Source organism: Streptomyces sp. NPDC006385 (genome assembly GCF_040612485.1).
In the GTDB taxonomy this organism is placed as follows: Bacteria; Actinomycetota; Actinomycetes; order Streptomycetales; family Streptomycetaceae; genus Streptomyces.
On sequence record NZ_JBEXQG010000009.1, the window covers coordinates 167342 to 211989 of the forward strand.

A 44648-nucleotide genomic window follows, 5' to 3' on the forward strand; every position below is an offset into this window, starting at 1 on the left:
GCAGAGCATCCCGGAGCTGGTCCGATGGGCGGCCGAGCGGTATGCGGACACCGAGGCGGTGGTGGAGGGCCGGACCCGGATCCCGTACGGCGAACTCGGTGCCCGTGTCGAGCGGTCGACGGCGGCCTGCCTGGCGAACGGCGTCGCGCCGGGCGACCGGGTCGCCGTCTGGGCCCCGAACACGCTCGACTGGATCGTGGCGGCGCTGGGCGCGGTGTCGGCGGGGGCGGTGCTGGTGCCGGTGAACACGCGGTTCAAGGGCACGGAGGCGGCGGACGTACTGCGCCGCAGCGGGGCCCGGCTGCTTTTCGTGACCGGCACCTTCCTGGGCACCTCGTACGTGGCGTCGCTGCGCAGGGCGGTCGCCCAGGGGCCGGGGCTTCCGGAGCTGCGGCAGGTGGTCGTGCTGTCGGACGACGCCCCCGCGGACTTCCGCACGTGGAAGGACTTCCTGGCGAGCGGGGACGGGGTGGGCGAGGCGGAGGTACGGGCGCGGGCGGCGGCCGTGGAGGGCTCCTGGCCCTCGGACATCGTGTTCACCTCCGGTACGACGGGCCGCCCGAAGGGCGCCGTGATCAGCCACGCGCAGACGCTGCGGGCGTACGAGGTGTGGAGCGACCTGGCCGGACTGCGACGCGGCGACCGCTACCTGATCGTGAACCCCTTCTTCCACACCTTCGGCTACAAGGCCGGGGTGATCGCCTGCCTCATGCGGGGCGCGACGATGATTCCCCAGCCGGTGTTCAACGTCGACACGGCCCTGGCGAACATCGCGGCGGAACGCGTGTCGGTCCTCCCGGGCCCGCCCACCCTCCACCAGTCCCTCCTGGACCACCCGGCGCGGGACGCGTACGACCTCTCGGCGCTGCGGCTGGTGGTGACCGGCGCGGCGGTCGTGCCGTTGCGGCTGGTGGAACGCCTGCGCGGGGAGCTGGGCGTGGAGACGGTCCTGACGGCGTACGGACTGTCGGAGGCCGGCGGCATCGTGACGATGTGCCGGCGCGGCGACGACCCGTCGGTCATCGCCTCGACCTCGGGGCGCGCGATACCGGGCACGCAGGTGCGGGTGGAGGCGCCGGCCGGCGAGCCCGGCGAGGTCCTGGTGCGGGGCTTCAACGTCATGCGCGGCTACTACGAGGACGCGGCGGCCACGGCGGAGGTGCTGACGGCGGACGGGTGGCTGCGGACGGGTGACGTGGGTGTCCTGGACGGGGCGGGGAACCTGCGGATCACCGACCGCGTCAAGGACATGTTCATCGTCGGCGGCTTCAACGCGTACCCGGCGGAGATAGAGCAACTGCTCGGCCTGCACCCGGATGTGGCCGACGTGGCGGTGATCGGCGTACCGGACGCACGGCTGGGTGAGGTCGGCAAGGCGTATGTGGTGCGCCGGCCGGGGGCCGTGGCCACCGGGGATGACCTGATCGCCTGGGCGCGGCGCGAGATGGCGAACTACAAGGTGCCGCGGGCGGTGGAGTTCGTGGCGGAGCTGCCGCGGAACGCGAGCGGCAAGGTGGTCAAGGGGGAGTTGCGGGCGAGGGGTGCCGCGCGGGCATGACATGCCTCGGCCGCGGCGGCTCCCCTCCGCGCCGCCGCGGCCGATCCCCGTGGGGTGTGGTCCGTCAGGCCTCGTCGCTCGTGATGTGCGTGTCCCCGAGCGGCTTGACCGTGCCCGTGTCGGCATCGGTGATGTGCGTGTCCCCGAGCGGCTTGACCGTGCCCGCGTCCGCGTCGGTGATGTGCGTGTCCCCGAGCGGCTTCACGGTGCCGTCGGTCTTCTTCTCTTCGGCCATGCTGTTCAACTCCTGTGGCTGGGTGACGAGGCCCGCCCGGCGACTCCCCCGCGGGTCGCCGGACGGGCTGGTCAGGGCCGTTCACCTTAACGGTGGGCTCCATGACGAACCGTCTGCCCCCCGACGCGACGGTTCGACGGCATTCAGCATGCCGAGAGGCGATAAACGAACGATGAACGCGGGCCGGTGCGGACTACGCGGCGGCCGCGGAGACGAGCAGGCCCCGCACCTCCGCGGCCTCCGGGGAGCCCAGGCCCTCGTAGATGGAAAGGGCCTCACGCCAGCATGCCTGCGCACGGTCGAGATGTCCGATGCCGTAGAGGGCACGTCCCAGGACGGTGAGCACGTTCCCTCGCCGCCAGTCCCCGCCGATGCCCCGCAGTACCGCGAGTGACTGTTCCGCGAACGTGGCGGCCTGGGCCGGCTTGCGCTCGGTGAGCAGTATCTCGGCGATCCGGAAGATCGTCATGCCTTCCCAGAGGCGCTGGCGACTGTCCCGGAAGACCTCAAGAGCTTCGTTCAGCTGTTCGATGGCACGGGTGAGCTCTCCAGCCTGCGCGAGGGCCAGTCCCAGCGCGTAGCGGCCGTTGGCGCCACGCAGGGTGTGGCCCAGACGGTCGTAGATGCCGACACCCTGTCGCGCGAGGTCGATCGCGCTCTTGGTCTGCCCCATGGCCAGGTGCGAACGGGAGAGGTTGCACAGCGCGCTGGCCTCCCCCGCCAGGTTGCCGTCCGACCGGAAGGTGGTGATGGCCTCCTGCAGGTAGCCGGCCCCTTCGGCATGCCGGCCTCCATAGACCGCGATCACACCGCGATGGTTGGGCACCCAGCTGTTGAGGGCCGGATCGCTGACCTCCCGTGCCAGAGTCGCGGCCCGGCTCACTTCCTCGTCGGCCTGGGCGAAGCGGCCCGCCGCCAGGTGGGCGTCCGTCAGCGTCGTCCGGGCCCGCCCTTCCGCCTGGACGTCGCCCACTGCCTGAGCGGCGTCGCGAGCGGCCGTCGCCGCTGCCTCGTAGTCACGGGAGTTGGCGCCGGACTCGGCCAGGTCCTTCGCCGCCCAGAGCAGGTCGACGGCCCTGCGCAGATCGCCGTTGCGCACGGACTGACTCGCGCAGGCCAGCAGGCAGTTCGCCTCGGAGTACAGCCAGTCCTGAGCCTCATGGCGGCCGCTGAAGCGCAGGCCCGGGAACTCACCGTGCTCCAGGTGGTCCACCAGCCGGTCCCCGGGCCGCTCGATCGCGTACACCTGGGCGGTCGTGGCCAGGTAGAAGTCCAGCAGCCGCGACAGCGCCGCATCCCGCTCACTCGGCGGCCACTCGTCCCGCTCCGCACAGGCACGCGCGTAGAGCCGGACCAGATCGTGGTACCGGTACCGGCCGGGCGCCGCCGACTCCAGCAACGACGTGTCGACGAGCGACTCCAGCAGATCCTCCGTCTCCTCCGTCGGAAGATCCAGCACCGCCGCTGCCGCCGCCAGCGAGATGTCCGGTCCGTCCGCCAGCCCCAGCAGCCGGAACGCCCGCGCCTGGGCGGGCTCCAGGGCGCCGTAGCCCAGCTCGAAGGTCGCCTTGACCGCGAGGTCCCCGGCCTGGAGCTCGTCCAGCCGGCGCCGCTCGTCCGCGAGCTTCGCCGCCAGTACCGACACCGTCCACGTACGGCGGGCCGCGAGGCGGGACGCCGCGATGCGGATCGCCAGCGGCAGGAAGCCGCAGGCCGCGACCACGTCCAGGGCGGCCTCGCGCTCGGAGGCCACCCGTTCCTCGCCCACGATCTTCGTGAACAGCTGCAACGCCTCGTCCGGGGACATCACGTCCAGGTCGACGAGATGGGCACCCGCGAGATCGACCATCCGCACCCGCGACGTCACCAGCGCCGCACAGCCCTCCGTGCCCGGCAGCAGCGGGCGTACCTGGGCCGCGTCCCTTGCGTTGTCCAGCAGCACCAGCACCCGTCGGCCGTCCAGCACCGAGCGGTACAGCGCCGCCCGCTCCTCCAGGGAATCCGGGATCGCCGAGTCCGCCGTGCCGAGCGAGCGCAGGAAGGAGCCGAGGACCGTCTCCGGTTCCGCCGCCCGCGGCCCCGCGCCCTGGAGGTCGACGTACAGCTGTCCGTCGGGGAAGGCCGCACGCGCCTGGTGGGCCACATGCACCGCCAGCGTCGTCTTGCCCACCCCGCCGATGCCCGCCAGGGCGGACACGGCCATCACCCGGCCCTCCGCCGAGGCGAGGACCTCGCTCAGCTCCGAGACGAAGGACGCCCGGCCCGTGAAGTCCGGGACGGTCGCGGGCAGTTGCGCCGGGCGCACCGGGACCACCGCCGGTTCCGCCACCGGAGCCGACGGTTCCGCGAGGGCCGGGTCGGCCTGGAGGATCCGCTGCTGGAGCTCCTTCAGGCCGGGGCGCGGGTCCACGCCCAGTTCGTCCGCCAGCAGGCGCCGCGTGTCCGCGTACACCGCCAGCGCCTCCGCCTGACGGCCGCTGCGGTACAGGGCGAGCATCAGCAGCTCCCGCAACCGCTCCCGCAGGGGATGCGCCGCCGTCAGCGCCGTCAGCTCCGAGACCGCCTCCGCGTGGCAGCCCTGCTCCAGGTCCATGTCGAGGCGGGACTCCAGCAGCTGGAGCCGCCACTCCTCCAGGCGGACCCGCTGGGCTTCCGCGTACGGCCCCGGCACCCCCGCCAGCGCCTCGCCGTCCCACAGGGCGAGTGCCCGGTCCAGCACCTTCCGCGCGTGGCACAGGTCCCCGGCGCTCCTCGCCTTCTCCGCCTCCGCCGCCAGTTCCTGCGCCACCGCCAGATCCAGCGCCCCCTCGGCCAGCCCGCGCACGGCGTAGCCGCCGGACTCGCTCACCAGGACCCCGGGGTCGAGCACCTTGCGCAGCCGGGAGGCGTACGTCCGCACCGCCGCCAGCGCCTGCGACGGCGGCTCCTCGCCCCACAGGGCGTCGATCAGCTCCGCCGCGGTCGCGGTGCGGCCCTCGCGCAGGAGCAGGGCCGCGAGCAGGGCGCGTTGCTGGGGGGAACCGGTGGGGAGCTGCTCCTCGCCACGCCACGCGCGCACCGGGCCGAGCACACCGAAGCGCAGCACCGCCGGCTCCTCGGAGCCGGGACGCCGCTGCTCCGGCACCGGCGGTACACCGTCCATCGGGTCCCCCTAGGCATCCTCAACAACTAGGTCAGTCTGCCTTGTGCAGGGCGGATGCGTCAGCCGGGCGAGGTACCGATCACAGGCAGGACACAGCCGGGCATGCGGGATTCCACAAGGTCCGCACACGATCTCCGCAAGCGTCCGCGCGGAACCGATCGGACCGCACCCGCACCGCGCAGCTGACGGTCCGTCAGATCGGCGCTACCGTGAAGGCCATGGACGACACCGAGACGACGTTTCCGCTGATCATCTCCGTCGACGACCACACCGTGGAGCCGCCCACCGTGTGGCAGGACCGGCTGCCGAAGAAGTACCTCGACACCGGCCCCCGCATCGTCCGCGCCCCGCTGAGGGAGATGACCTTCCTCGGCGGCCGGTTCAAGCCCGTCATGGGCCGCCAGGGCGACGACGGCCCCGTCGGCGACTGGTGGGTCTACGAGGACCTGCACCGCCCCCTCACCCGCCTGGACACGGCCGTCGGCTGCAGCAGGGACGAGATCAAGCTGGAGGTCATCACCTACGAGCAGATGCGCCCGGGGTCGTACGACGTCCCCGCCCGCCTCGCCGACATGGACGTCAACCACGTCCAGTCCGCCCTGTGCTTCCCCACCTTCCCCCGCTTCTGCGGCCAGACCTTCACCGAGGCCGAGGACCACGAGCTGGGCATGCTGTGCGTCCGGGCCTACAACGACTGGATGGTGGAGGAGTGGTGCGGGCCCGAGGCGCGCGGTCGTCTCATCCCGCTCACTCTCATCCCCCTCTGGGACGCCGAGCTGGCGGCTGCGGAGGTCCGGCGCAACGCCGCCCGTGGCGTGCGTGCCGTGGCCTTCTCCGAGATACCCCCGCACCTGGGCCTGCCCTCCGTCCACACCGACGACTGGGACCCCTTCCTCGCCGCCTGCGACGAGACCGGCACGGTGGTCGCCATGCACATCGGCTCCTCCAGCCGTATGCCCTCCACATCCGCCGACGCCCCGCCCGCGGTCGGCTCCACGATCACCTTCGCCAACTGCTGCTTCTCGATGGTCGACTGGCTGATGAGCGGCAAGTTCGAGCGCTTCCCGAACCTCAAGGTCATGTACGCCGAGGGCCAGATCGGCTGGATCCCCTACATCCTGGAGCGCGCCGACGTGGTGTGGGAGGAGAACCGCGGCTGGGGCGGGGTCGCCGACAAGGTGCACCGGCCGCCGTCCGAGCTGTTCGCCGACCACGTCTACGGCTGCTTCTTCGACGACGCCTTCGGGCTCAGGAACCTGGACGCGATCGGCGTCGGCAACGTCCTGTACGAGACCGACTACCCCCACTCCGACTCCACCTGGCCGAAGTCACGCGAGGTCGGCGAGGCGCAGATGGGACACCTGGACGCCGAGGTCGTCGAGCGGATCGTGCGGCGCAACGCCATCGAGCTGCTGGGGCTGACCGGCGACGGGCTCTGGGACGGCTCGCGGTGAGCCTGTCGTACGGGATCCAGCTCCCGGTCCAGTCCCAGAGCACGATCTACGCCGAACCCTGGGAGGCCGCCGCCGGCCCCGCCGACCTCCTCGCCGTCGCCCGCGCCGCCGACCGCGCCGGGTTCGCCTACCTGGCGTGCTGCGACCACGTCGCCATCCCGCGCCGCCTCGCACCCGCGATGAGCACGGTCTGGTACGACCCCGTCGCCACCCTCGCCTTCCTCGCGGCGGCCACCGAGCGCATCCGGCTGCTCAGCCACGTCGCCGTGGTGGGGCTGCGGCATCCGCTGCTCACCGCCAAGCAGTACGCCACCCTCGACCACCTGTCCGGCGGCCGGCTGATCCTCGGGGTCGGGGCCGGGCACGTGCGGGAGGAGTTCGAGGCGCTGGGGGTCGACTTCGAGCGGCGCGGGCTCGTCCTCGACGAGTCGATCGACGCCTTGCGGGCCGCCCTCGGGCCGGAGGAGTTCCCCGAACACCACGGCAAGCTCCACGACTTCGAGGGGCTCGGGCAACTGCCCCGCCCCGCCCAGGAGCGCGTCCCGGTCTGGGTCGGCGGGTCGTCCCCGGCGGCCGTGCGCAGGGCCGCGCTCAAGGGCGACGGATGGCTGCCCCAGGGGGACCCGCGTGACCGGCTCCCGGCGCGGATCGCGCGGATACGGCACCTGCGCGCACAGGCAGGGAACGACGAGCCGTTCGTCGTCGGCGCCATCGCCGAGCCGCTGTACGTCGGCAGGCCCGGCTGGGACGTCGGACGCCGGACGCTCACCGGCGGCGGAGCGGAACTGGCCGAGTCGCTGCGGGCCTACCGTGCCATGGGCGTGCACCAGGTCCAGGTGCGGTTCAGGTGCCGGGGCAGGGCCGAACTCACCGACCAGATCGAGGCGTTCGGGGCGGAGGTGGCACCGCTGCTGTAGCCGGCCACACACGGTGCGCTCCTTGAAAGCTTGAACATGTCCACGCCGGCCGACGTATGTACGGACGTACGGACGTACGGCCTCGGCGGAAGGACACAACGACGTGCGCGCTTCCCGGAAACTCACCGTCGCCCTCGCCTGCCCCGAGGGCGCCTGGCCGCATCCCGACTGGCCGGCCCCGGACGACCCGTACGTCGAGCGGGTGGTGCGCCTGACCGCGCCCTTCACGGCGGGGCCGGACACGGACGTCGTGATCCTGTGCTGCGAGGATCCCCCGGCGGCCCTGCGGGAGCTGAGGGCCGCCGACGCCCCGGTGATCGTCATCAGCCCGCGCCGGGACACCGGAACCATCGTCGAGGCGTTCCGTCACGGGGCGGGCTATCTGGTCGAGGGCGACTACTGCACCCGCATGCTCTCCTCGGCCGTCGTGGGCGCCGGCGTCGGGCACACCTCCTTCTCCCCGGCGGCCTGCGCCGCCCTGCGGGAGGGAGTGCGGCGGATGCCGGCCGACGGGGACGCCCCGGAACGGCTTCGGGGGCTGCTGTCGCCGCGCGAGCGGCAGATCATGGAGCTGTTGTCGACCGGGCTGGGCGCACAGGAGATCGGGCTGCGCTTACGGCTGACCGAGAAGACCGTCCGCAACAACCTCAGCAACATCTACGCCAAGCTGGACGCGCGCGGAAGCACGGACGCGGTCCTCAGATGGCTGGGAGCCGCGCCCGTGCTTCGCGGTTGAGAACAGCGACCGAGCGGTTACGGCGCCGGAATCGCCGACAGCGGAATGTCGACGTCGGTCACGTTCTCCCCGCCCTCACCGAATCCGGGTTCGGCACGGACGCTGTTGCGGCTGTTCAGAATCCCGTCGGCCTGCGGAGTGCCGCACTTGACGTTGCGCAGCCAGAGGCGGCCGTCCGGAGTTCCGTTCTTGAGGAGCTGCGGATAGAAGACATGGACGTCGGTGGCTCCCTCGCCGGGGGAGAAGAACACTTTCCGGCCGTCCTGCTCCTCCTTGTAGGTGGCCTTGAGGAATCCACTCACGTCGGTGCGCTTGTGCGACCACATGAAGAAGGCGATGTGGTCCGCCTTCATGGTGCCCGACCTGCCGAAGGAGAACGAGGTCGCCTTGTCGTCGCGCTTGATGTCGATCTCCTGCGTGGTGAACTGGACTCCGACCTCGAAGACCGAGCTCGCCAGCTTGGTGCCGCCGGAGACGACGGAACCGCTCTCCGTCTGTACGACCCTGGTCACTTCGGCGGCCACGGTGAAGCCCTTCGTCGACGCCTGTGGGAATCCGCAGTTCCGCTCCACCGCGGACACCCGCTCGTTCGGGCCGAAGCTGTTCTTCTTGTGCTGGACGGGGACGAACTCGCAGTTCGCCAGCCGGTCGGAGTCGTTCCGGCAGTCGGCGTCCACCTCGCCGGGGGTGGCCGCGCCCGCGTGGGCCATGAGCGGAACCGCCACCGCGAGGGCCGCCACGGGGGCCAGGACCAGGGTGAGGCGCCTCTTCTTGCTCCGGTGGCTTCCGCTGCGGCCGGCGCGTGTCATGGTGTGTCTCCTGTCAGGGGACGATGGGGGGGAAGGGCATGGGGGACGGGCATGAGGGACGGGCATGAGGGGAGGGCCGTAGAGGCCGAGGCGAGGCAGCCTCAGCAGTCGGTCAGCTTGGGGTCGATCAGGCCGTCCGGGACGCCGGGAGCGCCCGCGGCCCCGGGGCGGACGACGGGACCCTCGACGACCTCCGCCGCCTCGTAGGTCTCCTCGGGCTGTGCGGGAAGGACGGTGCCCTGCTCGCGGGCCTCGATCTTCACCCGCCAGACGCCCTTCATGCGCTGCATCCTGGGCGTGAACTCCAGATGGAGCACCTTGCCCTCCGGTACGGGCTTGTCGACCTTCTCGCTGATGGACGCCGACTCCAGGGTCAGGTCCATCGTTCCCTCGTGGCGCAGCCAGGCGGCGTTCAGGGCCCCGAAGAGTCCCCCTCCGCCGCCCTGCTGCGTCACGGTGTACTTGCCCTGCCCCTGGGTCACCGAGGTCGTCCATGTGGCGTCGGCCCTGGTGGCGGGGTCGAGGTCCGGCGGGCAGTTCGGGAAGTCGGTCGTGATCTTCTCCGTGGGCCCGTCGAAGAATTCGAGCGGCTCCGGGATGAATGTGCAGGAATCCGCCTCGAAGCCGGGTCCGGCGACCGGATGGCCGCCGAAATCCTCGATGGACTGCTGCTTGCCGTTGAGCACCCTGGCCCGTTGGCACATCCTCATGATGTCTTCGGGTGTCTTCTCGTCGGCCGCGTTGGCCGACGGCAGCAGCACGCCGGCGACGGCCGCGCCGGACGTGATCGCGGCCCCGATCGCCACGATCCTCGTCTTCTTGTTCTTCAGTCTCCGCTTGGACATGGGGAGGATTTTGGATTCCCTTGACCGACGCCGACAGGGTCAAACATCCCTACCGGCGGGTCACGTGAGATTCACCTCAGCAACGACCGGTGCTTGCATCTGACGCTTCGTCAGGTATGGCGCTACGATGCGGAGTTCAGCGTTTCCACCGTGCTGTGTCCACCGTGAAGGGGGCCGTAATGGGCAAGCTCGACGGGCGGGTCGTCCTCGTCACCGGGGCGGCGCGCGGGCAGGGCGAGCAGGAGGCGCGTCTCTTCGCCGCACAGGGTGCGAAGGTCGTCGTGGCGGACGTCCTCGACGACCAGGGCGAGGACCTCGCCGAGGAGATAGGCGCGCTGTACGTCCACCTCGACGTGGCCCGGGAGGCCGACTGGCGGGCCGCCGTCGCCGCCACGCGGGAGGCGTACGGCCAAGTCGACGGCCTCGTCAACAACGCCGGCATCCTGCGCTTCAACTCCCTCGTCGACACGCCCCTCGACGAGTTCATGCAGGTCGTGCGGGTCAATCAGGTCGGCTGCTTCCTCGGCGTCAAGACGGTGGCGCCCGAGATGGCCGACGGCGGCACGATCGTGAACACCGCCTCGTACACGGCCGTGACGGGCATGGCGGCCGTCGGGGCGTACGCCGCCACCAAGCACGCCATCCTCGGCCTCACCCGCGTCGCGGCCCTGGAGCTCGCGCCCCGCGGGATCCGCGTCAACGCCATGTGCCCCGGCGCCATCGACACCGCGATGTCCAACCCGGCCCAGCTGGATCCGACCGCTGACCTGGAGGAGACGTCCCGGGCGCTCGACACGCTCTACCGCAAGCTCGTGCCGCTCGGGCGGGTCGGGAAGCCGGAAGAGGTGGCGCGCCTCGCGCTGTTCCTGACCTCGGAGGACTCGTCGTACATCACCGGGCAGCCGTTCGTGATCGACGGGGGCTGGCTGGCCGGTGTCTCGGTTATCTGACTGCCCGTCAGCTATTGACCGTACGTGCGCCCGGTGCCACAGTCGGCGGCAGGTCGCGATCTGACTGAGCGTCAGAAACTACTGGGGACGGTGAACCTCCTTGGAATTCGGGCTCTTTGTACAGGGGTACGTGGGCAAGCGCGCCGAGACCGACCCGCTCGCCGAACACAAGGCGCTGATGGAGGAGACCGAGTACGTCATCCAGGCGGACCGGTCCGGCTTCAAATACGCGTGGGCGTCCGAGCACCACTTCCTGGAGGAGTACTCGCACCTCTCCGCGAACGACGTCTTCCTGGGGTACCTGGCGCACGCGACGGAGCGGATCCATCTCGGGTCGGGGATCTTCAACCCGCTCGCCCAGGTCAACCACCCGGTGAAGGTCGCCGAGAAGGTGGCCATGCTCGACCATCTCACCGGCAACCGCTTCGAGTTCGGCAGCGGGCGGGGCGCCGGGTCGCACGAGATCCTCGGCTTCCTGCCCGGGATCACCGACATGAACCACACCAAGGAGATCTGGGAAGAGACCGTCGCCGAGTTCCCGAAGATGTGGCTCCAGGACGAGTACGTCGGCTTCCAGGGCAAGCACTGGTCGCTGCCACCGAGGAAGGTGCTGCCGAAGCCGTACGGGAAGTCGCATCCGGCGATGTGGTACGCGGCGGGGTCGCCGTCCTCTTACGCCATGGCGGCGAGGAAGGGGCTCGGGGTCCTGGGCTTCAGTGTGCAGAAGGTCGCCGACATGGAGTGGGTGCTGGAGCAGTACAAGACGGCGGTCGTGGACGCCGATCCGATCGGGGACTTCGTCAACGACAACGTGATGGTCACGACGACGGCGATCTGCGCGCCGACGCATGACGAGGCGATACGGATCGCTGTGAGCGGTGGGCTGCACTACCTGCCGTCGCTGGTGTTCCGGTACCACGACACCTTCCCGCGGCCCGAGGGGTTCCCCGTGTGGCCGGAGACGCTGCCCGAGTACACCGCCGAGTTCGTCGAGCTCCTCATCGAGGAGGAACTGCTGATCTGCGGGGATCCGGACGAGGTGCTGCGGCAGTGCAAGCGGTGGGAGCAGGCGGGGGCCGATCAGCTGAGCTTCGGGTTGCCGGTGGGGGTGCCGAAGGAGGAGACGTTGCAGACGATTCGGCTGATCGGGGAGCACGTGATTCCGAAGATCGACACGGATCCGGTTCATCGGACGTCCCGGTTCCGGGCGGCGGCCTGATCGCCGGGTAGGCAGACCTCGCCGGGAATTCAAGGAGGCAACGTCCATGCTCGATCACCTCATCAAAGGGGCGACCGTCGTCGACGGAACCGGCGCCCCCGCGTTCAAGGCCGACGTCGGGATCCGAGACGGCCGTATCGCCGTCATCGGCATCGTCACCGAAGAGGCCCGTACCACCGAGGACGCCTCCGGACTCGTCCTCGCCCCCGGCTTCGTCGACCCCCACACCCACTACGACGCCCAGCTGTTCTGGGATCCGTACGCCACGCCCTCCCTCAACCACGGCGTGACCACCGTCGCCGCCGGGAACTGCGGGTTCACGCTGGCGCCGCTGAATCCGGAGCGGCCGGACGACGCCGACTACACGCGGCGCATGATGTCCAGGGTCGAGGGCATGTCGCTGGTGGCGTTGGAGGAGGGAGCGCCGTGGAGTTGGAGCTCGTTCGGGGAGTATCTGGATGCCCTGGAGGGGCGGATCGCGGTCAACGCGGGCTTCATGGTGGGGCATTGCGCGCTCCGGCGGTACGTCATGGGCCCCGACGCGATCGGGGGCCGGCCGACCGGTGATCAGCTCGCCGCGATGCTCCGGCTCCTGCATGACGCCATGGACGCCGGTGCCTGGGGGTTGTCCACCACCCAGTCGTCCACGCACTCCGACGGCGACGGACAGCCGGTGGCCTCGCGGCATGCGGGGCCGCAGGAGTTGCTGGCGCTGTCCAAGGCCGTGGGGGAGCACGAGGGGACCCAGATCGAGGCGATCGTGGCCGGGTGCCTGGACCAGTTCAGTGACGCCGAGATCGATCTGCTCGTGGAGATGAGCGCGGCCGCCGGACGGCCGCTGAACTGGAACGTGCTGACCATCGACTCGGCCGTCCCCGAGCGCGTGCCCCGGCAGTTGCTCGCCGGCGAGCGCGCACGCAAGGCCGGCGGCCGGGTCGTCGCGCTGACCATGCCGATCCTCACGCCGATGAACATGTCGCTGGGCACCTTCTGCGCGCTGAACCTGATCCCGGGCTGGGGGCCGGTCCTGGGCCTGCCCGTGCCCGAGCGGATCGCGAAGCTCCGCGACCCGCGGGTGCGGGCCGAGATGCTCCGGCAGGCCGGCTCCAAGGAGGCGGGCGTCTTCCGGCGGCTGACGAACTTCGGGCGGTACGTCATCGGCGACACCTACAGCGAGGCGAACCGCGGGCTGAGCGGGCGGGTCGTCCGGGACATCGCCGAGGAGCGCGGTCAGGAACCCTTCCAGTGCCTGGTGGAGATCTGCGCCAACGACGATCTGCGTACGGTGCTGTGGCCCATGCCCACCGACAACGACCCCGCGTCCTGGGCACTGCGCGCCGAGACCTGGCAGCACGAGGACGTGCTGCTCGGCGGGTCGGACGCCGGGGCGCATCTGGACCGGATGTGCGGGGCACCGTACACGACCCGGTTCCTCGGGGACTGTCTGCGCGGGCGGAAGCTGGCGAGTCTGGAGCAGGCGGTGAGGATGCTGACGGACGATCCCGCGCAGCTGTTCGGGCTCAGGGGCCGCGGTCGGATCCAGGAGGGCTTCCATGCCGATCTGGTGCTCTTCGACCCGGAGCGGATCGACGCCGGTACGGCCACCCTGGTGCACGACCTGCCGGGTGACAGCCCGCGGCTGGACTCAAGGGCGATCGGGGTGCGGGCCGTGTGGGTCAACGGGGTCGAGGCGATCCGGGACGACGTGGTGACCGGGGCGGTGCCGGGACGGGTGCTGCGCTCGGGGCGGGACACCAGGACGGTGGCCACCAGGTGAGCCGCCACGGTCCCGATCGGCAGCGGTTGTTCGTCGGCGGCTCCTGGGTGGAGCCGGACGGTGGGTACTACCCCGTGATCGATCCGGCGACCGAGGGCACCGTCGGGTGGGCTCCGGAGGCCTCGCGGGACCAGGTGCACGCGGCCTGCGCCGCGGCCCGCGAGGCCCTCGGGCCGTGGTCGCGTACGACGCCTCAGGAGCGGGCGGCCGTGCTGGGGCGGGCGGCGGACATCATCCGCGACCGGCTGGTGCCGTACGCCGAGCTGGCCCGGGCCGAGACCGGCGCGACCACCGGGACGGCCCGGGGCATGCAGGTGGGGGTCGGGGCGGCCCGGTTCCGGCGGTACGCGCGGGTGGAGCCCGCCGAGTGGGCGATCGCGCCGCAGATCAACGAGGCCGGGCCGATGGGGAAGGCAAGCGTGATGGGTGCGCTGGCCGTCCGCCAGCCCGTCGGGGTGGTCACCTGCGTCACCTCGTACAACAACCCCTGGGCCAACCCGGCGGGCAAGGTCGCCCCCGCGCTGGCCATGGGCAACACCGTGGTCGTCAAGCCCGCCCCGCAGGACCCGCTGTCCGTCTACCGGATGGCTCAGGCGCTGGAGGCGGCGGGGGCGCCGGCGGGTGTGGTGAACGTCGTCTCCGGCCGGGCGGTGGAGGTCGGTGAGGCGGCCGTCGCGTCCCCGGACGTCGACATGGTCAGCTTCACCGGCTCCACGGCGGTCGGGCAGCGCATCGCCGAGGTGTGCGGGCGGCACATGAAGCGCCAGTTGATGGAGCTCGGCGGGAAGGGCGCGGCCGTCGTGTTCGACGACGCGGACCTCGGCTCGGCGGTCGCCGGGATCGGCACCACCTTCTCCTTCTACAGCGGGCAGATCTGCACGGCGCCGACGCGGGTGCTGGCCCAGCGGGGCGTGTACGACCGGCTGGTGGAGCACCTGGCGGCGTACGCGGGCCGGCTGCCGGTCGGGGACCCGCGCGAGGCGTCCACGGTCGTCGGCCCGGTCATCTCGGCCGAGCACCGCGACCGGGTGGAGTCGTACGTGGAGACGGGCCGCAAGGAGGGCGCGGTGGTGGTGGCGGGCGGCGAACGGCCGCCGCACGAGCGGGGTTTCTACGTCGCGCCGACACTGCTCGCGGACTGCACGAACGACATGCGGGTGGCCCGGGAGGAGATCTTCGGGCCGGTCGTCTGCGTGATCCCCTTCGAGGAGGAGGACGAGGGCATCGCCCTCGCCAACGACACGGACTACGGCCTCATCGACTACGTCTGGTCCGGCGACGTCGCCCGCGCGTTCCGCGTCGCACGGCGGTTGCGGGCCGGAGGCGTCGGCATCAACACCGTCGGCCGCAACATGGAGGCGCCGTTCGGGGGGTTCAAGAGGAGCGGGGTCGGGCGGGACGTCGGCTCGTACGCGCTGCACGCGTACAGCGAGGTGCAGGCGATCGTGTGGCCGGGGTGAGGGTGGAGTAATCCAGGAGGAACTGCCGGAAAAGGGATCTTATTCTCAGCTTATGGCCCATTCCCGTACCCGCGTCATCGCCATGGCGACGGTCCTCGGTCTCGTGGCGGTGCTCGGGATCGTATGGCTGGTCAGGTCCGCCACCACGGGTGGCGGCGACGATACGTCGGATACCGGAGCGACCAGTTCCGTGCCCGTCTCGGACACCACGGGTGGCGGCACGGCGGGTGACGACACGACCGGTGCCGCCTCGGACGGTGCGGACCGCGACGGCAACGGGACCCCTGACGGCGAGGAGACGGAGGGAGGGGGAGGGGGACGGCGGTCCGTGAAGTTGAACGGCCCGCGCCTCGATGGCAACGGCGACAGCGAGAGCGGCTGTGTGACCATCATGAACAAGACGGCCACCCCCGGAACCTTCGAGCGGGTCTCCTTTGCCGTGACCGGGGGTCCGGGACGGCCCGTGGTCCGCTCGGGCGACGTCGCACCCTGCTTCGACTCCGAGGATCCGAATTCCGCGGATCTTCCCTGCCGCTCGGTTCGGGTGCCCGAGGGCGACCAGTGTGCGGCGCGGGCGGTCCTCGATCCGGGCGCTCCGCCGGGTGACTACACCATCAGCGTGGTGGTCTCCGTCAGCTATCTGTGCGACAACGCCCAGCACGCGCCGTGCAATGAGGTGAAGGACTGGGGCGGTCCGCCGCCGACGCCGAGGGACCCGGTACTGGTCCGTGGCACAACGTCCGACAACGTTCCCCAGCTGACGATGACCGTGGAGGGGGCGGGGCCCACCACGCCCACCACCGAGCCGGAGTCCCCGCCCCAGCCCGACTCGCCCCCCGAGCCGGACTCACCCCCCGAGCCCGATTCCCCGCCCGAGCCCGACTCGCCCCCCGAGCCCGACACTTCACCCGTTCCGGAGGAGGGATGACGGCCGACGGCGATCAGCAGCCCGTCCCGGCCCGGATCCGGCAGTTGGCGGAGGCGATCGGGCCGGCGACGCTGGCGACCGCGCTGCTGTTCTACTTCGGCTACATCGCCACCCGCGCGCGGTACGCCTATTTCGGCGTGCCGATGGACATGACCGGTCTGGCCAACCAGAGCCTGATGCTGCACGGACTCGAGGTGGTCTTCGTCCCCGCCACCGTGCTCTTCCTCGGGATTCTGACGCTCATCGCGATCCACGGCCTGGTCCTGTGGCTGCTCTCCCGCGACAGCGAGGGCGACACCACCGGCAACGCCTTCCTCGCGTACATCTTCATGGTCATCGGCGTCGTACTGATCGGCAGAGCCGTCATCGGCATCTTCGTACAGGGTCCCGAGGTCAGCGTCGTCATCGGCGCCACCCCGCTGTCGCTGGCCTTAGGGCCGGCGGCGGTGGCGTACGGCGTCTGGGTGTACGGCCGGCAGCGGGGGCGTCCGCTGCTGCCGCAGCGCCTGGCCAGGAACGGCGTGATGTTCGTGTTCGCGCTGGCCGTGGCCGGACTGGTCTGGGCCTCTACGCAGCTGGCGTGGGCGTACGGGCTGGGCCGGGGCGAGACGGACGCGGCCGAACTGGACGACCGCCCCGAAGTCGTCGTCGACACCACGGAGCCGTTGTACGACCTGCCCACGGGCGTGACCGCGACCCGGCTCGGCACGGCCGGCGAGCGGGCGGGGGCGTATCGCCACCGCTATGAGGGGTTCCGGCTGCTGCTGGCATCCGGCGGGCGGCTGTTCCTGGTCACCCCTCAGTGGGCGCACGGCCGGGACCCGACGATCGTGCTTCCCTACGGACGAGACGTCAGGGTGCGGCTCAAGCCTCAGCTCTGACGGCCGCTCAGGACTCACTCCCTCAGATCCACCCGCACCGTCAGCAACCTCGTCCCCATCACCCGCACACCCACGCTGTTCAGTCGAGGCAGGCTTCGCAGGCGCTCCACCGGGTCGTCGTCCGGGAGGAGATGGGCGGTGCCGTCGTACCACCGCCCCCGGATCCGCACCCGCACCCGCGGATCGGCCTTGATGTTGCGGACGTACTGGGACCTGTCACCGAACTCCGAGACCAGCCAGAAGGAGTCGCCGACCCGGCGTCCGCCCACCGGCGTCCGCCGGGGGAGGCCGGAGACGCGGCCCGTGGTCTCCAGGACCGTCTGGAAGGGGAGCCGGCGCAGCACCGGGTTGCCCACGCGCCGCTGAAACGTGGTGGTGGCGCGGAATCTCAGGTCGGCCAGGCGGGACATTGTGTGAGGGTCTCCTGTTTCCTGCCGGCTGTCACGGCGCGAAGGTCGAACTGTTGCTTCAATGGTCGCCGACGCGGCAGGACGAGAGCGGGTGGCTGCGGATGCGGGTCGTGACCTGGAACCTCTGGTGGCGCTTCGGGCCCTGGGAGGCCCGGCAGAAGGCGATCCTCGCCGAGCTGCGCGAACTGCGCCCCGACGTCGTCGGCCTCCAGGAGGTGTGGGCCGCCGACGGTGAGAACCAGGCGGAGTGGCTGGCCGGGGAACTCGGCATGCACTGGGCGTGGGCCCCCTCGCCCGCCCCCGAACGCTGGCGTCGGCGGATCGGCGACCCCACGGTCGACATCGGGAACGCCGTGCTGAGCCGCTGGCCGGTCGCCGCCCTGCGGACCCTGCGGCTGCCGGCCCCCTCCGACGTCGACGACGGCCGCCTCGCCCTGCACACCCGGCTGGCCACCCCCTCGTACGACGTCTCCTTCTTCACCGCCCACCTCGCCTCCGCCCAGCACGGCTCGGCCGTACGCTGCCGCCAGGTCGGCGCGCTCGCCGAGTTCATCGCCGAGAACCGGGTCGACACGCCCTTCCCGACGGTCGTCACCGGGGACTTCAACGCCCGGCCGGACTCCGACGAGATCCGTCTCTTCGGCGGCTGCCGGACCACGCCGGTCGTGCCCGGCCAGGTCTTCCTCGACGCCTGGCAGTACGCCGACCCGGCCGCGCCCGCCGCCACGCGCGACCACGAGAACCCGTACGTCGCCTCGGGGCCGGAGCCGAGCGCGCGGATCGACTACATCCACGTGGGGCCGCCCGGACCGGGCGGGCTGGGCCGTGTGCGCGACGTACGGCGCGCGGGTCACGGCCCGGTCGACGGCGTGTGGCCCTCGGACCACGCGGCGGTGGTGGCCGACCTGGCGGACGAGCCGGCGCCCTGACCGCCGCGCCGGCGACTCCGAACCGGCGGAAGGCCGGGGGGACGGTGTTCGTGTCCCCACGGCCTTCCGGCAGGTGCTCAGGCGATCAGCGGACGGAGACGTAGACCTCGCCGTCGGCCACGTCGGAGGCCGTCGGGGTGACCGTCGCGCGGCCGATGGCGAAGCCGGAGCAGCCGGCGCTGCCGGCACCGTAGGCGGTCACCTTGTAGGTGGTGCCGGCCGTGACCTTGTAGGTGGTGGCGAACTTGGGCCGGCCGTTGGCGCTGCCGACGATCCCGGGGTTCAGGCAGGTGACCTGGCGGCCGTCGTCGATCCCCACGTAGGTGAACCACACGGGGCGGTTGCCGTCCAGGCCGGACAGCGGCGCGTCGCCGACGAGCACGGCGGAGGTCGCCGCGGACGCGCTGGGCGCGGCGGCGAGCCCGGTCAGGCCGGCGGTGGCCAGAGTGGCGGCCAGGACGGCGGTGGTGGTGGTGCGGCGCTGCATGCGCATGGTTCCTCCAGTGGGGGTGGCTGAACAGAGCGGCATCTTCATGAAATTTCAAGTACCGCTCGGTGCAAGCATTTAACGGCGCTTTGCGATCCGCAAGATCACGTTTTCGGTCAACTGCCGCAAAAGCCACTGTGGGTTGCGTCACCCTGTGCACGCCCCAGGAAGATCGGGTTGGTGAACGCCGCCAGCGCTCCGGGCAGCGGCCCCACCGCCGCCTCGTGCCGCAACTCGGCCCGTACGTACGCCGCGTAGGAGGGGGTCGTCCGCCACTCGACGACACCTGAGCCGGAGACCGGCAGCGGAGCGCTGGTGTGCAGCACGCCCTGGTCGGTGACGAGGCGGACCACACAGCGCGGGGCGCCGGAAGCCTCCAGCCGGACCGTCACCGGGGTGTCCCGGTCCACCTCCAGCCGTTCGCCGATGCCCGCGTGCCGACCGCGTCCCCCCGACGCCGTGAACGTCAGTGACACGTTCTTCGACTCGGCCACGTACGACCGCCCCGCCCTGATGCCCTCCTGGATCGCCTCGCGGGTGAGGTCGTCGGCGAGGACGACCGTCTGCGGGCTGCCGACCGGGTCGGGGTCGCGGTGGGCGTCGCTGTTGCCCATGGCCGGGATCCAGGAGCGGGTGGCCGAGCGCACGGACGCGACCAGCATGCTGTCCCAGTCCGCCAGGGCCACCTCGTCGTCGGGCGTGTAAGGGCCGTTCCACACCTCCACAGCGTCCGCCTCGCCGAAGCCGAACTTCCAGTTGCAGCCCACACAGGTGGCGTGCGGGTGGGCCGGGACGACGAGACCGCCGGCCTTGCGGATCTGCCGGGCGAAACGGCCGAAGCGGTTGTCCCGCGCGCGGTAGCGCCAGTCCACGAAGGTCCCGGGATCGGTGCCGAGCGCCACCACGTGGCCGTTGCGTGTCGTGACCTCCTCGCCCAGCATCACCAGCAGGTCGTCGCCCGCCACGTCCGCCCAGTGCGCGTGCGCGGAGTGCGTGTTGTGCTCCGAGCTGTTGATGAAGTCCAGGCCCGCCGCCCGTGCCAGCGCCGCGATCTCGGCAGGGGTGCGGCGGCCGTCGGAGTACCAGGAGTGCAGATGGCAGTCGCCCCGGTACCAGGCCCGGCCCCGGCCCTTCGCCCGGTCCGGCGGGTACGTGGGCTCGACGACCGCACCGGGCTCGCCGTACGTCAGCGTGACCGTGATCTCGTACGGCAGACCCCGCGGCGCCACCGTGTAGGGGCCGAGCGCGATGGACCAGGTGCCCTCCCGGACCGGGCCGGGGAGGTACCCCGGTGTCGCGTCGTCCGCCCGGATGAAGAACTCCGTGCGCGCCCCGCCCGACCAGCCGCGGAAGCCGCGGCCGCCGAGGTCCGTGCCGCGCCAGTCGAAGATGCCGATGTCCAGGGCGTTGCCCGGGGTGCCGGCCGGGACGGACGGCTTGTCGTAGGTGTAGGAGACCCTGATCTCCCGTACGCCGGACGGCACTTCGACCGGCACGTACACGAAGTCGGGGGATCCGGGCGGCAGGGTGCCCCGCACGGTGCGGGTCTCCGTGCCCGGGCCGTGGTCGGCGCCTCTCGCGAAGGTCACGCTTCCCAACGTAAGCGCGGCGGCCGCGCCCGTCACGAACAGCGCGCGTCTTCCCAGGCCCGCGTGGTCGTCCTCGCACATGCTGCTGCTCCCCAGGTCGTCGTCGGTGACAGGGCGTGGGTGGTGCAGTGGTGGTGCGTGCAACTCTGGTATTCAGCCGTGAACTGCCGTGCAAGGGAAGGGAATCGGCAGCCAATCGGAAGCTGTCGATGCGCTGGGGGCGTCGCGAGGGGCGAGGTGGGCCGACCAGTCGGTATGGACACCGGGGTGTCCGCGCGGTACAGATGCAGTCATGCGCATCTCCGTGACGATCTTCCTCACCGACGAGACGATCACCCCGACCCGGCTCGCCCGTGAGCTGGAGCAGCGCGGTTTCGCCGGGCTGTACCTGCCCGAGCACACCCACATCCCCGTCGAGCGCACCACCCCGTACCCGGCCGGCGGCGACCTGCCGCCCGAGTACGGCCGCACCCTCGACCCCTTCGTCGCCCTCGGTCAGGCCGCCGCCGTCACCGAACGGCTCGGTCTCGGCACCGGCATCACGCTGGTCGCCCAGCGCGACCCGATCGACCTGGCCAAGCAGATCGCGACCCTGGACCACCTGTCGGGCGGGCGGTTCACGCTCGGCCTCGGCTTCGGCTGGAACGTGGAGGAAGCCGCCGACCACGGTGTCGACTGGGCCACGCGCCGCGAACTCGTCCGCGACCGGATGGCCCTGATGCGGGCGCTGTGGGCGGACGAACCCACCGCCTACGAGGGCGAGTTCGGAAGCGTGCGTGCCAGTTTCGCCTACCCCAAACCGGCACAGAAGCCGCGTACGCCCCAGGTCGTCGGCCCGCGCACGCTCATCGGCGGTGCCGCCGGTCCGAAGCTGTTCGCGCACATCGGCGAGTACGCCGACGGGTGGCTGCCCATCGGCGGCCGGGGGTTGTCCGAAAGTCTTCCCCGCCTGCGCACCGTCTGGGCCGACGCCGGCCGCGACCCGGACACCCTGCAGGTCGTGCCGTACGCCGTCCACCCCACCCCCGGCAAGCTCGCGCACTACGCGGACCTCGGCATCGAGGAGACCGTGGTGCAGTTGCCGGCGGCGGGGGAGGCGGAGGTTCTGCGGGTGTTGGACGACTACGCGCGGTTCGTGTGAGTCCCCGCGCCCCTCGCGGGCGCTTCCCGCGGCGGCGCCTCTCTGCGCTGATCACCTCGCTCGTATGCTCGAAGGATGACGACTCCCGCGACCTCCGGAACCGGACCGACCGAGAACTCCATGCGTCGCGCCCTCAAACGCGCCCGGGACGGCGTCGCCCTCGACGTCTTCGAGGCGGCCGTGCTGCTCCAGGCCCGCGGCGAGGCCCTCGACGACCTCGCCGCGTCCGCCGGCCGGGTACGGGACGCGGGCCTTGAGGCGGCCGGCCGGCCCGGCGTCATCACGTACTCGAAGAGCGTCTTCATCCCCCTCACCCGGCTGTGCCGGGACAAGTGCCACTACTGCACGTTCGTCACCGTCCCCGGCAAGCTGCGCCGCGCCGGGCACGGGATGTTCATGTCCCCGGACGAGGTCCTCGACATCGCCCGCAAGGGCGCGGCCCTCGGCTGCAAGGAAGCCCTCATCACCCTCGGCGACAAGCCCGAGGACCGCTGGCCCGAGGCGCGCGAGTGGCTCGACGCGCACGGCTACGACGACACCATCGCCTACGTCCGCGCCATCTCCATCCGCATCCTGGAGGAGACCGGCCTGCTGCCCCACCTCAACCCGGGCGTCATGACCTGGACCGACTTCCAGCGCCTGAAGCCGGTCGCCCCGTCGATGGGCATGATGCTGGAGACGACGGCCACCCGCCTGTGGTCCGAGCCCGGCGGCCCGCACCACGGCTCCCCCGACAAGGAGCCCGCCGTCCGCCTGCGCGTCCTTCAGGACGCGGGCCGTTCCTCCGTGCCCTTCACGTCCGGGATCCTGATCGGCATCGGCGAGACCTACGAGGAGCGCGCGGAGTCGCTGTTCGCGCTGCGGAAGATCTCCCGGGCCTACCACGGCATCCAGGAACTGATCATCCAGAACTTCCGCGCCAAGCCCGACACCGCGATGCGCGGCATGCCGGACGCGGAGCTGGACGAACTGGTCGCCACGGTCGCCGTCGCCCGGCACATCATGGGGCCGGGCGCCTGCCTCCAGGCCCCGCCCAACCTGGTCGACAGTGAGTACGGGCGGCTGATCACGGCCGGCATCGACGACTGGGGCGGCGTCTCCCCGCTGACGATCGACCACGTGAACCCCGAGCGCCCCTGGCCGCGGATCGAGGAGCTGGCCGAGCGGTCCCGGGCGGCCGGCTTCGAGCTGCGCGAACGCCTGTGCGTCTACCCGGAGTTCGTCCAGCGCGGCGAGCCCTGGCTGGACCCGCGGCTGCGCCCGCACGTGGGGGCGCTCGCCGACCCGGAGACCGGCCTCGCCCGTCCGGACGCGGTGGTCGAGGGCCACCCGTGGCAGGAGCCCGACGAGGCGTTCGTCGCCTCCGGCCGTACCGATCTGCACACCACGATCGACACCGAGGGCCGTACGTCCGACCGCCGCGACGACTTCGACGAGGTGTACGGGGACTGGGGCGCCCTGCGCGAGGCGGCCGCGCCCGGCATGGCGCCGGAGCGCATCGACACCGATGTGCGCCAGGCGCTGCGGGTCGCGGCCGACGACCCGACCCGGCTCACCGACGAGGAGGCGCTGGCGCTGCTGCACGCGGACGGACCGGCGCTGGACGCGCTGTGTTCGGTCGCCGACGACGTCCGCAGGTCGGCGGTCGGCGACGACGTCACGTACATCGTCACGCGGAACATCAACTTCACCAACGTCTGCTACACGGGCTGCCGCTTCTGCGCCTTCGCCCAGCGCCGCACGGACGCCGACGCCTACACCCTGTCCCTGGACCAGGTCGCCGACCGCGCCCAACAGGCGTGGGAGGTGGGCGCGGTGGAGGTCTGCATGCAGGGCGGCATCCACCCGGACCTGCCCGGGACGGCGTACTTCGACATCGCGAAGGCGGTCAAGGAGCGGGTCCCCGGCATGCACGTGCACGCCTTCTCCCCGATGGAGGTCGTCAACGGTGCGACCAGGACGGGTCTTTCGATCCGCGAGTGGCTCACGGCGGCGAAGGAGGCCGGCCTGGACTCCATCCCCGGGACCGCCGCCGAGATTCTCGACGACGAGGTCCGCTGGATCCTGACCAAGGGCAAGCTGCCCACGGCGACGTGGATCGAGGTGATCACGACGGCGCACGAGCTCGGCATCCGCTCCAGCTCGACGATGATGTACGGCCATGTCGACCAGCCCCGCCACTGGCTCGGCCACCTGCGCACGCTGGCCGGCATCCAGCAACGGACGGGCGGCTTCACGGAGTTCGTGACCCTGCCGTTCATCCACACCAACGCGCCGGTGTACCTGGCGGGCATCGCGCGGCCGGGACCGACGGTCCGCGACAACCGCGCGGTGACGGCGATGGCGCGGCTGCTGCTGCACCCGTACATCCCCAACATCCAGACCAGCTGGGTGAAGCTCGGCACCGAGGGCGCGGCCGAGATGCTCCGCTCCGGCGCCAACGACCTGGGCGGCACGCTGATGGAGGAGACGATCTCGCGGATGGCGGGGTCGTCGTACGGCTCGTACAAGTCGGTGCGCGACCTGGTGGCCGTCGCCGAGGCGGCCGGCCGTCCGGCCAAGCCCCGCACGACCCTGTACGGCGAGGTGCCGGAGGAACGGCAGCGGGCGGCGGCGGCCTCGGACGGGCATCTGCCGGAGCTGCTGCCGGTACTGGACTGAGGAAGTCCGCCTCGCGGGGGTCGGTACGATGATCCGACCCCCCGGTGGAGGGGTTTTCCGTAGCTGAGGAGATGCGTGCCCGTGCCTGCTCCCAAGGTCTGGGTGACCGGTCTGACGGTGGGAGCGATAGCCGCCGTCGCCGTCCTGGCCGTGCAGGCCGACAAGGGGCCGCACCCCAGGGCCACGGCGGCCCGGCCGAGCGCGTCGGCGTCGGCGGGCGCGAGCCCCGCCCCGTCGAAGTCCGCGGCGCCCGCCACCGTGCCGGACGGCTCGGGCACGGGACGCCGGATCGTCTACTCCCTCGGCCAGAAGCGCGTCTGGCTGGTCGACGCGAGCGACGCGAGCCGGCGCACCTTCGCCGTCTGGCCGGGCACGGTGGACCCCGACCCCGGCACCTACACGGTGTCCTCGCGCAACGAGGCGACCACGGGCTCGGACGGAGTGGAGATCGAGAACATCGTCTACTTCGCCGCGAAGTCCGGCGTCTCCATCGCCTTCTCCAACGCCGTGGACGGCTCCTCGCCGCCGCCCGCCGAAGGCAAGCAGACCGGCGGGGTCCGTCTGCGCGCGGCCGACGGGGCGGCGCTGTGGACGTTCGGGGAGACGGGCACCACCGTGGTCGTCGTCAAGTAGGAGTCGCTCCGTCACCTGCATCCTTCGATGTAGCGCGGGTTCGACTCCGCTCATGACGATTTCGGGCCGGGCCGCCGTGACGATGAACGCATGACGCACACGGACGCGCGAGCCCCGCGGGCGACGCGGACCTCCCCCACCGGCCGGCGGCTCCCCCTCCTCGACGTACTGCGCGGGGTGGCCATTCTGGGCACGCTCATGACGAACGTATGGATCTTCACCGGTCCGGGCGCGGAGTGGGGCGCCCTCCGGTCCAGCTCCGGTGAGCTGTCGTTCCGGTCGTTCGCGGACGCCGTCGAGGGCACGTTCAGTGTGCTCGGGAACGGCAAGTTCCTGTCGCTGCTCACGATCCTGTTCGGGGTCGGGCTGGCCATCCAGTACCGCTCGGCCGAGCGGCGCGGGCAGCCGTGGCCGGGACGCTACCGGTGGCGGGCGCTGTTCCTGTTCGGCGAGGGCACGGTGCACTTCGTCCTGGTCTTCGCGTGGGACGTACTCATGGGGTACGCCGTCACCGCGCTGTTCGTCGCCTGGCTGCTCACCCGCTCACGGCGGGCACAGCGACGGGTGATGTGGTGGGCGGCGGGGGCACATCTGACGCTGCTCGGTCTGCTGACGGCGGCCCTGCTGGCCTCGCCCGACACCGAGGACGGCGGGACCGTCTCCCGGGAGGTCGCCGACCTCTACGCGCACGGCGACTACCTCGACCAGATCGCCTTCCGCCTGGAGAACGCGATCGCGCTGCGCATGGAGCCGGTGCTGACCTTCTTCCTGCTGGTCTTCCTGTTCCTGCTGGGCGTACGGCTGTTCCGGGCCGGGGCGTTCGGCGCGGACGAGACGGGCCGCCGGCTGCGCTCCCGCCTGCTGGCGTGGGGACTGGGCCTCGGACTGCCGCTCAACGCGGCGGCGGCGCTGGGCGGCTCCGACCTGTTCGCCCTGGCCCGCTACGGCACCGCCCCGCTGCTGGCCCTCGGCTACATCGGGCTGGTCGGCGCGCTGGTGGACCGGGTACGGCGGCCGGGCCCGCTGATGACGGGGCTCACCTCGGTCGGTCGAACGGCCCTGTCCGGTTACGTCCTCCAGAACGTGCTGTGCGTGCTCGTCTCGTACGGCATCGGGCTGGGCTTGGCGCAACGGCTGGACGACACCGGCCCGTGGTGGGTGGTGGGACTGTGGGCCGCGGTCTGCGCGGTGCTGATGGTGGGCTCCACGCTGTGGCTGCGGCGCTTCTCGGCGGGACCGCTGGAGGCGGTCCAGAAGTGGGCGCTGCGCCGCTGACACGGGTCGGCGCGCTGCGCGACTGATGCGGGTGCGGGTGCGGGTGTGGGTGTGGGTGTGGGTGCGGGTGCGGGTCCGGGTCGGGTCTGCTCGGTCAACGCGCCGCGTTCTGCGGGTCGGTGGGGCGTGGGGAGCGCGTGGTGGGAGTGGGGGCGGGCGGGCTCGACGTCGGCAGATCGCCCTCCGGGCGCCGCACGTGGCTCAGATCGGCTCCGTCCAGCCGCACGTCCATCAGGTCCGCCTCGCGCAGGTCGGTCTGGTGGAGCGAGGCGTTGCGCAGGTCCGCCTTCTCCAGGTCGGCGGACCTCAACCGGGCGGAGTCGAGGAGCGCCTGGGACAGGTTCGCCTCGGTGAGCACGGCGTCGTTGAGGACGGCCGACCTCAGGTCCGCCCCGGCCAGATCGGCGCCCTTCAGGTTCGTCCCGCTCAGCGAGGCGCCACGCAGGTCCGCGCCGGAGAGTTTCGTGCCCTCCAGGTCGCCGCGGGCGAGGACCGCTCCGGCGAGGTTCGCCCCGCTCAGATCGGCCTGGTGAAGATCGACGCCGGTCAGGTGGACGCCCCTGAGGTCGAGGGGGCGGTCACCGTCGTGCGCGGGGTCGCGCTGACCGAGCACGGAGAGCGCCGCCTGGAGGTCGGGCGTCGTCCCGGCCGTGGTCTGCTCCGTGGTCTGCTCCATGGTCTGCTTCTTGGCGGCGTGCGCGCGGATGTACTCGGACAGGGTGTAGATCACGGCCGGCTGCTGTTCCGGAGAGTCCTCCATGATGCCCTGCAGCGAGAAGATGGCGCCTCGGCGGATGTTGGCGGAGTCGTCGTCCAGCCGTTCCATGGCCTTGTCGTACCGGTCCGCGATCTGGCCCTGCTCCGAGATGGTCAGTTCCTCGGACGCCTGCGTCACGGACACCCAGGTGAAAGCCAGCGTCGCGACCGCCGCCAGCCCGGGGAGCATCATCGCCACGAGAACCGCCCGCTGTCCCCGGCCGCCGACTTCCACGGGCGGGTCGGCCACCCCGCGTAAGGCGGCGCGGGCGCCGGCCCGCTCGGGTGCTCTGCCGCGGTGTCCCGGGCGATGTGCTCCCAGCGGAGCTCTGGGGCGCCGATCGGTGGGCCGGCCCGCCCCTGCCCGGCGGTCTGCGATCCGCCGCAGCTGACGGCTCCGTGCTCCTGCTCGCGGTATGCCACTGGTCATGGTGCCATTCGAACCGACGGCGGCCCGGAGCGGACGGATGTGGCTGCCGGGTTCACAGAATTCCCACGCAGACGAGCGTGTACGAGGAGGCCCGGCCGGACATCCCGGCCGGGCCGTCGGTCGTCAAGGGGCAAGGGGCGGTGATCAGCTGTGGTCGGTCCGTCCGCCCTGCCCGAGCGGCAGGTGGTTGACGACCAGCACGACCCCGCTGAACAGGATCACCCGGGTCGCCGCGTCCAGCCCGTTCCAGGTCTTCGACTGCCACATCGAGAACCACTCACCGCCGATCGCGATGAACCCGGCCCCGAACAGCAGCAGGACCATGAGCAGCCCGTAGGTGGACAAGCGCCGGGCGCGCGGATGGTCGTTGCGGGCCCACAGCCATGTCCCGTAGCCGAGCACCAGGGCGGCGGCGGTCTCCCACGCGATGATCGCGACGTAGGCGGCGTCCTGAAGTCCCTTGCTGGTGACGGCTCTCCACATGAGGTCGTCGTCCTTGAAGGTGGTGTCCATCGCCAGGACATGCCGTACGAACTGCTGGTTCGTACCGAAGTCCGTGATGTTCCCGAAGGCGACCAAGGCCATGTAGAGGGCGACGGAGGCAGTGAGGAGGGTGGCGGCGAGGGCGAGGGGGGTGCGTGATGTTGTGGTGGGCATGACGCTCATCTTCCCTGTGAGGCAGGTGTGTCCACAGGCATTGAGCCAGAATGGTGCCGGTAGGAGGCCCCGAGCGAGAGGACCCCCCGGTGGCCCAGCGGGCGTCGATACAGCAGCTGATCGGTCGGCGAGGTCGCGCCGGATTCGTCGGCCGGAGTGCCGAACGGGCCGCGTTCCGCGCCAACTTCGACATCCCGCCGGAGGACGAGCGGCACCGCTTCCTCTTCCATGTGCACGGCAACGCGGGCGTCGGCAAGACCTTCCTGGTCCGGGAGCTGGAGCAAGTCGCCCGTGAACGCGGGGCGTTGACGGCGTACGTCGACGAGGGCGCGGGGAGCGTGCCCGAGGTGATGGAGGCGATCAGCCGTCAGTTCGCGGCGCAGGGGCGCCGGTTCAAGGAACTGGAGAGGCTGCTCACCACGTACCGCGACAGGCGGCACGAAGCCGAGATGGCGGCGTTCGCCGCGGCGGCCGCCGAGCCGGAGGGGCGGGCGGGGCCGGCGGGGCCGGCAGGGCAGGCGGTGCCGTCGGCGGGCGGCATGGCGCTGGCGCGGGCCGGTCTGGTGGGCCTCGGGATGGTGCCGGTGATCGGGCCCTTCGCGGGCGTCCTGGATCCGGCGCACCTCGCGCAGGGCGCCGACCGGTTGCGGTCCGTCATCGGCGCGCACTTCCGCAGCCACGAGGACGCGCGGCTCGTGCTCGCCCCCGAGAGCGTGCTCACCCCCGTGCTGCTGAACGAACTCTTCCGGGCCGCGTCCGCCGCGCCGTGGATCGTCCTGTTCTTCGACACCTACGAGCGGACCGGGCCGTTCCTCGACGGCTGGCTGCACAACGTGATGACCTCGGACCGATACGGCGAACTCCCCGCCAACCTCGTCGTGGTGACCGCCGGCCAGCTCCCCTTCGACACCGCCCGCTGGGGCGGCTTCGGCGACTTCATGACCGACCTGCCGCTCCTTCCCTTCACCGAACCGGAGGCACGCGGCCTGCTCGCCGGAAAGGGAGTGGTGGCCGAACCGGTCGTCACGGAGGTGCTGCGCCTCACCGGTGGACTACCGGTCCTCGTCTCCACGCTCGCGGAGAGCCGCCCCGCCGACCCGGCCGACGTGGGAGACCCCAGCGCCACCGCCGTGGAGCGGTTTTTGAAGTGGGAGGCCGATCCGGTACGGCGGGGCGTCGCGCTGGCGTGCGCGCTGCCCCGCCGGCTGGACGCGGACGTGTTCCGGGCGGTCGTGGACCGTCCGGACGACGAACTGGACGGCCTGTACGCGTGGTTGCGGAGCCTGCCGTTCGTCGGCGAGCGCGGTGGCCGGATGCGGTACCACGACGTCGTACGGTCGCCCATGCTCCGGTTGCAGCGCCTGCGGTCGCCCAGGACCTGGACGGCCCGGCACCAGGCGCTGGCGTCGGTGTTCCAGGAGTGGCGGACCGAGGCCGAGACCGGCCGCGGTGCCGACGACCTGTGGGCGGACGAAGGATGGCGGGAACTGCGTCTGGCGGAGCTCTACCACCTGCTGTGCGCGGGGGAGCGGTCGGCGCTGTCGAGCGCGCTGCGCGATGTCGTCGACGCCTGCGACCAGGGCGAGTCCGTCGCCGGGCGGTGGGCGTGGGTCCTGGTGGAGGCGGGGTGGGACGCGGAGACCTGGCCGGTGGCGCAGTGGGGGCAGCAGCTGGCCGAGGCGCTCGGCGGCGGCGGGACGGGAGCCGTACTCGAACTGCTGCTGCGGCAGACGGGCTTCGAGCGTACGGCGGTCCCGGCGCCGCCGACGCCTCCCGGCACCGGGTACGGCATGGGTGGCATGGGTGGCACGGGTGGCGTCCAGCAGGGCGGGGCACCCGGCGGGCCGGTTCCCCAGCCGGATCCGCGTGTCGACCACTCGGGCGTGCCGACCGGCGACCCGTACGGCGGGGCGCCGCGGCACGGCGAAGTCCCGCAGTACGACGAGACGCCCCAGTACGACGAGACGCCCCAGTACGGCGAGGCACCGCCCCAAGCCGTACCCCGCTCCACGGCGTGGGCGGCTCCCCGGCCCGCCGTGCCCGCCGGGCCGCCCGCCGACGCCGGCTGGAGCGCCGTCCTGGACCCCGCGGCCGCCGCCCGTGCCTACCGCGCCCGAGCCATGGCCCGGTACCTCGCCGGCGACCAGGAGTCGGCCGTCGCCGACCTGACCCGAGCGCTCGAACTGGTCCCCGACGACCCCCGCAGCCTCGCCCTGCGCGGCGAGTACCACCGCGCCCTTCAGCGCTACGACGAGGCGATCCGCGACCTGGACAGGGCGCTCCACCTCAACCCCGCCGACGACTTCGCCTGGGCCTCCCGCGGGGCCGTCCGCCTCGTCCGCGGCGAGTTCGACGCGGCGCTCGCCGACCTGAGCCGGGCCGTGGAGCTCAAGCCGGAGTACCCCTGGGCCCTGATCCGCCGGGCCCGGGCGCACCGCGCGCTCGGCGCCCAGACGCGGCAACTGGCCGACCTCGACCGGGCCGTGGCCCTCGACCCGGACTGGGCCTGGACCCGCTGCGAGCGCGGGGACGCCCTGCGCGCCGCGGGCCGCGACGAGGAGGCCCTCGCCGACTTCGACCACGCGCTCGCCCTGGAGCCCGGCTACGACTCCGCCCGCGCCAGCCGGGGCGCCTCACTGGCCGCCCTCGGCCGCCACGAGGAGGCCCTCGCCGACCTGGACCAGGTCCTGGAGCGCAGGCCGTCGTACACCTGGGCACTCCTGCGCCGGGCGTCCGTCCACCGCGACCTCGGCGCCCACGACGAGGCCGCGGCCGACGAGGAACGGGCCGCGCGTCTGTCCGGCGTGAACACTCCGTGAACCAGCCGGCAATTCCTTGGCGCGGGCCCGCTTCGCCAGCGGGAGCGGGGATGCCGGGGCGGAGCCGGTGAGTTACTCTTGCCGCCGATTCATTCCTTGATCAACAGTCGGCCGTACGACTTCCTGCCTTGACGCTCGTTTCTCCCACCCCCCACGCAAGGTCCACGGATCGCCGACTGGAGTCAGCCGCGTTTCACACTGGGAGACTTCGCGTGACGTTTGAACCACGAAGAAACCGCACGTCCGGACACCGCCACCGCAGGGCGACCGCCGTCGTCCTCGCCGCACTGACAGGCGGTCTGCTGGTCCCCGCGATCGCGGGCAGCGCCGTCGCGGCGACCGGTGATCGCGCCTCGGTGTCCGGCCGTTACGGGGACTTCAACGGCGACGGCCACATCGACCTCGCCGCCTCCGCCCCCGACGCCACGGTCGACGGCGTGGCGGGTGCCGGGGCCGTCACCGTCGCGTACGGTTCCGCGGACGGTGCGGGCGCCACCCAGGCCGGGCGGGTCGCGATCAGCCAGAACACCAAGACCGTCGGCGGGCAGGCGGAGGCGGGTGACCACTTCGGCTTCTCCGTCGCCATCGCCGACTTCAACAACGACGGCTTCGCCGACCTCGCCACCGGCACCCCGGGCGAGGACGTCGGGGACGACCGGGACGCCGGGATCGTCCAGATCCTGTGGGGCTCGCCGACCGGTCTGAACGGCAGTGCCACGCTCGCCGATCCCACGAGCTCCGACCAGGACGCCCACGGCCGGACCCTCGCCGCGGGTGACTTCAACGGCGACGGCAAGGCCGACCTGGCCGCCGGCAACACCTCGGCCCAGGCCTGGCTGTACGCGGGCGGTATCACCGACGACGGTGCCGACAGCGGTACCCACCCGCTGGGCAACCTGAACTCCTGGGGAGGCGAGGTCGTCGCCCTCACCGCCGGTGACGTCACCGGCGACGGCGCGGACGACCTGCTGTTCAACCACTACCAGCTCTATCGAAGCGGTGGCGACGCGAGCACGCTGGGCCTCAGTCCGACGCCCATGCAGGTCGACTACAGGGGTGCCTACTCCTCGGTCTTCGGCGACTTCGACAACGACGGCTACGGGGACATCGTCGTCGGCCGCCCGGGCGACCACGGCGGCGAGATCACCTACATCCCGGGCCGCCCGGTGTCCGACACCGACCCCACCTGGACGGTGGACGACGTGGAGAGGTACACCCTCGACCAGGCCAACTTCGACACACCGGGTGACGCCGACCTGTACGACCAGTACGGCGCCGGACTCGCCGCGGGTGACATCAACGGCGACGGCCACGACGACCTCGCCGTCGGCGACCCCAACGAGGACACCGACGCCGACACCGTCGCCGACGCCGGGCACGTGACCGTCATGTACGGCGGCTCCATCGGCCTCACGACCACCAACCGCCAGGTCTTCGACCAGGGCACCGAGGGCGTCCCCGGCGACAACGAGGCCGGCGACGGTTTCGGCTCCCGGCTGCTGCTCAGCGACCTCGACGGCGACGGCAGGAAGGACCTGACCGTCGCTTCGCTCGGCGAGGACGGCGGAAGCGGCGCGCTCACCACGCTCCGAGGCTCGGACATCACCCTCACGTTCACCGGAGCACGCGGCCTGACCCCGACGTCCTACCTGCTGTCGACCGACGGACAGCCCCACCTCGGCAGCAGCCTCCAGGGCCACCCGCCGATAACGCCTCAGCCGCTGCCTGAGGTCGGGTAAGCGGCGAAGGTGAGGAACGGCGCCCAGGAGTCTTCGCCGAAGGCGAGCTGGGCGCCGTTCCTCACCTGATCCCCATGCCCCGGCCGACCCCGGACGCCCACTTCGGTCACACCTCGCATACCGATCCGCCCCCTGAACCGATCGTCCCGTGTCGATTACAGTGGCGAACTGTCGTACGGACGGACAGGTGCCACGGGGAGGTCTTGGTGGGTGCGACAGCCGGCGCCGTCTGGGGCCGTACCGAACAGCAGGACTTCCGTAGCCGGGTGCGTGGCACCCTGCTCGGGGTGGCCGTCGGGGACGCCCTCGGCGCTCCGGTCGACGGGCTCGGGCTGGACGAGATCAAGGAGCAGTACGGCGCCGAGGGGCTCGTCGACCTCGGGTTCGGATACGGGCGGCGCGGTGCCGTCAGCCATCTCACGCAGCTGACCCTCTTCTCCGTCGACGGCTTGATAAGAGCCCAGGTGAGACGGGACACCGGCGCCTGGCATCCGCCGACCGACCTGCACCGGGCGTACTTGCGGTGGGCCGCCACGCAGCGGGACTGGGGGCCCGACGAACGCCGTAAGGACGACGGGTGGCTGGCGCGCGAGGAGTGGCTGTACGCCCGCCGCGACCCCACCCGCGCTCTCCTCCTCGGCCTCGGCGACGACACCATGGGCACGCTGGAGTCCCCCAAGAACGCGGCCGAGCTCGGGCCCGAGGCCACCGCCCGTTCGGCGCCCTTCGGGCTGCTCGTCGGCTGGGAGCCGCAGCTCGTCGTCCAGCTCGCCGTGGAGTGCGCCACGCAGACCCACGGCCACCCCGTCGCCTATCTGTCGGCGGGCGCCTACGCGGTGATCGTGCACGGGCTCGCCTGCGGGGAGAGCCTCGACGGGGCCGTGCAGCGGGCGCGTGCCCTGCTCGCCCTGCGGCCGGGGCACGAGTCCGTGTCGGACGCGTTGCAGCATGCGCTGGGTGCCGTGCGGCAGGGCATGCCGACCCCGGCGCGGGTGGAGGAGCTGGCGGCCGACGGCTCGGCGGACGGGCTGCTCGCGGCCGCCGTGTACTGCGCCCTGGTGGGGGAGGACATCCGCCACGGGCTCTGCCTCGCCGTGAACCACGACGGCCCCTCCGCCGCCGCGGGCGCCCTCACCGGCGGCCTCCTGGGCGCCCTGCACGGCGAGACGGCCCTGCCCCCGGCCTGGCTGGCCGAACTGGAGGGCCGCCCCACGATCCTCGAACTCGCCGACGACTTCGCCATGGAGATGACCCAGGGGCCGGCACTGCACGGGCCCGCGGGGTCGTCGCCGGGCTGGCTGGCGCGGTACCCACGGGCCTGAGCGGTATGCCCGGGGTACGGCCTCGCCGGGCTCCTGGTGGCAGAGGTCCGTAGCCGGTCGGGAGGGGTCCCGAACGCCCGCTGGTACTTATGAACGGTCAACTCGTGGTGGATGACCGGCGGTTGGTGCCGAGGAGGGGCTGGGGGATGGTGACGCACCCGCTCACGTACGACCCCGTGGTCGACGGTCAGCCGCTGCCGCGGGTCCGCCTGCTGAGTCCCTTGCGGACGCCGCCGCCGGGGCGGGCGTTGGTGCTGGTGCCGGACGCCGGGCCGGCGCTGACGGTCCGCCCGGGGGAGCGGGTGCCCGACGCCCGGTACGGCGTGTACCAGGGGATGTTCCTGGTGGACACCACGGAGCACCGGCTGCTTCTCGACCTGCGTCTGGCCGGCCGGGACGCCGCCGACTCGTTCCACTGCCGCGTGGAGCTGATGTGCCAGGTCACCGACCCCGCCGTGGTGGTGGCCCGGGGCATCCGCGACATGAGCGCCGCATGGTACGGCCCCGTCCACGAACACCTGCGGAACGTGTCGCGCGGGTACGACGCCGGTCAACTCCGGGAAGCGGAGGCGGCGTTGAACGCCGCTCTGCGGGACGTCACCGGCGACCCGGCCGTCCGGCTGTACGGCGCCCGGGTCGAACTGCTCACCCACGGCGCCCCGTTCGACGCGCCCGGCCGAAGCCGCGTGCGCGGCACCCGGCGCGGCCGGCCCGGGGAGGGGACGAGGCCGATGGCCGCACCCGAGGTGCTGCGGGGCGAGGTGGTCGCCCGCAAGGAGGAACCCCTGCCACCGCCCACCCCTCCCCGACCCCCGACTCCACCCCCACCCCCTGCCCCCACGCCGAAGCGCCGCGTCAGCAGGGTGCGGGGTACGGGGCCGGCGGGGGATGGGCGGCGCGGTGGTGAGGGGCGGGGCAGTGGGCTGGCGGGGGAGGAGCGGGGCAGCGGGATGACGGGGGACGGGCGCCGTAGTGGTGGAGGGCGGGGCAGCGGGGTGACGGGGGGCGAGCGGCGCAGTGGTGAGGGGCGGGGCAGCGGGGTGACGGGGGGCGAGCGGCGCAGTGGTGAGGGGCGGGGCAGCGGGGTGACGGGGGGCGAGCGGCGCAGTGGTGGAGGGCGGGGCAGCGGGGTGACGGGGGACGGGCGCCGTAGTGGTGAGGGGCGCGGCAGCGCGGCGGCGGAGGTCGGGCGCCGTAGTGGTGGAAGGTGGGTGACCGGGTCGTGATCATTCCGCCGAAGCCCACCCGCCCGCCGGAGTCCCCTCCCGCCCGGCCGCCCGGCCATCTGACCTGGTCGGCCACCGACGGCCGGCTCCAGGCCCTGGCCGTGTGGACGGAACGCCGTCCCGGCCACGGTGAGGACGCCGAGCCGCTCGCGGCCTACCACCGGCCCACCGGAGACGGGCTGCTGGCCGTGTTCGACGGCTCGGGCGGCTCCGGAGCGGCCGCCGCCTGGCGCGCGCCCGACGGTGCGACGCACACCGGTGCCTGGGTCGGCGCCCGGATCGCCCGGCTGGCCGCGGAGTGCTGGTTCCAGGGCGTTGTCGACTCCGAGGAGCCGGACACCCCGGAGCGGTTGAAGCACTGCCTGCGGGCCGCCCTGGACGCGGCGCCCCGCACGGCACGGAGCAAGGTCACCGGATCCATGCGCCGTCTGCTGCCCACCACCATGGCCGCGGTCCGCTACCGGCTCGGCGACGAGGGCGTCCGCTGGCAGGCTCTCTGGGCCGGCGACTCCCGGTCGTACGCCATGCTTCCCGGCAGTGGCCTGCACGCCCTCACCCGGGACGACACCCATGAGGACGACGCGCTCGCCCAGCTCCGGCAGGACCCGCCGATGACGAACGTGATCTGCGCCGACCGGGACTTCCACCTGTCCGCCCAGCACGGGGAGTTCCGCGAGCCCTGTGTACTGCTGTCCGCGACCGACGGCTTCTTCGGCTACGTGCACACGCCCGCGCAGTTCGAGTGCCTGCTCCTCGAAACGCTCGGGCGGTCCCGGAGCGTGGGCGAATGGGCCGAGCTCATGCGCCGGGCGATCCAGCCGATCACGGCTGACGACGCGTCACTCTCCCTCGTCGCGCTGCGTTTCGACGACTTCACGCACCTGCGCGCGGCCTTCGCCGAGCGGTACGACAGCGTCGTACGGAGCGGGTACCGGGACGTTCCGCCGGCCGGCGGTCCGGACGCGGTGCGCGACTGGCAGGACCGGACCTGGCAGTCCTACCGACCCACATACGAGGAGCTCATGCCGGGGGTGCGGGAGTGAAGCGGGGCGATGTGATCGGCGGGTACCGGGTCGTCACCGACCCGACCAACGCCGACGGCGGCAAATGCGTATGGGCCTTCGCCGAGAAGGACGGCAAGGAGTACTTCCTCAAACGCTTCCTCGAACCCAAGCGTCCCCGTGAGGGCGGCGGTGGCAGCGCCGTGAGCCGGCGCATCCGGCTGGAGACCTGCCGTGAGTTCGAGGAGCGGCACCGGAGCATCATGAAGCGGCTGCGTCCCGACGCCAGTGGCGCCGGCAACCTGGTCCTCGCCACGGACTTCTTCCACGCGGGCAGCACCTACTACAAGGTGACCGAACGCATCGACACAGCCAGCCTGGAGAAGCCGCAGTCCCTCGGCCCCAAGCAGAAGGCGGTGCTGCTGCGGACACTGGCGACGAGCCTGCGGCTGCTGCACGACATCGAGGTGGTGCACGGCGATCTGAAACCGGCCAACGTTCTCGTCCAGAAGCGGGAAGGGGCCGCGTTCCACACCGCGAAGCTCATCGACTTCGACGACTCGTATCTGTGCGGCCGTCCGCCGGACCGGGAGGACATCGCGGGCGACTCGCTGTACGGCGCTCCGGAGTGGCGGCGCTATGTGCAGGGCCACGAGGCCGTCGAGGGCGAGGATCTGACGACGGCCGTGGACGTGTTCGCGCTGGGCCTGATGACCCACGTCTACCTCACCGGCTCGTTGCCCGCGTACGACAGCCGTTTCGGATCGCCGGCGGACGCGGTCGACGCGGCCGAGCCGCTGGTCGTCGACGAGCGGCTCGGCACCGCCACACAGGCTCTGATCGCGGCCATGACGGCTGCCGACCCCAAGGGCCGTCCGAGCGTCGCCGACTTCCTCGCGGCGCTCAAGGACCCGGAGATCTGCGCCCTCCACGACACCCCTCAGCCACGGCCACAGCCACCGCCACGGCCGGCCGCCGCCGACGTCGGGGTGAGCGGCGGACCGCGCAGGAGCCGGGTCCAGTTCAACCCACCCGACCGCTCCGGACACCGGCCGCCCCCGGCCGGCCCCACCGACGACAAGCCGGCCGAGTCCAGGGTCCGCATCAATCTCGGTCACCGCCGAGACGGCCTTGCCGGCAACCGATCCGCCCCTTGACCGAGAGGACGCCCATGAGCGCGGAGATCGAGAAGTACCAGGGGAACCTTCAGTACGCCGTCGACATCGTGATGTGCATCGACGCCACGGGCAGCATGCATCCCGTCCTCGACATTGTGAAGAACAGCTCGCTCCAGTTCCATCAGCGGCTCGACGAGGTGATGGCGAGGAAGAGCAAGGAGATCAGCCAGCTACGGCTGAAGGTCATCGCCTTCCGGGACTTCGGCGACGACCCGTCCGACGCGATCGAGCAGACGGAGTTCCTGCGCCTTCCCCAACAGGTCGCGGAGTTCGAGAAGTTCGTACGTGGCCTCACGGCGACGGGCGGCGGGGACATCCCCGAGTCCGGCCTTGAAGCGCTGGCCCTGGCGATCAACTCCCCCTGGGAGACCGGCCTCGACCGGCGGCGCCACGTCATCGTCATGTTCACCGACGCGCCCGCGCATCCGCTCGGCACGGTGGGTACCACCGCCCAGACGTATCCGCGCAACATTCCGCGCAGCATGGACGACCTCTTCGAGCAGTGGGGGTACGCCCGCAGCCAGACGGCGGTGATGGAGCAGTCGGCGAAGCGGCTCGTCCTCTTCGCGCCCGAGGAGGAGCCCTGGAAGGAGGCCATCGGGGAGGAGTGGGACCTCACCCTGCACTTCCCCTCCAGGGCCGGCGAGGGACTGGAGGAGTTCGAGATGGACGAGATCATCGAGACGATCGCGAACAGCCTGTGACGTTCCGGCTTCAGGGCGCCGACGCCCGGCTCGACTTCAACAAGCGCTGGCTGGTCTTCTCCTGGGGCCACTGGGACGACTACGCGGGCAGCAGCGGCGGTCAACTGTTCCTGCCGCCCGAGCGCTGTGTCTCGATCGCCGGCCGGCTGTCCGGGCCCGACGGAAGCCTGTGCCTGGCGTTCCGGTTCCGGCCCACGGAGGTCGGCGGCGGCGACATCGTCGCGGAGATCGTCTTCGGCCCGGACTGGGCGGACCGGGCCTGGCGGTTCGCGGAGTGGTTCGCGCACGAGTACCGCGTCGAGGGCGTCTCGGCCCCTGGGCGGGACGCCGAGCCGTCCGCCGCCGAGCGGGAGGACGCGGCCCGGGACTGGCTCAGCGCTCCTGTCTCGCCGACGACACGAGCCCTCTTCCGCTCGGTCATGGCCCGCCTGCCCGTCGCGGACTCTTGACCTCAGGGGGCGATGATGACCGGGCCGACGTGGCAGTGCTCGGACTGCGACACGTACAACGACGCCGGGCTGCGGGTGTGCGAGGTCTGTGAGACGCCGCGCGGCGCGGCTGCTTCCCGGACGGCGGCGCCCGCGAAGAAAACCCCCGCCAAGAAAACCCCAGCGAAGAAGACGCCCGCCGCAACGAAACCGGTCCCGAAGAAGGCGACCCCGAAGGCGGCCCCCAAGAAGAGAGCGGCTGCGAAGGGCACGCCCACCCCGAAGACGTCGGCCACGGCCGGGAAAGCGCCCGTCATCAGCGGCACAAGGCCGCCGACCCGCAGCACCGGCGTGTCCAGAGCCCGCCCGGCCATGCCGGGACTGGACTGGGAGTGCCCCGTTTGCCTGCGTGATGTGGTCGGGCGGGTCACTTGCGATGTCTGCGGCACGCTCTGGACACGGGACGCGAGGACGACCCTCCACGGGGAGCCGCTGTTCGGGAGCCCCTCCCGGGTTGCGTCCGCGCCATCCGGCGGGCGGGCTTTCGGGGACCCGCTCCCCCCGAGGCCGATCCCCAGGGAGCCGACCCGCGGCGAGATCGTGGCGGGCTGTGGATGCATCCTGTTCCTCGCGGCGGTCGTCGTCACCCTGGTCGTGCTGCTGATCCTCAACTGGTCGAAGGTGACCTCGTTCGTGACGGGCTCCGACTCCTCCGAGAGCTCCGCGACACCCTCCCCGACGGTTTCCGCGAGCGGCCCCTGCCCGAAGGAGCTGGCCGCGATGCTGCCGAAGGGATCGTCATCGGGCTCGCGACTCGTCGCGGCCTACAGCAGGGAGAACGTCAAGGACCGGTACGCCTTCTGCCGGACGAAGGCGGGGAAGGTCTACTACTTCTTCGCGAAGAAGGCCGGTGCGTCGTACGGCAGGCCCACGGCGGCGGTGAAGTCCGCGGGCGGCTATCTGGTGCGTTTCCCCGACAGCAGTTTCCGCTTCCGGGACGGGGAGGTGACGGCCTACGACAAGGACGACAAGGAGACCTGGAAGGAGAAGCTGATCCCGGAGGCGTCCGCCGACTGACGTCCCCCGAGCCCGTGGGCCCAGGGGACGGGCTCAGTCCTTCAGTCGTTCAGCCCTTCCGTCCTCAGTCCTTCCGTCCTCAGTCCTTCACGCGCGTGCCCACCGCGTCCTCCACCGGCCCCGCCGGGGACGGCACCGCGGCCGCTGCGGCCCCGTCGTCGTCCGTGTTGATGCGCTCGACGATCGCGAGCCGCTCGGGGGTGTCCTCCGGCTTGATGTAGCCGATGAGGATGTACAGGACCAGCGAGACCGCCAGCGGGATGGAGACCTGGTACTGGAGCGGCACCCCGCCCTCGACGTTCCAGTGGATCGGGTAGTTGACCAGCCAGAAGGCGAACAGGCCCATCGACCAGCTGGTGAGCGCGGCCGTGGGGCCGGAGCGGCGGAACGGCCGCAGCAGACCCAGCATCATCGGGATCGCCATCGGGCCCATCAGACCGGCGACCCACTTGATCACGACCGTGATGATGTCCTTGAAGGTCGGGGAGTTGACCTGCGTCGCCGCGGCCATGGACAGGCCGAGGAAGACGACGGTCGCGATCCGGGCGACCCGCAGCCCCTGCCCCTCGCTCCACGTCCGCGCCCTGCGCCAGATCACCGGCGCGCAGTCCCGGGTGAACACGGCGGCGATGGCGTTGGCGTCGGAGGAGCACATGGCCATGGTGTGCGAGAAGAACCCGACGATGACGAGGCCCAGCAGACCGTGCGGCAGCAGCTGTTCGGTCATGAGGCCGTACGAGTCCGACCCGTCCGCCTTCTGTGACTCGACCAGCAGCGGCGACATCCACATCGGGAAGAACAGCACCACCGGCCAGACCAGCCACAGCAGCGCCGACAGCCGCGCCGAGCGCTCGGCCTCGTACGGCGTGGCCGTGGCCATGTAGCGCTGGGCCTGGTTGAGCATGCCGCCGTTGTACTCGAAGAGTTTGATGAAGAGGAAGGCGAGCAGGAAGACGGTCCCGTACGGCCCGACCAGCGGCTCCCCGTGGCCCTGCAGCTCCGGCCGGTCCCAGGCGTCGAGGAAGCCGATGCCCTTGTCGTTCAGTTCCATGATCACCGCGACGAACATCGCGACGCCGGCCAGCAGCTGGATGACGAACTGGCCGAGCTCGGTGAGGGCGTCGGCCCACAGGCCGCCGATGGTGCAGTAGATCGCCGTGATGCCGCCGGTGATGAGGATGCCCTGGTTCAGCGAGATGCCGGTGAACACGGACAGCAGCGTCGCGATCGCGGCCCACTTCGCGCCCACGTCGACGATCTTCAGCAGCATGCCGGACCAGGCCAGCGCCTGCTGGGTCTTCAGGTCGTAACGGTTCTTCAGATACTCCAGCGGGGAGGCCACGTGCAGGCGCGAGCGCAGCCGGTTGATGCGCGGCGCGAACAGCTTCGAGCCGATGGCGATGCCGAGCGCGATGGGGAAGGACCAGGTGACGAAGGACGTGACGCCGTAGGTGTAGGCGATGCCCGCGTACCCGGTGAACATCACGGCGCTGTAGCCGGACATGTGGTGCGAGATGCCGGACAGCCACCACGGCATCTTGCCGCCGGCCGTGAAGAAGTCGCTGACGTTGTCCACCCGCTTGTGCGACCAGACGCCGATCGCCACCATCACGCCGAAGTAGCCGATGAGCACGGCCCAGTCGAGACTGTTCATGTGACCCCTTCCCGGGTTCCGTCCTGTGAACGGCTCGCCCATGGTGGGTGTGGTGGCGCGGGCACGACAAGCGCATGTAGAGTCAACAGAGGGTAAAATAGTTCTGTGTACTGACCTGCGTTCACGCACGTGAACGCCCAAAGGGTGCGATCAGCGCATCAACTCCCCCGCGTTCACCAGAAGCGACTGCCCGGTGATCGCCCGCGCCCGGTCCGAGGTGAGGAACACGGCGGCGTTCGCGACATCCGCGTCCGTGGCCAGCTCGGGCAGGGCCGTGCGGCCGGTCAGGCGAGCCAGTACGTCAGGCTCCGGGACGCCCTCCGCCCGCGCCGTGAACCGCACGTACGCCTGTACGGGCGGCCCCCACATCCAGCCCGGGAGGACGGTGTTGACCCGGATGCGATGCGGGCCCAGTTCGCGGGCCAGCGAGTACATGGCGCTGGTGAGGGCGCCCTTGGAGGCGGCGTAGGCGGCCTGGCGCACCTGGGAGGGGGCGGCCACGGCGGACTGGGTGCCGATGAACACCACCGAGCCGCCGCACTCCTTCAGGGCGGGGAGGCAGGCGCGGGTCATCCGCAACGTGCCCAGCAGGTTGACGTCGATCACCGACTGCCAGGCGGCGAAATCGGCGTCCTCCAGGCCGCCGAAGTAGGAGTCCCGGGCGGCGACATGGACGACGCCGTCGATCCCCCCGAACCGCTCCCGGGCCAGCGCGGCCAGCGCCTCGCACTGGCGCTCGTCGGTGACGTCCGTCGCCCGGTACGCCGTGTGCGCGCCGCCGGGATCGATCTCGGTGGCGCTTTTCGCCAGGTTCGCCTCCGTGCGCGCCCCCAGCACCGCGTTCCCGCCGTCCCGTACGACCGCCGCCGCGACCTGGTGACCGAGCCCGGCACCGACTCCCGAGACGACCACGGTCTTGCCGTTGAGCAGTGACATCGGTGCCTCCATGGCTTCGCCCTGACACGCCCTGACTCTGGCGGTTTATCTGACGGGGCGTCAGAGTATGGGCGTCCGAGGGAGGAAGGAAGGCAGGAGAGGAAGGGAACAGCATGAGCGAGGACACCCGCAGCGAGGTCTACGCCGAACTGGCCGCCGTGGGCCCGTACGGAGTCCACCCGGGGCACGCCCTGATCACCATGGTCGAGCCGCACCCGGGCCACGAGCACGCCTACAACCGCTGGTACGAGGACGACCACTACTACGCCGGCGCGCTGGCGATGCCCTGGATGTTCGCCGGCCGCCGCTGGGTGGCCACCCGGGAGCTGCAACTCCTGCGCTACCCGGAGAAGTCGGCGATCGCCCAGCCGGTCACCGCCGGCTGCTACATCTCCACGTACTGGATCACCGCGGGCCGCTACGACGACCACATGCGCTGGACCGTCGCCATCAACAAGCGCCTCAACCGCGACGCCCGCGTCCACCAGGACCGCACCCACGTCTTCACGGCGTTCCAGGACCACGAGGCGACGGTGTACCGCGACGGCGCGGCGGGCCCCCGCGACTTCCACGCCCTGGACCACCCCTACGCGGGCCTGGTGGTCGAGGTCGTCGACGCCGACTCACCCGAGCGCCGTGCCGAGTTGCTGGAGTGGCTGCGCACCCGCCACCTCCCGAGCCGTCTGGTCGGCTCCCCGGCCGCGATGGTGACCGTCTTCCGGCCCACACCGCTCCCGCTCGACCGCATGTCGTACGTCAAGCAGGTCGAGGGCGTCGACACCCGCCTGACGCTGCTGTGGTTCCTGGAGACGGACCCGAGGCGGTGCTGGGAGGACCGGTTCACCGGCCTGGACACCGCGGTGGTGGAGACGGGACTGGGCCGGGTGGAGCTGGTGGCGCCGTTCATCCCGACGGTGCCGGGGACGGACCGGTACGTGACCGAGCTGCGCTGAGACGGGGAGGCGTCGATCGGCGACCGGGCACGGCCGAGCCCCCTCGGCAAGGACGGCGGGCTGGTCGAGAGGGCTCTACCTGTACTGCTTGTGCAGTTGTTGATCGTGAGGTCGGTTGAGGGGCGAGGATCGGACAGGCCCGCCCCTTACGCCTTGACCGACGCCACGAAGGTGTTCCACGCCTCCGCGGGGAACGCCAGGACCGGGCCCTCGGGAACCTTGGAGTCCCGTACCGCCATGGCCGCTGTGACCGGCGACTTGACCTCGACGCACGCGCCGTTTCCTGTGGAGTACGAGGACTTGGTCCACGTGTCCGTGGCACCCTGACGAATTGCCATGTTTGCTCCGAATTGCCAGATGTTGAGTTGCTGTCACCGCCCCGCGCGGTCCGGACCGGAACCCGCGGGGGCGATTCACGCCAACGTTGTTGCTCGGTGGCGTGATCGACGCTACTCGCCAACATCGGCTGACGAAGCGACTATTCACTCGGCTGGGTGGCATATTCCAGTGGAGTCTTCCATCCCGGCCGGGAGACGGTGTACCGTACGGCGCTTTTCCGGTCGGGGCGGCCGCGCGCGGCGCCGACGGCGCACTCGGCACCGCCGATCAGCGCGCGTACTCCTTGGCGATGTCCGCGATGAACTGCCGCGACTGGTCCACGTTCAGGGCCTGCGCCCGCAGGTGCTCGTACATCACGCTGTACTTCTGGACGTCGTTCGCCTTCTCCAGGTACAGGTCGCTGGTGACGCCCTCGATGTAGACGACGCTGGAGTCGGCCGCGTCCGGGAACTCCAGGATCGCGTACTGCCCGTTGAGGCCCGGGTGCGCGCCCATGTCGAACGGGATCACCTGCACGGTGACATGCGGCAGCTGGGACTGCTCGACGAGCTGCTCCAACTGGTCGCGCATCAGGGAGCGGTTGCCGACGACCCGGCGCAGGGCGGCCTCGTCCAGGACGGTCCACAGCCGCAGCGGGTTCTCCTCGGTGGAGATTCGTTCCTGTCGGCGCATCCGCACCTGGACCCGCTTCTCGATCTCGGCGGACGCCGTCTCCGGCAACGCCCCGGCGATCAGGGCCTCGGCGTACTGCTTGGTCTGCAACAGCCCGGGGACGACCTGCGGGTCGTACACCCGCAAGCTGGCCGCGTCCGTCTCCAGCCCGATGTAGACGCTGTACGGGATGTCGCCGAACGAGTGCCACCATCCCTGCTGCCGCGAGTCCTTCGCCATCTGCATCAGCGAGTCCACGATCCGGTGGTCCTCCACCTCGTAGACCCCGCACAGGTCGCGGACGTCGCGCTGGCTGATGCTGCGCCGCCCGTTCTCCAGCCGGCTGATCTTCGACTGCGACACCAGCAGCCGCTCGGCCACCTCTTCGGCCGTCATGCCCTTGAGCTCACGGAGCCGACGCAGCTCCTGGCCCAGCCGGCGTCGCCTGACGGTGGGATTGACATTGGACGCCACGGGACGTGCACCTCCGGCTGCCTGCCTTGTGATGGCCACTTTGCGTATCTGCTGCTGAGCAGACTGCCACCAAGGTGCTTACTACCGCTGGGAAACGGTGGATATGCGCTCCATACACGCCAGTTCGGGAGCACCCCCGGCACATGCGGCCGCGCGGGGCGACGCAACCGTGGACACCGTCCGGACATACGGACGTACGGTTGCGCACGCTGATCAAGAACGACATCGCCCTGCACGTGGCCCACACCAACGCGGACACCGCCGACCC

At 71.5% G+C, this 44648-nt stretch carries 39 protein-coding genes (1 of these 39 cut by a window edge); 25 read left to right on the forward strand and 14 right to left on the reverse strand.

All coding sequences use genetic code 11. The features are described 5' to 3' along the window. Positions 1-1558, forward strand: the 3' portion of a protein-coding gene (locus tag ABZ078_RS10035; protein WP_356573511.1) for a FadD3 family acyl-CoA ligase. It extends 8 nt beyond the left edge of the window; 1558 of the gene's 1566 nt are visible here — the last part of the coding sequence; its start codon lies off the left edge, out of view; its stop codon occupies positions 1556-1558. Positions 1559-1622: 64 nt separating this feature from the next. On the opposite strand, the gene ABZ078_RS10040 is transcribed toward ABZ078_RS10035, so the two are convergent. Both ABZ078_RS10040 and ABZ078_RS10045 read right to left on the reverse strand, forming a co-directional pair. Further along, positions 1623-1793: a hypothetical protein gene (locus ABZ078_RS10040; RefSeq protein WP_356573513.1), complete on the reverse strand. Its 171-nt coding sequence runs from the start codon at positions 1791-1793 to the stop codon at positions 1623-1625. A 193-nt stretch (positions 1794-1986) separates the two neighbouring features. Then, the gene (locus tag ABZ078_RS10045) at positions 1987-4935 is read right to left on the reverse strand and encodes a BTAD domain-containing putative transcriptional regulator (protein WP_356573515.1); all 2949 of its coding nucleotides are present in this window, start codon (positions 4933-4935) and stop codon (positions 1987-1989) included. Between the two features lie 218 nt (positions 4936-5153). On the opposite strand from ABZ078_RS10045, the gene ABZ078_RS10050 reads away from it, so the two are divergent. The 3 genes from ABZ078_RS10050 to ABZ078_RS10060 all read left to right on the forward strand — a co-directional run bounded on the left by ABZ078_RS10050 (position 5154) and on the right by ABZ078_RS10060 (position 8042). Continuing rightward, positions 5154-6389 carry an amidohydrolase family protein gene (locus tag ABZ078_RS10050; RefSeq protein ID WP_356573517.1) on the forward strand — a complete coding sequence of 412 codons (1236 nt, stop codon included), beginning with the start codon at positions 5154-5156 and terminating at the stop codon, positions 6387-6389. After that, on the forward strand, positions 6386-7306 hold the full coding sequence (locus ABZ078_RS10055) for a TIGR03619 family F420-dependent LLM class oxidoreductase (RefSeq protein WP_356573519.1): 921 nt from the start codon (positions 6386-6388) through the stop codon (positions 7304-7306). The genes ABZ078_RS10050 and ABZ078_RS10055 overlap by 4 nt, the downstream gene beginning before the upstream one ends. A 103-nt stretch (positions 7307-7409) precedes the next feature. Next, positions 7410-8042, forward strand: coding sequence for a response regulator transcription factor (locus ABZ078_RS10060; RefSeq protein WP_356573521.1), 633 nt, complete (start codon positions 7410-7412; stop codon positions 8040-8042). 17 nt (positions 8043-8059) lie between these two features. Here the strand turns inward: ABZ078_RS10060 and ABZ078_RS10065 are convergent, their stop codons facing one another. Further along, complete coding sequence (locus ABZ078_RS10065) at positions 8060-8851, reverse strand: hypothetical protein (protein ID WP_356573523.1); 792 nt, start codon at positions 8849-8851, stop codon at positions 8060-8062. A 101-nt stretch (positions 8852-8952) separates the two neighbouring features. Beyond that, positions 8953-9696 (reverse strand): hypothetical protein, encoded by a 744-nt coding sequence (locus ABZ078_RS10070; RefSeq protein ID WP_356573525.1) that lies wholly within the window; start codon positions 9694-9696, stop codon positions 8953-8955. A gap of 179 nt (positions 9697-9875) precedes the next feature. Between ABZ078_RS10070 and ABZ078_RS10075 the strand changes: the two genes are divergently transcribed. The 6 genes from ABZ078_RS10075 (at position 9876) to ABZ078_RS10100 (ending at position 16911) form a co-directional block, all read left to right on the forward strand. Continuing rightward, a complete protein-coding gene (locus ABZ078_RS10075; RefSeq protein WP_356573527.1) occupies positions 9876-10646 on the forward strand; it encodes an SDR family NAD(P)-dependent oxidoreductase in 771 nt (256 codons plus the stop codon). A gap of 100 nt (positions 10647-10746) precedes the next feature. After that, positions 10747-11865 (forward strand): LLM class flavin-dependent oxidoreductase, encoded by a 1119-nt coding sequence (locus ABZ078_RS10080; RefSeq protein ID WP_356573530.1) that lies wholly within the window; start codon positions 10747-10749, stop codon positions 11863-11865. Continuing rightward, complete coding sequence (locus ABZ078_RS10085) at positions 11834-13642, forward strand: D-aminoacylase (RefSeq protein ID WP_356573595.1); 1809 nt, start codon at positions 11834-11836, stop codon at positions 13640-13642. Before ABZ078_RS10080 ends, ABZ078_RS10085 begins: the two co-directional genes overlap by 32 nt. Further along, positions 13639-15102 (forward strand): aldehyde dehydrogenase family protein, encoded by a 1464-nt coding sequence (locus ABZ078_RS10090; RefSeq protein ID WP_356573532.1) that lies wholly within the window; start codon positions 13639-13641, stop codon positions 15100-15102. The genes ABZ078_RS10085 and ABZ078_RS10090 overlap by 4 nt, the downstream gene beginning before the upstream one ends. Positions 15103-15154: 52 nt before the next feature. After that, positions 15155-16030, forward strand: coding sequence for a hypothetical protein (locus tag ABZ078_RS10095; protein ID WP_356573533.1), 876 nt, complete (start codon positions 15155-15157; stop codon positions 16028-16030). Continuing rightward, complete coding sequence (locus ABZ078_RS10100; RefSeq protein ID WP_356573535.1) at positions 16027-16911, forward strand: hypothetical protein; 885 nt, start codon at positions 16027-16029, stop codon at positions 16909-16911. Before ABZ078_RS10095 ends, ABZ078_RS10100 begins: the two co-directional genes overlap by 4 nt. Positions 16912-16925: 14 nt before the next feature. Here the strand turns inward: ABZ078_RS10100 and ABZ078_RS10105 are convergent, their stop codons facing one another. Beyond that, a complete protein-coding gene (locus tag ABZ078_RS10105; protein ID WP_356573537.1) occupies positions 16926-17321 on the reverse strand; it encodes a nitroreductase family deazaflavin-dependent oxidoreductase in 396 nt (131 codons plus the stop codon). A gap of 101 nt (positions 17322-17422) precedes the next feature. Between ABZ078_RS10105 and ABZ078_RS10110 the strand changes: the two genes are divergently transcribed. Beyond that, positions 17423-18250 (forward strand): endonuclease/exonuclease/phosphatase family protein, encoded by an 828-nt coding sequence (locus tag ABZ078_RS10110; RefSeq protein ID WP_356573597.1) that lies wholly within the window; start codon positions 17423-17425, stop codon positions 18248-18250. 85 nt (positions 18251-18335) lie between these two features. Here the strand turns inward: ABZ078_RS10110 and ABZ078_RS10115 are convergent, their stop codons facing one another. Continuing rightward, entirely contained in the window at positions 18336-18737 is a 402-nt protein-coding gene (locus ABZ078_RS10115; RefSeq protein ID WP_356573538.1) for a hypothetical protein, read from the reverse strand. A gap of 116 nt (positions 18738-18853) precedes the next feature. Next, on the reverse strand, positions 18854-20407 hold the full coding sequence (locus tag ABZ078_RS10120; RefSeq protein ID WP_356573540.1) for a CehA/McbA family metallohydrolase: 1554 nt from the start codon (positions 20405-20407) through the stop codon (positions 18854-18856). 211 nt (positions 20408-20618) lie between these two features. On the opposite strand from ABZ078_RS10120, the gene ABZ078_RS10125 reads away from it, so the two are divergent. The 4 genes from ABZ078_RS10125 (at position 20619) to ABZ078_RS10140 (ending at position 26036) form a co-directional block, all read left to right on the forward strand. After that, positions 20619-21467, forward strand: a complete 849-nt coding sequence (locus ABZ078_RS10125) for an LLM class F420-dependent oxidoreductase (RefSeq protein WP_356573542.1) — start codon at positions 20619-20621, stop codon at positions 21465-21467. Between the two features lie 75 nt (positions 21468-21542). Next, positions 21543-24128, forward strand: a complete 2586-nt coding sequence (locus ABZ078_RS10130) for a bifunctional FO biosynthesis protein CofGH (protein WP_356573544.1) — start codon at positions 21543-21545, stop codon at positions 24126-24128. Between the two features lie 81 nt (positions 24129-24209). After that, on the forward strand, positions 24210-24761 hold the full coding sequence (locus tag ABZ078_RS10135) for a hypothetical protein (RefSeq protein ID WP_356573546.1): 552 nt from the start codon (positions 24210-24212) through the stop codon (positions 24759-24761). Between the two features lie 90 nt (positions 24762-24851). After that, the gene (locus ABZ078_RS10140; RefSeq protein ID WP_356573548.1) at positions 24852-26036 is read left to right on the forward strand and encodes a DUF418 domain-containing protein; all 1185 of its coding nucleotides are present in this window, start codon (positions 24852-24854) and stop codon (positions 26034-26036) included. 94 nt (positions 26037-26130) lie between these two features. On the opposite strand, the gene ABZ078_RS10145 is transcribed toward ABZ078_RS10140, so the two are convergent. Then, positions 26131-27042 (reverse strand): pentapeptide repeat-containing protein, encoded by a 912-nt coding sequence (locus ABZ078_RS10145; protein WP_356573550.1) that lies wholly within the window; start codon positions 27040-27042, stop codon positions 26131-26133. Positions 27043-27366: 324 nt separating this feature from the next. Then, a complete protein-coding gene (locus ABZ078_RS10150; RefSeq protein ID WP_356573552.1) occupies positions 27367-27879 on the reverse strand; it encodes a DUF2165 domain-containing protein in 513 nt (170 codons plus the stop codon). A gap of 89 nt (positions 27880-27968) precedes the next feature. On the opposite strand from ABZ078_RS10150, the gene ABZ078_RS10155 reads away from it, so the two are divergent. The 8 genes from ABZ078_RS10155 (at position 27969) to ABZ078_RS10190 (ending at position 38317) form a co-directional block, all read left to right on the forward strand. Further along, positions 27969-30698 (forward strand): tetratricopeptide repeat protein, encoded by a 2730-nt coding sequence (locus ABZ078_RS10155; RefSeq protein ID WP_356573553.1) that lies wholly within the window; start codon positions 27969-27971, stop codon positions 30696-30698. Between the two features lie 212 nt (positions 30699-30910). Further along, positions 30911-32437, forward strand: coding sequence for an FG-GAP and VCBS repeat-containing protein (locus ABZ078_RS10160; RefSeq protein ID WP_356573555.1), 1527 nt, complete (start codon positions 30911-30913; stop codon positions 32435-32437). A gap of 206 nt (positions 32438-32643) precedes the next feature. After that, entirely contained in the window at positions 32644-33759 is a 1116-nt protein-coding gene (locus ABZ078_RS10165) for an ADP-ribosylglycohydrolase family protein (RefSeq protein WP_356573556.1), read from the forward strand. Positions 33760-33905: 146 nt separating this feature from the next. Continuing rightward, positions 33906-34985 carry a hypothetical protein gene (locus tag ABZ078_RS10170; RefSeq protein ID WP_356573558.1) on the forward strand — a complete coding sequence of 360 codons (1080 nt, stop codon included), beginning with the start codon at positions 33906-33908 and terminating at the stop codon, positions 34983-34985. Beyond that, positions 34982-36028 carry a serine/threonine protein phosphatase gene (locus ABZ078_RS10175; protein WP_356573560.1) on the forward strand — a complete coding sequence of 349 codons (1047 nt, stop codon included), beginning with the start codon at positions 34982-34984 and terminating at the stop codon, positions 36026-36028. The genes ABZ078_RS10170 and ABZ078_RS10175 overlap by 4 nt, the downstream gene beginning before the upstream one ends. Then, positions 36025-37143, forward strand: coding sequence for a protein kinase (locus ABZ078_RS10180; RefSeq protein WP_356573562.1), 1119 nt, complete (start codon positions 36025-36027; stop codon positions 37141-37143). Before ABZ078_RS10175 ends, ABZ078_RS10180 begins: the two co-directional genes overlap by 4 nt. A 14-nt stretch (positions 37144-37157) precedes the next feature. Then, positions 37158-37868, forward strand: a complete 711-nt coding sequence (locus ABZ078_RS10185; RefSeq protein WP_356573564.1) for a vWA domain-containing protein — start codon at positions 37158-37160, stop codon at positions 37866-37868. Next, positions 37865-38317: a hypothetical protein gene (locus ABZ078_RS10190; RefSeq protein ID WP_356573566.1), complete on the forward strand. Its 453-nt coding sequence runs from the start codon at positions 37865-37867 to the stop codon at positions 38315-38317. Before ABZ078_RS10185 ends, ABZ078_RS10190 begins: the two co-directional genes overlap by 4 nt. Before the next feature lie 2 nt (positions 38318-38319). Here the strand turns inward: ABZ078_RS10190 and ABZ078_RS10195 are convergent, their stop codons facing one another. After that, positions 38320-38670 carry a hypothetical protein gene (locus tag ABZ078_RS10195; RefSeq protein WP_356573568.1) on the reverse strand — a complete coding sequence of 117 codons (351 nt, stop codon included), beginning with the start codon at positions 38668-38670 and terminating at the stop codon, positions 38320-38322. A gap of 226 nt (positions 38671-38896) precedes the next feature. Here ABZ078_RS10195 and ABZ078_RS10200 point away from each other — a divergent pair, with 226 nt between their 5' ends. After that, a complete protein-coding gene (locus tag ABZ078_RS10200) occupies positions 38897-39373 on the forward strand; it encodes a hypothetical protein (RefSeq protein ID WP_356573570.1) in 477 nt (158 codons plus the stop codon). A gap of 79 nt (positions 39374-39452) precedes the next feature. Here ABZ078_RS10200 and ABZ078_RS10205 read toward each other — a convergent pair whose 3' ends face one another. Next, a complete protein-coding gene (locus ABZ078_RS10205) occupies positions 39453-41027 on the reverse strand; it encodes a sodium:solute symporter family protein (protein WP_356573572.1) in 1575 nt (524 codons plus the stop codon). Between the two features lie 150 nt (positions 41028-41177). Then, the gene (locus tag ABZ078_RS10210; RefSeq protein ID WP_356573574.1) at positions 41178-41963 is read right to left on the reverse strand and encodes an SDR family oxidoreductase; all 786 of its coding nucleotides are present in this window, start codon (positions 41961-41963) and stop codon (positions 41178-41180) included. 113 nt (positions 41964-42076) lie between these two features. Between ABZ078_RS10210 and ABZ078_RS10215 the strand changes: the two genes are divergently transcribed. Further along, the gene (locus ABZ078_RS10215) at positions 42077-42916 is read left to right on the forward strand and encodes a hypothetical protein (RefSeq protein WP_356573576.1); all 840 of its coding nucleotides are present in this window, start codon (positions 42077-42079) and stop codon (positions 42914-42916) included. 146 nt (positions 42917-43062) lie between these two features. Here ABZ078_RS10215 and ABZ078_RS10220 read toward each other — a convergent pair whose 3' ends face one another. Beyond that, the gene (locus tag ABZ078_RS10220; protein WP_356573578.1) at positions 43063-43254 is read right to left on the reverse strand and encodes a DUF397 domain-containing protein; all 192 of its coding nucleotides are present in this window, start codon (positions 43252-43254) and stop codon (positions 43063-43065) included. A gap of 268 nt (positions 43255-43522) precedes the next feature. Continuing rightward, positions 43523-44380 carry a helix-turn-helix transcriptional regulator gene (locus ABZ078_RS10225; RefSeq protein WP_356573580.1) on the reverse strand — a complete coding sequence of 286 codons (858 nt, stop codon included), beginning with the start codon at positions 44378-44380 and terminating at the stop codon, positions 43523-43525. Positions 44381-44648 lie beyond the last annotated feature (268 nt).

Coding starts and splice junctions, on each gene's coding strand:
- ABZ078_RS10040 (WP_356573513.1), bottom strand. CDS start 1,793: ATGGCCGAAGAGAAGAAGACCGACGGCACCGTGAAGCCGCTCGGGGAC.
- ABZ078_RS10045 (WP_356573515.1), bottom strand. CDS start 4,935: ATGGACGGTGTACCGCCGGTGCCGGAGCAGCGGCGTCCCGGCTCCGAG.
- ABZ078_RS10050 (WP_356573517.1), top strand. CDS start 5,154: ATGGACGACACCGAGACGACGTTTCCGCTGATCATCTCCGTCGACGAC.
- ABZ078_RS10065 (WP_356573523.1), bottom strand. CDS start 8,851: ATGACACGCGCCGGCCGCAGCGGAAGCCACCGGAGCAAGAAGAGGCGC.
- ABZ078_RS10070 (WP_356573525.1), bottom strand. CDS start 9,696: ATGTCCAAGCGGAGACTGAAGAACAAGAAGACGAGGATCGTGGCGATC.
- ABZ078_RS10075 (WP_356573527.1), top strand. CDS start 9,876: ATGGGCAAGCTCGACGGGCGGGTCGTCCTCGTCACCGGGGCGGCGCGC.
- ABZ078_RS10095 (WP_356573533.1), top strand. CDS start 15,155: ATGGCCCATTCCCGTACCCGCGTCATCGCCATGGCGACGGTCCTCGGT.
- ABZ078_RS10100 (WP_356573535.1), top strand. CDS start 16,027: ATGACGGCCGACGGCGATCAGCAGCCCGTCCCGGCCCGGATCCGGCAG.
- ABZ078_RS10105 (WP_356573537.1), bottom strand. CDS start 17,321: ATGTCCCGCCTGGCCGACCTGAGATTCCGCGCCACCACCACGTTTCAG.
- ABZ078_RS10110 (WP_356573597.1), top strand. CDS start 17,423: ATGCGGGTCGTGACCTGGAACCTCTGGTGGCGCTTCGGGCCCTGGGAG.
- ABZ078_RS10115 (WP_356573538.1), bottom strand. CDS start 18,737: ATGCAGCGCCGCACCACCACCACCGCCGTCCTGGCCGCCACTCTGGCC.
- ABZ078_RS10120 (WP_356573540.1), bottom strand. CDS start 20,407: ATGTGCGAGGACGACCACGCGGGCCTGGGAAGACGCGCGCTGTTCGTG.
- ABZ078_RS10125 (WP_356573542.1), top strand. CDS start 20,619: ATGCGCATCTCCGTGACGATCTTCCTCACCGACGAGACGATCACCCCG.
- ABZ078_RS10130 (WP_356573544.1), top strand. CDS start 21,543: ATGACGACTCCCGCGACCTCCGGAACCGGACCGACCGAGAACTCCATG.
- ABZ078_RS10140 (WP_356573548.1), top strand. CDS start 24,852: ATGACGCACACGGACGCGCGAGCCCCGCGGGCGACGCGGACCTCCCCC.
- ABZ078_RS10150 (WP_356573552.1), bottom strand. CDS start 27,879: ATGCCCACCACAACATCACGCACCCCCCTCGCCCTCGCCGCCACCCTC.
- ABZ078_RS10170 (WP_356573558.1), top strand. CDS start 33,906: ATGGTGACGCACCCGCTCACGTACGACCCCGTGGTCGACGGTCAGCCG.
- ABZ078_RS10185 (WP_356573564.1), top strand. CDS start 37,158: ATGAGCGCGGAGATCGAGAAGTACCAGGGGAACCTTCAGTACGCCGTC.
- ABZ078_RS10195 (WP_356573568.1), bottom strand. CDS start 38,670: ATGGCCGGGCGGGCTCTGGACACGCCGGTGCTGCGGGTCGGCGGCCTT.
- ABZ078_RS10205 (WP_356573572.1), bottom strand. CDS start 41,027: ATGAACAGTCTCGACTGGGCCGTGCTCATCGGCTACTTCGGCGTGATG.
- ABZ078_RS10210 (WP_356573574.1), bottom strand. CDS start 41,963: ATGTCACTGCTCAACGGCAAGACCGTGGTCGTCTCGGGAGTCGGTGCC.
- ABZ078_RS10215 (WP_356573576.1), top strand. CDS start 42,077: ATGAGCGAGGACACCCGCAGCGAGGTCTACGCCGAACTGGCCGCCGTG.
- ABZ078_RS10220 (WP_356573578.1), bottom strand. CDS start 43,254: ATGGCAATTCGTCAGGGTGCCACGGACACGTGGACCAAGTCCTCGTAC.